Here is a 55797-nt window from a genome sequence, read left to right as displayed (position 1 = left end):
TGCATGGGCGCTGTGCAAATGCGCATTTTTGGAGCAAAAAAGCGCACAGCTTTTGATTTGCTAAATTTGGACCGAACATGCTGACCCGTCGTCTTTTTCTCACCACCAGCTTGGCGTCGCTCACCGCCTTCGGCCTGCTCCCCGCCAAAGCGGAAGTGTTTTTCGTTGAGCCCAGCGCGGTTTCTGCAGATCAATGGGCGGTATTGAAAAAGCTTCTCGGCGATCAGCTGGTTTCCCCAACCGACTCAGCCTTTGCCAATGCGGCCCTGCCCAATAATCTTCGTTTCGAAGCGGTCAGGCCCCAAGCCGTCGCCTATTGCCGAACGGCTCAAATGGTGGCGGAGGTCGTTCTGTGGTGTCGCGACAATGCGGTGCCCTTCGCAATCCGAGGGGGCGGCCATTCCTACGCTGGCTACTCCACCAGTGCCGGCCTCATTATCGACATGGCCGATATGGGCGATATTGCTTTTGACCCACCAAGCGGGGTCGCCACCATTGGTGCGGGCGCGATCAATTCTGCCATTTACGCTGCGTTGGATGAAGCGGGGCGCACCATCACCCACGGCCGCTGCCCCACTGTCGGTGTTTCCGGTTTCCTGCTCGGCGGCGGCATTGGTTTCAACATGCGCCGCTTCGGCATCGGGTGTGATCATGTTGTGGGCGCTGAAATCGTCACCTCCGACGGCAAAGTTCTACAACTCTCTCAAACCGAGAACGCCGATTTGTTCTGGGCTGTGCGCGGCGGCGCAGGCGGCAATTTTGGCGTGATGACCAAGTGGCAGCTACAGACCCACCCCGCCGATGAAAGCTTGACGGTCTTCCGCATGGTCTGGCGCGACAATGTTCTGGACGTCGCCACCAAGCTCTTCGAGACGCTCGATGCGGCCCCAACAACCATCGGCACGCGCGTCTCGCTGGGCGCGTTGAACCAAACTATGGCTAACCGTGGCCGACAAGTGCCTTTGACGCTCCTCGGGCAGTTTGCAGGGCCTAAGGAGGCCTTCCTGGAGCTGATGCAGCCCGTGCTTGAGATCGGCACACCCGATTTCGAGGCTGTCGAGGAAAACGCCTATTGGGCGGCCCAAGATTTTCTCGCCGAAGAAGGTGAACCCGCCTACTACCGCGAGCGCTCGACCTTCCACCAGAGCTCACCCGACCGGGCGTTTCTGGCGAGCGCCATTGAGAAAATGGCCAACTGGCCCGGCACCGGTTCCTCGGGCAATCTGGTCTTTTTCCAGACGGGCGGCCAAGTGAACACTGTTCGCAGCGACGCGACGGCCTTTGTTCATCGAACCAGCCACTGGCTCAGCACAGCAAATCTGAGCTGGTCGGAAGATGACGCCACAAAGCCTGCGATTGTCGATGCCGCCTGCGCTTGGCAGGACGACCTCTATAGCGTGGTCACAAGCGCTGACACCAAGGGCGCGTTCCAGAATTTTCCTGACCCAAGCCTATCCGATTGGCGGACCCGCTATTACGGCGAAAACCTGCCACGCCTTGAAGCCATCAAAACCGCGACTGATCCCGAAAAACTCTTCCGCTTCGAGCAGTCGCTGTAGGCATGCCCAACGCTATACCCATCCCCTCCTCGATCACCGGGAAAAGCCCCATCATGCGGTAGCGGAGAGATAGGCCCAAACAAAAAGCCCCGAACGAAGGTCCGGGGCTTTTCAATAATGAGCGAAGCGCGTCGCGCCTTAGCCAGCCAGACGCTCGATCTCTGCGCCGCAACGGCTGAGCTTGTCTTCAAGACGCTCAAACCCACGGTCGAGGTGGTAAATACGGTTCACAACCGTTTCACCCTTCGCCGCCAGACCAGCGATGACCAGCGACACCGAAGCGCGCAGATCAGTTGCCATCACCTGTGCGCCCTTAAGCTGGGGCTTGCCGGTGATCGTTGCGACCTGACCATTGACCGAGATATCAGCGCCAAAGCGCACGAGTTCTGCCACATGCATGTAGCGGTTCTCGAAAATGGTTTCGCGGATTTCGCTGACGCCATTGCTCATGGTCATGAGCGCCATGAACTGCGCCTGCAAATCGGTGGGGAAGCCTGGGAATGGCTCCGTTTCGACATGCACTGGCAAGATCGGCGAGCCATTGCGGCGCACACGAATGCCATTGCTTTCAGTAATCAGCTCAACCCCGGTCTGACCCAGAATGGTCAGTGCCGACTGCAAATGATCGGCGCGTGCGCCACGCAGCAGCACATCGCCACCGGTCATTGCGGCCGCCATGGCAAAAGTGCCGGTTTCGATACGGTCCGGAATCACTTCCACGGTTGCACCATGCAGACGCTCAACGCCTTCAATGGTCAGCGTGCGTGTGCCAATGCCCGAAATCTTAGCGCCCATGGCAACCAAGCATTCGGCGACATTGGTGATTTCCGGTTCTTGCGCCGCGTTCTCAATAACAGTCGTGCCCTTTGCCAGGGTCGCCGCCATCAGAATCGTGTGCGTCGCACCGACCGACACCTTGGGGAAATTGACAGTTGCGCCGACCAAGCCACCGGCTGGTGCGCGGGCAACAACATAACCCTCGTCAATCTCGATCGAGGCACCCAGCGCGCGCAGACCTGTCAGGAACAGATCGACAGGACGGGTACCGATAGCGCAACCGCCCGGCAGGGAAACACGCGCTTCGTGGCAACGGGCCAGCAGCGGGCCAATAACCCAGAAGCTGGCGCGCATCTTGGAGACAAGATCATAGGGAGCGGTTGTGTCGACGATATCAGCGGCATGGAAGGTCATACGCTGACCCACGCCTTCTTCTTCGCCGCGACGACGACCGTGAACGGCGATATCAACGCCGTGATTTTCTAGGATGCGTTCAAGCTGCTTAACGTCCGCAAGGCGCGGGACGTTGTGGAGAACCAAAGGTTCATCGCTCAGCAACGACGCAATCATCAGTGGCAGTGCAGCGTTCTTCGCGCCCGAGATCGGGATTTCGCCCCGAAGCTCATTGCCGCCGACCAAACGAATACGATCCATAAAGAGAAGTCCTCAGAAATGGCCTTAAGGGCCTGCTACCTGAAAGGGAGGTAGGCGAGGTCTTCGTTGCCGCGTAGGCTAGACCAGCCGCACTCTGGAAAGGGTGACGTGTTAAAATCGCCCGAAAATGGTTTACGGAGTCTTGTCCGGCACCGTTTTCGACACCTCAAATTCTGGCCCCGCCTCGCGTCCAGAGACACGAGCGCGAGCCTGCTCTTTGCGGCGCTTGAGATTCTCACGCAGCTTTGCGGCTAATCTTTGCTCACGCATCAGTGCTTGCTCGGTTTTTCCCACAGTTCAGGCCTTCGATTCCAACGGTGGTGTTAATAGAGGCTTTTTGCGCTTGCGTCGACCAAATCGCTATGGCAAATGAGCCCTCGTCGCCGCAAGGAACACCAAGCCTTAGCGGAAATGCTGCCGTAGCTCAGTGGTAGAGCACTCCCTTGGTAAGGGAGAGGCCGCGAGTTCAATCCTCGCCGGCAGCACCATTCCCCAGAAGAGGTTCTGTATAGTCCTCCTTTGCGAGCGCAAACCATGCTGCCGTAGCTCAGTGGTAGAGCACTCCCTTGGTAAGGGAGAGGCCGCGAGTTCAATCCTCGCCGGCAGCACCATTTCTCCTCCCAATAAGACACGATCTTTTTAGACCGATCAGTCGTTTGACGTCGGCTTACAGTCTTTGGGAAAAAGTTGCGGCTCGCCCGACTAACGGTTCAGCGCCGCAAAATGCGCGCGATTGGTCGCTCCAGATTTTTGCAGAATACGGCGCACGTGCACTTTCACCGTCGATGGTTCGATGCCCAAACGGTCGGCAATAATCTTGTCCGACTTGCCTTCAGCGAGCAGCAGCGCCACTTCCCCTTCCCGCTCAGACAAAACCTGTTCCGCAGGCGCCACCAACAGTTCTGGCGGGACAAAGCGTTCGCCATCCAAAATCAGCCGCAGCGCATGAATCAGTGTTTTGGGCGTCAGGTTTTTCGGGATCCAGCCGCGCGCGCCCTTATCGAGCGCTGATTTGACCAGAACGTTGTCCGTGTGCCCCGACAAAATCGCTACGGGCAAATCTGGATAGAGTTCGCGCAATTGCGCGACGGCTCTAATCCCATCCGTATCAGGCATGGAATAGTCCAGCAGAACCAGATCCGGCAGGGCTTCAGTCTTGAGCAATCCCAGCAACTGCGCGACGCTCGTCACCGCCTTCACCACGCAATCAGGATCACTTGCCTGCAAGAGATAATGAAGCGCTGAACCAAACATGGCGTGGTCGTCTGCAATCAGAATGCGCATTATTTTGTTCACTCAATGCTAATTATAAAGCTATATATGAATTTTTACGTTCCGCACCAGAATGATAGCAAAAAAATATGTAGGGCAAATCGGTCAACTCGCCATTTTAGTTGTGGCGTGGCTGGCCGCTTATAAGCTCGCCGCGATGGCCGAGGTCTTTAAGCCCTTCTCCAGCTTGTGGTTTTTACCTGCGGGCGTCAGCCTTTCCATATTCTTGGCCGCGCCCGGCTGGCTCAAACTTTCGCCACTAATCGCCAACCTTGCACTCGCCGTTCCAGGGTTGGATAGTTTTTTCAACGTCGGCGACAATGCGGCTCGCGACCAAATACTGCACGCCATACGTCACTGCGGCATCTATTTTACTGCCGCTGTCGTGCTCAAAAAGCTCCTCGGCCCCAATATGGCTGTGCCGAATATGCGCGCCACCACCACATATATTGTGGTGATCACCATTGCTGCTGCCCTCTCGGCATTTAGTGGCGTTTCGCTGCACGCCCTCTTGGACAATATCTCATGGGACATTGCACTGGACATCATTGCGCACTGGGCCATTGGTGATGCTGTCGCGACCCTTGTGCTGCCGCCCCTGCTCGTCCCCGTTCTCAGCGCCGTATTAGGCGTCAAACCGCTCCCGCCCCATTGGCCTTCACTATCCGATTGGCTTAGGGAACTCGGCATTATTGCCCTAGCGATGGGCGTTGCGTTTGGGGCTATGGTGATTGACCCCGCCTTGGGCAGTCTTTGGTACATCACCCTGCTGCCCCCGATTTTCGCCGGTGTGCGCAAGGGCATTATGCAAGCTGCGATCAGCGCCTTTCTCATCGCCTCGTTGACGCCGATCGTTGCCAAGCTGTCCTATTTCAGCAGCGAGCCTTTGGCGCTTTCCGTGCTGCTGGCGATAACGGCCACGGCCTCATTACTGGTCGGGACAGCTGTCTCCATGCAGCGCCAAACACTCGAGCAATTGGACGCGCAAAACCAAGAGCTTGAGGAAAGTGTTCTCGCGCGCACTTCTGAACTCGCTGAGGCCTACGAGTTTGAACGCCACTTGGTCCGGTCGCTCGGGCACGATTTGCGCCAACCGCTACAGACCATAACCATGCTGGTCGAAGGCATGGCGATGCGCAAATCTGAAGACGAACCTGTCCTCAATGCGCTTCGTCAAATCAGCGCAACCATGAGCAATTTTCTTGATGGTGTCCTCAACTACGCCCTCACGGACCCGGGAACCGTAAAGCCCCGCAACACAGCCCTTCGGGCCTGCGCGGTCCTTGCTGCGCTCGAAACCATCTATCTCCCCATCGCTGAAAAGCGCGGGGTCAGGCTGCATGTGCAACGCGCCGATGCGGAGTTTCAAAGTGATGAGGTGCTTCTGCGCCAGGCCCTCTCGAACGATCTCGATAATGCCATTCGCCTCAGTGCGCCGAACAGCACGGTCTCGCTGCGACACGAGATGCGCGACGGACAGCACGCCTTCATCGTCGCCGATGAAATCGCTGTCGAATACGCCCATCCTCCCGGAACCGCAGGCTTTGGCTACGGCATCATCGCCCGGGTATGCAAAGTCCTCAACGCGACACGGATTAAAGAGAAAAACATCCGCGGGATCTTGCTGCCCGCTAACCCATAGTGAGTTTCCAGCGGTTTCTGGAACGGACCTTGGAGTGCTGCGTTGATTTCGTGATGGGCTGAGCATGGGGCGACCCGGCATGCGCTTGCCTATCGGTACCGCAGCTCTGTTCCCTCGAGGTCCATGCCCCAGCCGACAGACTACGACCTGTCCTATTGCGGCCCCGCGCCCACACTCGCCGATCTGGCGACCCGCTGGGACTTTGAGCCGTTACTTCTCACCGCCCTCGCCCTTGTCGCCCTCGCGGGCTGGCATTTTCTTAAGCATCAGCCTCGCGCGCAAATGAGGGCCTTCTGGGGTGCGTGGTCGGTCGCGGCTCTACTCTTTATCTCCCCGCTGTGTGCACTCACCGTGGCCCTCGTCTCGGCCCGTGTTAGCCACCACATCCTCCTCACCATGCTCGTTGCGCCCATGCTGGCCTTAGCTCTGCCAATACGGCTGGGGCAGGCCATACCAGCTCTCGCAACACTCATCCTCGCCACCATCACACTCTGGTTCTGGCATTGGCCTGATCTTTACACTGCGGCATTCGCCCACCCGGCCGTCTACTGGGCCATGCAGGCGACCTTTCTGGGCAGTTATACTGCGCTCTGGCTCGTGCTTTTACGCAGCCCAAACATTTTCGCCGCAGGCCTCACCGCCTTGGCCGCCGCCATTCAAATGGGGTTTTTGGGTGCTCTTTTGGTCTTCGCGCCAACCCCACTCTACGCACCGCATTTGGCAACGAGCTTTGCCTTCGGCTTAACGCCGCTCGAGGATCAGCAACTAGCGGGGCTCATCATGTGGGTTCCAGCCAATCTACCGCTCCTAGGCGTTGCCGTTTGGCGGCTTGTGGCACTCCTCGCCCCCGCCACCCAGCACGGGCGCGCCGATGGGCAGTGATCTCCTGCTCATCTGGCTCAAGTTCGCCCATGTCGGCTCCATTGCCCTATGGTCCGCCGGGCTCATCTGCCTGCCCGTGCTTTATGCGCAACGCAAAGCCCTCGTCGACGAGCCGCTCCACCGCCTCCACAACTTCACGCGCCTTTTCTATATCGCGCTGGTTTCGCCAGCCGCCTTCGTCGCCATAGGTTCGGGCACGGCGCTGATCATCCTTCAGGGGACCTATGAAAATTGGTTCTCGGCCAAACTTTTTGCCGTTTCCATCATGACCGGCATCCACATTTTCACCGGTCTCACCATTCTCAAGCTTTTCGAGCCGAATAAATCCTATCCTCTTTGGCGCATGGTTTTCGTCATCACCCTGACGGTGATCGTCATCCTCGCCATTCTCACCCTTGTTCTGGGCAAGCCGCGCCTTGAGTGGCCCGAATTTTTCATCACCCACTTCAGCCCCGGCAAGCTTCGTGAAATCGCCTCAGACCTCACTGGCGGGTGGAAATGACGGTGCCGATGCCATGATCAAACACCAGCTTGCCCCCGTGCCACCCGGCAAAACCCGCAGCCATGGCGCTGAGCAGCGACAGCATCAGTCCGCCGGGCAAAACCGTCTCGGGGTTGGTGATGCGCAGCCCGGCATTGGCGGCGACAATGGCCAGCATGACCATGGCGGCGATGGCGTGGTTCCAGCTGGCAACACGCACCCGAATGCCCGGCACGGCCAGCAATTCGAGCGTGCCAACGATTGCCGCGAGCACACCGAAAACAAAGGCCGCACCCGCCGCCCACATGCCAACTTCCAGCCAAAACGGATTGGCCGACCACCAGTAGAAAATATCGACGCCCAGCGTTGCCATGACGAAGGCGATAGGGAAATGCACCAGCATGGCGTGGATGGGGTGTCCCGCCACCGCAATGGCCGAACTAATGTCCTTGTCAGCCACTTGGCGAATTTGCGGATTGGGATGATCCGAATGGGCCTCGGGGGGCGCTTCTTCGCGCTCGATTTCCCGCTCTTCCGCCTGCCGCGTGTTCTCGCCCATCACGTCCCCTCCAAACTCGTTGCTCTTGGAGCAACGTCGCTGGTGCTAGCCGGTTGCACAGGCGAGCTCTCTACCCTCGACCCTGCAGGTCCGCGCGCCGAAAATCTGGCAGCGCTGTGGTGGGTGATGTTCTATGGCGCAGCCATACTCTTTGTTTTGGTTTTAGCGCTCTTTGCGCTGGTCTATCTGCGGCCCCATTGGGCGCAAAAGATTAGCCCACGCCAATGGATCATCGGTGGCGGTCTCATTCTGCCTATTCCGGTCCTGACAGTCCTCACCGGCACGGCGCTTTTTCTCGGCGAGCAATTGCTGCCAAAAGGCGATGCGCCCCTCGTCATTGGCGTCGAGGCGCAGCAATGGGCTTGGACAATATCCTATCCCGCAGCCCCCAATATGCCCGAGAGCTCGACCCTCCACATTCCTTCCGGCGTGCCCGTTGATTTGGAGATCACCTCAAGGGACGTGATCCACAGTTTCTGGATCCCCCGCCTCGGCGGCAAGATCGACGCTATTCCCGGCAAGACCAATCGCTTCCGCATCGAGGCCAGCAAGCCCGGCGTCTATTGGGGCACCTGCGCCGAATATTGCGGCATCGGTCATGACACCATGCAAATGCGCGTCGAGGCCCACACGCCCGAAGACTTCGCCGAACTGATGGAGACTGCGCCATGAGCGATCAGCCCCTATCGCCCATTGCCCTACACAAAGCACTTGATCGCATCTGGCGCACGCCACCCGGCTGGGGGCGCCTGTCCAGCGTCAATCACACCATTTTGGGCAAGCGCTTCATGGTTTTGGCGCTGGTGTTTTTCGCCATCGGTGGCCTGCTCTCCATGCTCATTCGCGCGCAGTTGGCGACGCCCAATAGCGCTTTTATCGGCCCCGAAATCTACAATCAGATTTTCACCATGCATGGCGTGGTGATGATGTTCCTCTTCGCCATTCCCATGTTTGAGGGCTTCGCCATCTACATGCTGCCCAAGCTCTTGGGTGCCCGCGATCTCGCCTTCCCGCGCATGACCGCCTATGGCTACTGGTGCTATCTGTTCGGCGGCAGCATTTTGATCATCGCGCTCCTCGTCGGCGCGGCTCCCGACAGCGGCTGGTTCATGTATACCCCGCTCTCCTCCAAGCCCTTTACCCCCGGCATCAATGCCGATGTCTGGCTCTTGGGCATCACCTTTGTCGAAATTTCCGCCGTCACCGCCGCTGTCGAGATTTTCGTCACCATTCTCAAAATGCGCGCGCCAGGGATGTCCCTCACCCGCATGCCGCTCTTTGCTTGGTATATGCTGGTCACGGCCGGCATGATGATCATCGGCTTTCCGCCATTGATCCTCGGCTCCATACTTTTGGAGCTCGAACGCGCGTTCGGTCTGCCCTTCTTTGACCCCACACGCGGCGGCGATCCGCTTCTCTGGCAACACCTCTTCTGGCTCTTCGGCCACCCCGAGGTTTACATCATCTTCCTGCCCGCAGCCGGGGCCATCTCGACCATGATCCCGGTCTTTGCCCAGCAACCAATCCTGGGCTATCGCGCCATTATCGCTGCGATTGTCGCCATGGGTTTTTTGTCATTTGGTCTGTGGGTGCACCACATGTTCACCGTGGGCATTCCGCATTTGGCCCTTGCCTTCTTCTCGGCAGCCAGCGCGCTCGTCGCCATTCCCACCGCGGTGCAAATCTTTGCGTGGCTTGGCACATTGGCATCAGGAAAGCCACGCTGGGACGTGCCGATGCTTTACATCTTCGGCTTCTTTTTCGTCTTTGTGTGTGGCGGGCTCACCGGCGTCATGCTGGCCATGGTCCCCTTCAACACGCAGGCGCATGACACCTATTTCGTCGTCGCCCATCTCCATTATGTGCTGGTGGGTGGCTTCGTCTTCCCCATGCTCGCCGCGCTCTACTATTGGCTTCCTCACATCAGCGGTCGACAGAGCCTTTATAAGCTCTCGATCCCGGCCTTCTGGCTGATCTTTATCGGCTTCAACCTCACCTTCTTTCTGATGCACCTCACCGGCCTCATGGGCATGCCGCGTCGCATCTCCACCTATCCCTCAAACTGGGGCTGGGATTGGCTCAATCTCTTGAGTTCGGTCGGTGGTTTCATTCTCACCATGGGCTTTGCCCTCGTCCTTGCCGACCTCATCTTGCAGATGAAACTTGGCCGCCGCTTCGGCCGCGATCCGTGGCGGGCGGCAACGCTGGAATGGGCAACCCCCACCCCGCCACCGAGCTATAATTTCGCCTCTCTCCCCCATATCGAGAGCCGAGCTGACCAAGTACTACCCGCGCTCATCGGGCCACGCCTTGCCGCAGGCGAAGGCTATCTCGGCTTTGCCCGCAACAATGAGCAGGAGACCCTCGCCGTTGACATGGTGACGGGCGCGGTCGAGCATCTCGTCATCCTGCCGCAAAATTCCTCCCTCCCCCTGTGGACCGCCCTCGCCACCGGCACATTCTTTGTGTCCTTCCTCTTTGGGCTCTATTGGTTCGCCCCATTTGGCGCACTGCTCACCATCGCCCTCTTCTTCTGCTGGACCCATCGCCTGGGTCGACAGCACGATACCGGCCCCGTCGATATCGGCCGCGGCGTCTCTGTTGTCCGCGATGGGGAAAGCCCTTGGAACCTCACGGTGCTCGCCAACCGCACAGCACTCGCGGTCGATAGCACGCTCTATGCCTCGCTGCTGTTCGGCGGGCTTTTCCTTCTCACCATCGCCCCCGCGTGGGATCGGTTGACGCCTATCGCCCTGCCCTCTGTCGCGCTTGTCGCGGCGGCCCTCGCCTCTGGCCTTGCAATCCTATGCGTGTTCTGGAGCCGCCGCTCGAACGCACAAAACACCTCCATAGCCCTGCCCCTGATCGGCGCGCTGTTCCTCCAACTTGCCACGATCATTGCCTTGCTTGCCCTAATGCTCGCGGTGCCGAACCCAACAGAGCACGCCCGCAATGCCACCATGTTGGTCACTTTGGGCTACGCTGCCATTCACGCGGGCGTCGCTGCCCTCATCACGGGCCATGCGCTCTGGCGCGCCGCCCGAGGCTATGTCTCCGCCGCTCGCGCCACCGATGTCACGCTTGCCTGGCTTTGGACCGCCTATGCCTTCGGCGCACTCATTCTCGCCCTCGCCATGACCTATGGCCTCTCTCTCTTTGGACGGCCGTGATGATCCGCAACCAGAGGCCGCTGTTTCTGCTCATCGCAGGCTTCACCGTTTGGGCGCTGGCCTTCATCGCGCTTTACGCCATTCAGGCGTTGGGCTGCGTATACAATTGGGGTGGCGCGCATCGCGCCATGCTCATTGCCGCCTATGCCATTTCTGTTCTGGCCTTAACGGCAATGGCTCTGCTCACGCCCAAACTCACAGACCCATCAATGCCAACACTGTCCCAATCCGCCATTTGGGCCAATTGGGCAGCGCTGTTCTCCGGCGTCTTGGTGTTCTTGCCCGTCACCTTCGCCAGCACTTGTGTGTAGCTACACAAAGAGAAAGCCCCCTCAGTGAAGAGGAGGCTTTCCTTACAAACTTCTGCGGCTGGTTAGATCCAGTACGGCGTCACACCATAGTAGTCGTAGATACGACGACCGTTGTTTTCCTGCCAGAACGCTTCTTCATCGTCGCTGTAGCGCGGCGCGCCTTCCAGCTGGTCCTTGCTGATATCAACGCGATAGCCGCCAAGGCTTTCATCGTATTTCAGCTTGTCCCATGGCAGCGGGTAGTGGTCCTCACCGAGGCCCAAAAAACCGCCAAAACTCAGCACGGCATAGGAAACCTTACCGCTGCGCTTTTCGATCAAGAGACGGTTGACCGCGCCGATATGTTCTCCAGCAAGGTCGTAAACCTTGGTGCCTTCAACCTTGTCGGAGGCGATGAGGTCATGGGTTTCCTTAACGTCGACGGTAGCGACGCGGGCGTCATCATAGGCCATTTTCGATGCTCCTTCTTGTGTTGCGATGAAGGTCTAACGGCTCAACACCCGAGAGGTTTCCTCAGATAACGGAGCTGTTACTCGCGCAGCACACAGAAGAACTTAAGATTTCATTCCTAGGAATGATGTCTTTTTACTTGCAAATCCTAAAGAATAAAAATAGCATAATCGCAGTCGCACTTAAGTACTACCCCTATCGGACGGCGCGACTGCTTAGTGCAAACTACAGTTCACGGATGAGTGATGAGGCACGTTGGCCAGAGACCTCTGGGCAGCGCACGATCTTCCTCGTCATGTCCACGACGTACTCAGATGATGAGGGTTTGGATGACGACGCAACCGTACTACCACGCCTATCTCAACCGCGACCGGCTCGTGCATATCGTGGACAGCGATCCCGGCACCTGTGAAGCGCTGAGCGTGCTCTTTCGTTTGGAGGGCTTCCAAACCGTCTTCTCGCTCGACATAAGCAGTTTCCAACAGGTGCTCGAACGGCGACGCGTCGATGTGATGGTCGTCAATCTCGAGCTTGGCGCGGATAATGGTCTTTCCGTCCTCCGCCGCGTGAAGATGCAGCACATGGGCGCCACCGTCATCATGCTGGCCGACCGACCGCATGTTGATCTCGCCGTTACGGCCATGAAAATGGGCGCGACCGACGTCATCACCAAGCCCATCGATACCGAGCACCTGCTCTCCGTCGTCCGTGAGGCCTTGCGCAAAGACATTCACGTCGGGGCCATGCAGGCGGGCGGACGCAGCGTTGAGGTGCGCGGGTTCTCTCAGCTTACCCCGCGTGAGCGTGAGGTGTTGCAGCTCATCACCGATGGTCAATCCAACAAGGAAGCCGGGCGCGAGCTAGGCATTTCCCCACGCACGGTTGAAGTGCATCGCGCCCGCGTCATGGAAAAGCTCGGCGCGCGCAACACCGCCGACCTCATGCGCATCGTATTAACCAGCTGAACAATGCCTGATGACAGAAGCCGGACTGCGTGATGGTATGGCTTCATCACAGGAGGACTGCTCATGGCTCGGGTCACAGGAATTGGCGGCGTCTTTTTTCGCGCAAAAGATCCCGATGCCCTATCGGACTGGTACGAAACCAATTTGGGCATCTCCCAGTTCTGGCAACAAGAGGGTGGCCCCACCGTCTTCGCGCCTTACGAGCTGACCAGCACCTATTTCGACCAGAACAAACCGTTCATGCTCAATTTCCGTGTCGATGATCTTGATGGCGTCATCGCCGCCCTTGAGAGCAATGATATTGTAGTCGAGCGCCGTGAAGAATGGGACAGCCCGGACACGGGTCGCTTCGCGCGTATCGTTGACCCCGAAGGCAATCCGATCGAGCTGTGGGAACCCATCCCGGCGCTGCGCTAGCGCCAAACAAAAAGCGCGCGACCGAAGTCGACGCGCTTTTAGAGCGGCACCGAAGTGCCAGCAGGTGCCCCCTGCGGCGAAATTCTGTGCCCGAGGACAAGAATTCCCTGGCCGTCATAAACGACAGTCTGACCGGCTTGGCAAGGCCGATAACCGCTGTTTGATCGCCCAAAATTTCTTACAATTGAACCGACCGGGACAAAACCCAACACAAACCAGATCTTGCGGTAAAGACGCGTGGCCCAAATAAAAAGGGACGCATCGCTGCGTCCCCTTCATCATTCCTGGACCTAATCCTTAGCCGCCAAGGTTAGGCAGCGTCAGATCGCCCGAGGTCAGTTTATTGGCCGTGATTGCCGTCTCTGGCTTGCCCAGCGGCAGCTCAAGCGCCTTCCACACCGACACCAATGCATCGCGCAGCTCAAGGATCATTTCCTCCGAGTGCAGCGGCGTTGGGGTGATGCGCAGACGCTCAGTACCCTTGGGAACAGTCGGGTAGTTGATCGGCTGAATATAGATATTGTGCTTTTCCAGCATCATGTCGCTTGCCGCCTTCACAGCGCGCGCATCGCCGACGATGACCGGCACGATATGGGTCGGCGTTTCCATGACCGGCAGACCGGCTTCCGCCAGAATGCGCTTGGTCATGGCTGCCTGACGCTGATGGGCCGCGCGTTCTTCACCATTGCCCTTGAGGTGCTCAATTGAGGCGCGAGCCGCAGCGCACAGCGCTGGTGGGAGCGAGGTGGTGAAAATGAACTCAGCCGCATAGGAGCGAACCGCGTCGATGATCGCCTTATTGGCCGCAATATAGCCGCCCATGACGCCATAGCCCTTAGCCAGCGTGCCTTCGATAACGTCGATGCGTTCCATCAGATTGTCGCGGTCGGCAATGCCACCGCCGCGCGGGCCATACATGCCAACGGCGTGGACTTCGTCGATATAGGTCAGCGCGCCAAATTCGTCCGCGAGATCGCAGATCTCGGCGATCGGGGCAATGTCACCATCCATCGAATAGACAGATTCAAACACGATCAGCTTGGGACGCTTGCGGTCCACTTGGCTGAGCAGTTCGCGCAAATGCGCTACGTCATTGTGGCGGAAAATCTTCTTTTCCATGCCCGACTGACGCACGCCCTGGATCATCGAGGCGTGGTTGAGCTGATCGGAGAAGATCACGCAATCGGGCAAAAGCCGCGCAATGGTCGAGATCGAGGCTTCGTTCGAGACAAAGCCGGAAGTGAAGACGAGGGCGCTTTCCTTGCGGTGCAGGTCGGCGAGCGAACGCTCAAGCTCAACCAGCGGGCGATTGGTGCCCGAAATATTGCGCGTGCCACCAGCACCAACGCCCATCTTGCCGGCAGTTTCCTGCATCGCAGTCACGACTTTTTCGTGCTGACCCATGCCGAGGTAATCGTTGGAGCACCAGATGGTGATTTCGCGGGCGTTGTCGCTGTCGTCACGGTAGATGGCGCGCGGGAATTGCCCAGCAATGCGCTCAAGGTCAGCAAACACACGATAGCGTTTCTCTGCCCGCAGCGTGTCCACTGCATCTTCAAAAATACCGCGATAGTCCATTGGGGCCGTTCCTTTGCGCATGCGCTGGGTCGGGGCAACGCCTCGCCAGGCACCGTAAGATGTAGTTATTCTTCGCTCCGCCGCATTGATATGGGTCAATTCGACGCGCTCGCAGTGGGCCCTCCTGACACCAACCGCGCCATAAAAGCTATACTCATTCTAAAGTGGGCTGCTCCAAAATCAACATCTATAGCGCTTCTGTGAACCGGAAATAGTGTAACGCGCAGGCGCTGCCCGCCGTTGCGTGGTTCCCTTATAATCCATCACAGTTGCCGACTTGGCCTGCACAATGTCACAAGAGCTCTCAGCTTTTCAGGCAGGAGAAAAGCACTCAGCCGCTGCGGAGGACATTTATGGAGCAGGCGCATTATCCCAGTTTACGGGACCAAGCTGTTGTTATTTCGGGAGGCGCGTCTGGGATTGGCGAAGCGCTGGTGCGCAATTTCGCACGCCAAGGGGCAAAGGTTGGATTTGTCGACATCGCCCAAGCGCAGGGAGAGGCGCTCGCGACGGCGCTAACCGCCGAAGGTCACACGGTTAAATTCATCGCGTGTGACATCACCGACACCACCGCCTACCAAGCCGCTATTGCCGATCTGGCCCAGCTTCATGGCGATGCGCGCGTGCTAGTCAACAATGCCGGTCATGACCAGCGCCACGACTGGCGTGAGGTGACGCCGGAGTATTGGGACGACCGCATGGCGGTAAACCTCAAGCATTTCTTCTTCGCCATTCAGGCCGTCGCCCCCGGCATGAAGCGGGCGGGCGGCGGCTCGATCATCAATTTCGGCTCGATCAGCTGGATGATCCTGACCCCCGGCATTCCCGTTTATGAAACGGCCAAGGCAGCCATTCATGGCCTGACACGCGCCATGGCCCGCGAGTTGGGCCGCGATGCCATTCGCGTTAATTCGCTGGTTCCCGGTGCTGTCGTCACCCAACGCCAGCTCGAACTTTGGCTGACGCCAGAGGATCTTGCGTCGATCCAAGCCCAACAAGCACTCAACGGCCGGGTCATGCCAGACGACTGCGCGCGCATGGCGCTATTCCTCGCCGCTGAGGACAGTCGCATGATTTCGGGTCAGCAGTTTCTCGTCGATGGCGGTTGGGCCCACACCTAGGCGCAAGAGCCCGTTCATCACGGGTTCAGCCGCCTTCACTCATCTTTCACGCTCCTGCCTTATTCACAGAACAAAAGTCCACTCCGGAATCCTTTTGGGGGAATCACCATGAAGTCCAAGGTCCTCGTCGTGCTCGCGGCAACGCTTGCTCTGACAGCCTGCACGACGACTGATCCGTTCACCGGACAGGGTAAGCTTTCGAACACTGCTGGCGGCGGCCTTTTGGGCGCGGGTGGCGGTGCTATTGCTGGCGCGCTTGTTGGCGTTGCCGTTGGTGGCGATCCTCGCGTTGGCGCGTTGATCGGTGCTGGCGTTGGCGGCCTGACCGGCGCAGCAATCGGCAATTACATGGATCAGCAAGAAGCTGAACTGCGTGCGCAGCTGCAGGGCACCGGCGTTTCGGTCACCCGCGTTGGCGACCAGATCATCCTCAACATGCCTGCCAACATCACTTTCGCGACCGATCAGTCGACGGTTCAGCCGCAGTTCAACCAGACGTTGGTCTCGGTTGGTCTTGTGCTGCGCAAGTTCGAAAAGACCATCGTCGACGTATACGGCCACACCGACTCCACCGGCTCGAACGAGCACAATCTCTCGCTCAGCCAGCGTCGCGCGGTTTCCGTCGCCACCATTCTGTCGAGCCAGGGCGTCAATCAGGGTCGCTTCTATATCGAGGGCAAGGGTTCGGCATCGCCAATCGCCTCGAACGCAACCGAAAGCGGTCGCGCGCAGAACCGCCGCGTCGAAATTCAGCTTTCGCCAATTCGCGGCTAAGCACTGCTTTAGCGATAGACGATTTGAAACGCGGCTTTCGGGCCGCGTTTTTTATTGCGGAGCGGGTGCCGTTGCCGGTGTCTCAACCACAGGCGCCGATGTTGGGCTGCCCGGTTGCATATCCGTGCCCGGCGCGCCTGAGAAAACCTGCAACACGGCCAAAATGCCAATGATCACCGCGAGAGCAATCAAGCCATAAAGCGCCCAGTTGGTTGGTCCGGTCGCACCGACACTGGCTTCGATACCATCAGCCGCCTTGATCGGCGTTGCTGGCTCCAACTCGATCCGCGAGGCATTTTCGTCGAGCACATAGTCCACCCGAGCATCGGCTGGTTCTGGTTTGCGGGGGTCGACCATCATTGTCTCCTCAGTTGGTGCTGAGGCCCTTCAATGCTTGGTGCCAATGCCGGTTCCGCGCCTTGCCCAACCCGCCCAACAAAAAAGGCCGGCGAAACGCCGACCTTTCCGATTAAAATGTAATCGACCGAACTTAGTTTTTGGCGCGCAATGCGTCGCGAATTTCGGTGAGCAAGACCTGTTCAGCGCTTGGCGCTGGAGTGGATTCAACTGGCTCCTTGGCCGCGTCGCGCTTGAGCGCATTGATGCCCTTCACAACCATGAACAGCACAAAGGCGATGATGGTGAACTTCACCACCGCATTGATAAACAGGCCGATGTTGAGCGTGGCAATGCCCGCTTCCTTGGCAGCAGTGATCGATGGCACCGCGATATTATTGGGGTTCGACAAGACGATAAACAGGTTCGAAAAGTCGATACCGCCGATGATCAGACCGATCAGAGGCATAAACACGTCGTCGACGATCGATGAGACGATGGCGCCGAAGGCAGCACCGATAATCACACCGATGGCGAGATCGATCATGTTGCCCTTAATGGCAAAGTCGCGGAATTCCTTGAATACGCTCATGGCAAACCCTCTGAAATGACCGCTAATGGCGGTTGTTCTGGCCTATTCCGCCAGCATTGCCGAGGTTTTGTCGCTATTGCAATGGGCAGAATGGCGACTTGTGAACTTGATGTGCGCAGCTGATAAGGAAGCCACACTGATCGCTGTTCCAAGACCATTGGCTCCCATGACTGCTCGCTCTACCAACCTCGATACTGCCCTGCACCTTGCCATGGATCACATTCCGCAAGGCGTTGCTGTGTTTGATAGCGCGCTCAAGCTGACCTTCTCTAACCAGCGCTACAATTCCATGCTGTCGCTGCCTCCGGCACTGACCGAGGCTGGCGTACCGTTGGAGGACATTGTGCTGTTCTTGGCCAAGCGCGGCGACTTCGGGCCCGGCGACGCCAAAACCCGCGCCCAAGACCGTATCGCGCTGCTCACCTCGCAGCCGCAGACCGTCACCCAGCGCATGACCAGTTTTGGTCAGACCATGGAGTTTTATACGGCCCGCCTGCCTGAGGGCGGGATGGCCATCAGTTTTTCTGACGTGACCGCTCGCATCAGCGCTGAGCAGCAATATGAGCAGATCAACCAGACCCTCGAAAAGCGCGTTGAAGATCGCACTGCCGCGCTCAAGCAGGTCAATCTTGAGCTCGAAAAAGCCCGCCACAAGGCCGATGCTGCTAACCACGACAAGACGCGCTTTCTCGCAGCCGCCAGTCACGATCTACTGCAGCCGCTCAATGCCGCCCGCCTCTACACCTCGACCCTGATCGAGCGCGCCAAAACCACTGATTTCGCTGAGCTGGCCAATTCCATTGAAGCCTCGCTCACCGCCGTTGAAGACATTATGTCGGCGCTCCTCGATATCTCCCGCATTGATAGCGGGGCGCTTCACCTCGCGCCGACCCAATTGGCCGCGCAGGACATTTTGAAAAAGATCGAGGTCGAGTTCGCCCCCATGGCGCGCGAACGCTCGATCTCGCTGCGCATTGTCAAAACCAAAGCCACGGTTTTGGCCGACCGCTCCATCGTTGGCCGCATCGTGCAAAATCTGGTGTCCAACGCCATCAAATACACCCCGGTCGGAGGCAAGGTTCTGGTCGGTCTGCGCCGTCGCGGCAATCGCTGGCGCATTGATGTCATCGACACCGGCATCGGCTTTAACAAGGATCAGTTCAAGCTCGTCTTCGCCGAGTTCTCACGGCTAGAAAAGGGCGCGCGCATGGCCCAGGGCTTGGGTCTCGGCCTCTCCATCGTCCAGCGCCTCGTCACCGCCGCCGATCTCACTCTGGAGCTCGACAGCAAGGAAGGTCGCGGCTCGCGCTTTTCCATCTATCTGCCGGTTGCGCGCCCCTTGCGCGGCACCATCAGTCTCAAGCGCGAGACCCCGGAAGCCACCATCGGCGTGCTGAACCTAAAAGTTCTCTGCGTCGACAATGAACGCGACATTATCGAAGCCATGGAAGGCCTTCTTACAAATTGGGGCTGTGAAGTCCGCTCCGCCCTGTCGCTCAAGCAGATCGACAAGGAGGGGCTCTTAGAGGGCTGGTACCCTGATCTCGTGCTGATGGATTACCACCTCGACCAAACCTCCGGGCTCGACGCGATCGAATGGCTGCGCCACAATCTCGGCGGCCACTTGCCCGCTGCGCTTGTCACCGCCGACCGCAGCCCGCAGGTCCGCGCCATTGCCGAAGAGCGCGGCATTGCCGTGGTAACCAAGCCCGTCAAACCCGCAGCGCTGCGCGCGACGATTTCCAATCTCGGTAATCAACGCAGCCACTAAAACGAAAAGGCCGGGCACAAGCACCCGGCCTTCTTATGTCATGGGTTGGCGTTCTTAGCTTGGCAGCTTGAACGAGACCATCTTGGTCGAGTAGCGCGATTGGATCGCACCCTGACCACCGGCCATGATAGTGATGTATTGTTCGCCATCGAGCGTGTAGCTGATTGGCGCGCCACCAGCGGCTGGCAGTTCATACTGCCAAACAACTTCACCGGTCTTGAGGTCATAGGCACGGAAGATGTTGTCCGAAGCCGCCGAGATGAAGCCCAGACCACCAGCGGTAATCATCGAGCCGCCGTGTGTTGGTGTGCCCATTGGCAGTTCAAACGGCACCTTGATGCCCAATGCGCCCTGGCCCTTGGACGAACCAAAGGTGTTGCTCCACAACAGCTTGCCGGTGTTGAGGTCAACAGCACTGATATAGCCATATGGCGGATCAATGCACGGCACGCCAAGCGCGGTGAGCCAGAACTGCGGGAAGGCTGCGTAAGGCACGAACTTTTGCGCGACGACGCCCCCCACTTCGCGCGGGTCACCCCATTCGCCCTGAGGCTCAATGCCCATCCCGTCAGCCGTTTCGCGGTCGAGCAGCTTGATGTAGCTGGCAAAACGGTTGTTGTTGACCAGCATGACGCCATTGATCGGATCGACCGAGACGCCGCCCCAGTTGATCGAGCCAAACGTGCTCGGCGACTGGATCGAAGGGGTCAGACCCGGAGGGGTATTATTGCCTTCGTAGCGCGCCTGCTTGAACATGATGCGGCAGTAGAGCTGATCGAAAGGCGATACGCCCCACATATCCGCTTCCGTCAGATCTGCGCCACGGAAGGACGGCAGTGCGTTGGAATAGGGCTGGGTTGGGGAGATACGTTCTTCCGGCACACCGCCGGTCTGCGGCATTGGGGTTTCGGTCACGTCAAAGATCGGCTCGCCGGTCTTACGATCGAGAACGAAAACTTCACCAGCCTTGGTCGCCTGGATCAGAGCCTGACGCAGAGCGCCGCTGGAATCTGGCAGATCGATCAGTGTCGGTGGGGACGCAATGTCATGGTCCCAAATGTCGTGATGCTTGGTCTGGAAGGACCACTGAACACGACCAGTGGTCGCGTCGAGCGCCACAACCGAAGAGCTGTACTTGTCGTCAAACTCACGACGCTGGGCGCCGTAGAAGTCTGGGGTCGCATTGCCGGTCGGCAGGTAGACAAGACCGAGCTTTTCGTCCGCTGCGGCCGGAGCCCAGCTGTTCGGCGTTGCAACGGTAAAGCTTTCGCCATTTGGTGGCTGGCCCGGTTCATCGGGACGGCCCATGTCCCAAGCCCAGGACATATCACCCGTTACCGCGTCAAAGGCGCGGATAACGCCAGAAGCTTCGCCCCAGTACTGACCGTCAGTCACCCAACCGCCAACAACCACCTTGCCACGAACAAAGGTCGGAGCGGAGGTGACCTTGTAGTAACCGCCGATGATCTTGCCTTCATGGTCTTCCATGCCAACGAGCAGGTCGACAAAACCGGCATTGCCGAAGTCCGAACAGGCCTCGCCGGTCTTGGCGTCAAGCGCCACAAGCTTGGCAGAACCGGTGCCGGCGATAATACGCTCAGCGCATTCGCCGCTCAGGCCCGGGGCCTTGTAATAGGTCACGCCACGGCAGGTGCTGCCATGACCTTCAGAGGCGTCAAAAGTCCAGTTTTCAGCGCCAGTGCGCGCATCGAGGCTGAACAGTTCGCTATTGCCGTTACAGATATAAATCGTGTCATCGATCTTGATCGGCATAGCGTTGTTGGCCGGACGCTTGCCAACCGGCATTTCCCAAGCCACTTGCAGCTTGGAGACGTTCGAGAGGTTGATCTGGTCAAGCGGCGAATATTTCTGCTGGCCCTGATCGCCACCAAAATATGGCCAGTCTTCGCCAGTCTGCCCGGAGGCCGCGCCACCATTGGCTGCAACAGGGAATGCCCCCATGCCGGTCTGGAACCTTGGGTCCTGCGGCAGGTTCGGCGCATTCACAGCAAAGAGCCCTGCGCCAAGACCAACCGAAACCACAGTACCAGCAGCAATCAGGCCTGCGGCCCCCGCTGGAACGCGGGCGGCAAAGCCCAGCTTGCCCTTAAGCGCGGTCTGCGCCCAAGGCATCAGCAGCCAAATCCCAAAGGCAACTGGGATCAGCAGGCGTGGCATCAGTGCCCACCAATCAAAGCCCACTTCCCACAAGGCCCAAATGACCGAAAGGGCAAGAGCGCCGCCGAAAATCCACGCGCCGAGACGCTTTCCGTGGAACAGATAATGGGCCGCGACGACGAACAATGCGCCTGCGACCACGTAATAAATCGAGCCACCCAGGCTCGAGAGGTAAGCACCAGCGCCGACATAGATCAGCCCGATGACGCCCAGCACAACAGCGAAGAGCCACATCAGGCCCTTCGCAACGATGTGCGGCTTGTGCTCCGCACCCTGATCAACCATTGAAGTTCACTCCCATAAGCCTTGCGTCCACGGTCTTGGCGCTTGGTCTTTTGCCGTAGGCTTGGCTTTCTGGGAGGCACGAATGTGCACGCAATTGCACACCAACGCTTGCCGCGTTTTCGTGAAATTACCCTCCCAGAGCCATGGGTCGCCCCATGCCTAGTCGCAATGGAGTATCGAAAAATTGTGTCCTAGGCAACAATGTCGCAGGGACAAGTATACATGTGCCCAATCCGTCACATTGACGGCTGGATTGAAGCCACCCTCCTGCACCTCGTTTAGCCGTTAGAGGCGCTTAATTGGCATTGTCCGGATTGGCCTCAGGTGTGGGCGTCGCCTTGTCGGCCACGGGTGCCACTGGCACCACTTGTGGCATGCGGTTCCACGCATCGAGCGCGGCGATCTTATAGGCCTCCGCCAGCGTCGGATAATTGAAGGTGGCCTCGACCAGATAATCGAGCGGCGCCCCCAGATTGATCACCGCCTGCCCGATGTGGATCAGCTCGGTCGCCCCTTCGCCCACAATATGAACGCCCAGAAGCTTGCGGTTTTCGAGCGAAACAATGAGCTTCATCATGCCCGATTGCAGCCCCATGATGTGCCCGCGCGAGGTTTCGCGGAAACGAGCTATGCCGCATTCATAGGGGATCTTTTGCTCGCGCACCTGCGCTTCGGTTAGGCCAACCGTTGAGATTTCTGGCACGGCATAAATGCCATAGGGAAAGCTCTCCTGCTTCTTGGGCACTTGCGCTTTAAAGGCGTGCAAGGCCGCGAGTCGCCCCTGCTCCATCGAAGTTGAAGCGAGCGCGGGAAAGCCAATGACATCGCCCGCGGCATAAATATGGGGCACCTGAGTTTGCAGCGTATCGGGATTAACCGCCAGCCGCCCGCGGCTATCCGGCACGACACCACAGCTTTCGAGCCCCAGATCCGCCGTCGCCCCGACCCGCCCGGCTGCATAAAGCAACATGTCCGAGCGCACTTGTCGCCCATCGCCCAGCGTTGCCACCGCCTGCCCCATATTGTCCTTTTCCACCTTGGTCACAGGCGAACCGAGACGCATAGCGACGCCGCGCTGGCGCAGGTCATGGGTAAACTCTTCGATGATCTCGCGATCAATAAAGTCCAAGAAGTTTTCGCGCGGCTCGACAATGGTCACAGGTACGTCGAGCGCCGAGAAAATCGTGGCATATTCAATGCCGATCACCCCGGCCCCGACAACAGTGAGACTGCGCGGCACGCGAATTTCGCTGACCATTGCGTCACTATCGACAATGGTGTGGTGATCAAATTCGATATTGGCCGGACGATAGGGGGCCGTGCCCACCGCAATCACCGCAAAATCAAACCCATAACGATGATCTTCGCCGTCGTGATCAGTGACCACAATGGTGTGCTCATCGGCAAACCGGGCGATACCACCGAACGTGCGTACGCCATTGCGGGCAAACTGATGCTCGAGCACTTCGATTTCATAATCGAGCGTTTTGCGCAGACGCGCCGTCAAATCTTTGCCGTCGATCTCTTTCTTGACGCGGTAAGACATGCCGTAAAAGCCGCGCTCACGCCAACCGGAGAGATTGAGTACCGTCTCGCGCAGCGTCTTGGAGGGAATAGTGCCCGTATGCACGGACACGCCCCCCAACCTCAGCCGATTTTCCACCACCAGCACAGAGCGCCCTAGCTTTGCAGCTTGGATCGCAGCGCGACGCCCTGCGGGACCGGAACCAATGACGACAAGATCAAACTTTTCCACGGCGCGTCCTGTGCTGATGGGGAGGAGATTTAAGTCGGTTGAGGCAGATTGTAGTGTTGGCAGACGACGGCCCAGCCCTCCTCGGCAGTATCAACCACCGTGAATAAGTCTGGGTCGGATGGCGAAATCGTCCCGGCTTCGGCCAGGGCCTCAAGGTTGATCACCTTGGTCCAAAACTCGCGCCCGAACAGCAGCACGGGCACTTTGTCCATCCGGCCGGTCTGGATGAGCGTCAGGGTTTCAAAGAACTCATCTAGCGTCCCGAACCCACCGGGAAACACGGCCACCGCCTTGGCGCGCAGCAGGAAGTGAATTTTGCGCGTGGCGAAATAGTGGAAGTTGAACGCCAGTTCTGGCGTCACATAGGTGTTCGGCGCTTGCTCATGCGGCAAAACGATATTGAGCCCGATTGAGGGTGCGCCAACATCGTCAGCGCCGCGATTGCCCGCCTCCATGACGCCCGGACCACCGCCCGTCGTCACCACAAATTCCTTGTAGTCGAGCGTTGCTGCGGTCTTGGACGCGAGCTGAGCAAAATGGCGCGCTTCCTCGTAATAGCGCGAGGCGGCCTCAAGGTTCTTCTTCTGCACCTCGTTCTTAGCGGCCCATGCCGGCTTGCCCGGCTCAGGAATACGCGCCCCGCCGAACAAGACCACGGTGGAGTTGATCCCCTGTTCGCGCAGTCGCCATTCTGGCTTGAGGTATTCCAGTTGGAAGCGAATGCCCCGCGTGTCTTCAGACGTCATGAATTCGTCGTCGGCAAAGGCCAGACGATAGGTCGGACTACGCGTTTGAGCGGTATCGGGGGCCTTGCGCGAGGCTGCAATATCCTCGCTGGAGGTGCGTAAAGGCGTCGGATGGCGGCGTTTGGCCAAGAGAGATTTCCTCTTTGGGTTCGTCAGACTACAATCTGAGTGGATAGACGCGTCAATCAGCATGAGCAAGGCGATTTGAAGCCAAAAGAGACCCCGTTATTACCGAAGGCTCAACCGAGTTCATGCAAGGTATTCAAAGCACATAATATCTGAGAATTATTATACAAATGCACCGAAAATCTATTTCTCTTTTCCTCCTCTCAAGCATTGTCTCTACGTCTTCCTTTGCCAACGAAGCACTGCCAAAAGACTTCGTCTACCTCTCCCAATATGCCCCCGAAATAGCTCAAGACATGCGTTATGCTGGCGCGCATAACTTTGCCGGCCGCCCAATCACCGGCTATCAAGCGCCCGAGTGCATTCTCACCCAACAGGCTGCCGCTGCGCTGAAGGCCGCCGCCGCCGAGCTGGCCACCGAAAACCTCGCCATCCGGGTTTATGATTGCTATCGCCCGGCGCAGGCCGTTGCCGATTTCGCCTCTTGGGCCCGCGACATTGATGATCTGGCCATGCAAGGCGAATTTTACGTGCGCGTTGCTAAGTCCACGCTGTTTGACCTCGGCTATATCGCCGAAAAATCCGGCCACAGTCGCGGCAGCACGGTCGATCTCACCATCCAGTCGCTCGATGGCGCTCCATCCATGCCCTATACGCCCGAGCAGCCCCTTGTCGATTGCATCCTCCCAGAGCGCTTTGACGATGGCGTTTTGGACTTCGGTTCCGGCTATGATTGCTTTGACGAGATGTCCCACCACGGCGCATCGGGCATTTCAGAGCTTGCCACCGCCAATCGTGACAAACTCAAAACCTTGCTCGAACGCCACGGCTTCAAACCCTATGCCGAAGAATGGTGGCACTACACGCTCGCGAACGAACCTTTCCCCGACACCTATTTCGATTTCCCCGTCACCGCGCCTTAACGTGCAGCATAGGCTGGCCGACGGCGTTTCTGACTGTCCAAGCCAGCCTCTGCGCTTTGCGCGATAGCCTTGGCAATAGTCTCGCCAATGTCGTCGGACACCACAATGCCCTGCGCAAAAGGCCGCTCGTGCATCAAGTAGGGGATCGCGGCGAGATAGAGCCGACGATGATCCTTGACCGGGCTCAGAAGCGAATAATCCTCCGCCACCTGCGGAACATCCTGCCCAACCGCGAGCAATTCCTTGCGCAGCGTCGGGAATTTCAGATGCCCGGTTTCCAGCGCCTTTTGCCCGCGCGCATCGATGAAAACCGCAAACTCCAGCGTCTCGCTGTCGGTTACAATCGTCGTCCCGTGTTCGCCGTGGTCGAGCTGGTAGTCCTCGCCCAAAGCGACCACCTCCAACACCCCTGCGTCCCGCAGGGCCAGAAGGCGTCGTATGGATTCCGAGGGGACTGCCGCATAGTTATCGATAAAGACCCGCTTGAGCCCTTGGGCAAACCGCTCGGCTTCAGCTTCCGAAAACTCAGGCACCAGCGTCTCAACTTTCTCGTGCATCCGTAAAAGCGCATAGCGCCACGCCACCGTGACGCGGTTCTGCTTATTGCGTTCCACTTCAGCCAGGTTTTCGCGCGCCCAGCGAAACGGGTCCGCCGCGAGACGTTGGGCAAAATAAGCGTCAGCGAAACTGTCGGCCGTCAGGTCAACCAGCCCAATCGCACTTGCATAGCCCGGGTCTGCCTCCCCCAGCTCCTGCGCAAACAAGGCAAAGGCGTCGTCGAGCACGTGCTCGCTATGCGCACATTCTTCCAGCGCAGCTGGGGTCAAAAACCGCAAATCCTCATAGGGAATGGGGCAATAAAAATCCGCCTCCGGCAAAATCCCATGGCGCGACATCAGCGTGATGCGCAGGGGCGAGCCCTCATTGAGCTCAAAGCGCAACACGTCCTCATCCCGGATAAAACGCCCGTGCTGGGTCACCACCGCCATGGCCGCATCAATGGACGACAGTGAGGTCCCCATAATGCCGACGCGGACGGCGGGAATGTCAGCACTCAACAAACCCGACCAAGGGTTCGGAAAATAACCATCCGAAAGATCATCGTCGGGCTCAAACTCATGCCCTGTCGCAACCACGACCCGCTCAAAAGGCCCAAATCTTTGGCCCTCTCCCGCGACGAGATAAAACAGCCCCTCGTCCCGTTCGACATCGATAATTTCCGTGTTTTCCGAAACACTCACCAGAATGCCCCGGTCCTCGGCCGTTTCGACGAGCTTCAGAAATTGGTGACGAAAGAACCGCCCCAGCAACACGCGTGGCGTAAACGCCCGATCATCAAGCGCAACCGGATCAACGCCATAATCGCGCAAAACCTCGTGTGGCAGCGACCTCAGAAAGTCGAGATAGGTCATCTCAATGGCAGGAATTTCGATACTGGCGATATTGGCCAGCATGGTGCGATCGGCCGTCTGTGGCGAATAGGGCATGCCAACACCGGCCTCCCGCCCCTTTTCAAAAAGCGTGATGGCTCCCACACCGCCTGCGTCGACCAAATGCTTGAATGTATAAATCCCGGTCGGGCCCGTACCAATAATCGCAATATGCGGGGGCATTCATCTGCCTTGTCAAACCTCGTTTGATCTAAACCCTGCTGCGGCCGATTGGTTTCCGCTTGGGACGAAGTTGATCAACCCCTTGCATCTTCCGCGATTACTCCGCATATAGCGCTTCGGGAGGTTGGCGCGGACGTGTTCCTCGTCGATCGGGTCAGGTCCGGAAGGAAGCAGCCCAGGTGAGATCCTCACGGGTCGATGTCCAACCTCCTACTCACTTCTCTGTTCGTATCGAGCTTTTTCGTCCCCAATTGGCCAAGAGGCTTTTGCGGGATGGCTTTCCATGTCCTATGTTCAGAGAATGAACCAAGGCAGATTCCCCGATATGCGATTGGACGGGCTCAATGGCTGAAACCAAGACCTCGCCCTACCTCGTCCTCGCCCGCAAATATCGCCCCACCGATTTCTCGACCCTCGTGGGTCAAGACGCGATGGTGCAGACGCTGGGCAATGCCTTTGCGCAAAACCGTATCCACCACGCCTTCATCATGACGGGTGTGCGCGGCGTGGGCAAAACCACAACCGCGCGTATTCTGGCCCGCGCCTTCAATTATGAAGACGAGAACGGTCGCCACCCCCAGCTGGACCTCAGCAAAGAGGGCGTGCACTGCCGCGCGATTATTGAAGGCCGCCATGTCGACGTGATCGAAATGGACGCGGCCTCTAATACCGGCATTGGCGACATTCGTGAGATTATCGACTCGGTCAAATACGGCCCGAGCTCGGCTCCCTACAAAGTCTACGTCATCGACGAAGTGCACATGCTCTCGACAGCGGCCTTTAACGGGCTGCTGAAAACGCTCGAAGAGCCGCCGCCATACGTCAAATTCATTTTCGCGACGACGGAAATCCGCAAGGTTCCGATCACCATTCTGTCGCGCTGCCAGCGTTTCGATCTGCGCCGCATTCCGGCGGAGATCATGTCCGAGTATCTCGAGACTATTCTCGATAAGGAAGGCATCAGTTTCGAAACTGACGCTTTGGCTATGATCGTGCGCGCCGGCGAAGGCTCGGCTCGTGATAGTCTTTCCCTGCTCGATCAGGCGATCGCCCACGGCAATGGCACCGTCACCTCCTCGACCGTCAAAGCCATGCTTGGCCTTGGCGACCGCGCCCGCATCATTGATCTCTTCGAAGATTTGATGGGCGGTCGGATTGGCGAAGCCCTCACCACTTTGCGCGAGCTTTATGATCTCGGTGCCGATCCGCAGACCATGCTCTCGGACTTGGCGGAGTTCACCCATCTCGTCACCCGCATCAAAGTCGTCCCCGCCGCAGGCGAAGACGCCTCGCTGACGCCGGACGAGCGCAATCGCGGCCAAGACCTTGCCTCCCGTCTCACCATGCGCGCCCTCACCCGCGCTTGGCAGATCCTCTTTAAGGGTAATGAAGAAACCGGCCGCGCGGGCAATGCTTTGCAAGCGGCTGAGATGACCCTCATTCGCCTCGCTTACGCCGCAGACCTGCCAAGCCCAGATGAGGTGATCGCCAAGATCACGCAGGGCGGTTTCCCAGCTGGCAACGGTAACGGTGGTGGCGGCCAGTCCATGCCTCCGCGCATTCCAAGCGGCCCGTCTGGTTCTGGCGGCGGCGGCGCAACCGCCATGCGCGTCAATGCTCCGCAACTGGTCGCGCAGCAACCTATGGCGCAAGTTTCCACGCAACCGCGTGCTGAAGTCGCACCGGCCTTTGCTACCATCTCGAGCTATCGTGATATTATCTCCTTGGCCTCGGCAAAGCGCGATGTGCTGACCAAGCTCGCGCTCGAAAGCCAGATGCGTCCCGTGTCCTTTGAACAAGGCCGCATCGAGGTCGCTTTGGAACCGGGCGCAGACCCAGCGATTATCGGTACATTGTCTGCCCGCTTGCAGACATGGACCGGCCAGCGTTGGCTGGTCATGGTTTCGACCAAGGCGCCGGAAGGTCTGACCATCCGGCAAGAAGTTCAGAAGAAAAAAGATGCCGCAACCGCCGAGGCGCATGACGACCCGGTGGTCAAAGCGATCTTTGAAGCATTTCCGGGCGCAAAACTTGTGAACGTGACCGTGCGTGAAGACGCCGTTGTTGCAGAAGAAGAAGTAGCGCAAGCCCCACTCGAAGAGGACGACGAATGAAAGACATCATGGGAATGATGAAGGCCGCCAGTGAAATGAAGGCCAAGATGGAAACCATGCAGAACGAGCTCGCTGAGCTGGTTGTCGAAGGTCGCGCCGGCGGCGGCATGGTCACCGTTGCTCTTTCGGGCAAGGGCGAGATGAAGTCGATCAAGATCGACCCATCGCTGGCCAATCCTGCGGAAGTGGAAGTTCTCGAAGACCTCGTGTTGGCGGCGTTCAACGATGCGCGCGGCAAGAGCGAAGCGGAAACACAGCGCAAAATGGCTGAAGTCACCGCTGGCCTGCCCCTGCCTCCAGGCATGAAGCTGCCGTTCTAGGTCTCAATTATTCTCGGGCCATCATTGGCCCCACTGCGCCAGCCTTGTGCCCCTCGCGGGGCCCATAAGTGCCAGCCAGATGCCCCAAAAAGGCCCATAAATGGCAACCACCGGCGGACCGGAAATTGAGCAACTAATTCTGCTCTTGGCACGTCTGCCGGGGTTGGGACCGCGTTCGGCCCGCCGCGCCGTTTTGCAGATGATCAAGAAAAAAGAACAGCTGATGATCCCGCTGTCAGCCGCGCTTGATCGCGCCGTCGCAGCCGTCTGCACCTGCGAGGTCTGCGGCAATGTCGATACCAAAGCCCCATGCACGATCTGTTCTGACCCAAAACGCGGTCAAAGCGGGATTTTAATTGTCGTTCAAGATGTTGGCGACCTCTGGGCGCTGGAGCGCGCAGGCGTTGGGCAGGTTCGCTATCACGTCCTCGGTGGTGTGCTCTCGGCGCTGGATGGCGTTGGCCCGGAAGACCTCAATCTCGACGCCCTGATCGCCCGCGCACCGGAATATTCCGAGATGGTGCTGGCCATGAACGCGACCGTCGAAGGCCAAACCACAGCCCACTACATCACCGATCACCTGCTCAACACAGGCATTCGCATCACCCGCCTCGCCCACGGCGTGCCCATCGGTGGCGAGTTGGACTATCTCGACGAAGGCACGCTCAGCCAAGCGCTGCGCGCTCGCACCGAAATCTGAGCGATTTCAATCAGATATGGGGACGGAATTCGTCCGACCCATTCCAACTGTGCTCGTCATCGACCGGCCCATCGTCGTCGCCATAAAGCTCTTCTTCGCCGATCAAGGCGTCTCGCGCATCGACATCGTCGGGCGATAGGGCATCGAGATGATCGGCCGGGTCTGATGAGACAGCGCCAGTGATATCGGGATAGTCCTCCGCATCTTCCAAATCGCCGGTCAGCGCCGAAATAGCGCTATCGAGTTCATCAACCAGCGATTGAGGATCACCGCCACCAAAATCGCCGCTTTCGCGCATAGCCATTTCATCGCGAATTTCGCGCAGCCGCTCGACCCGCTCTTCGACCGAACGATCTGATCCATAAAGCAAATCGTCGATTTCATTCTGGCTATAAGGGTGGGCAATTCCCGGCTGATCGGTGCCATCTTCCATCACGTCCTGCGGCAGGAGGTGACCAGGGTTATCGTGCTGACGTACCATTTCCTTCTCCCATTCAGCGTGTGCTGTCGGCTAGGAACGGATCATAGCGGTCCGTGGTTCGTCGCTATTCTCAAATGTGATAAGTAAAGGCCCCGCTTTCGACGGGGCCCAAACCTTAATTCAAATCAAGAGGTTCGTCGTTGACCAACTTCAGCACGGGAGCATCATCGTCCCGTCCTTCCCACCCAGGGGGAAGCGATTTGCTGGTCTTTGCTCCCAAATCCCGCAACTGCTCTATCTGCCGAACGACATTGCCGCGACCGGACGACAGCTGGTCCTTGGCCTTGGCGAAGTTGGCTTGTGCGGTGTTGAGGCCCTTTTCGACCTGATCCATGCTCGAGAGGAATCCGGCAACCTTTTCATAGAGTTTGCCAGCGCGTTCAGCGATTTCCTCGGCGTTCTGGTGCCGCTTTTCGATGTCCCAAACATTGCGCACCGTGCGCAACACGGTCATCAGCGTTGTCGGGGTCGTCAGCATGACGCCCTTGGACATGCCAAATTCGACCAATTTGGCGTCGTGCTGAATGGCCGTCGCCAGCGCCGATTCAATCGGCACAAACATCATTACGTAGTCCAGACTAGACTTTGCGGCCCGGTTATACCCCTTGGCGCCCAGCGTGGTAATGTGCGTCCGGACCGAATGGATATGCGCTCGGAGGTATGTTTCTCGCTCGTCTTCGGGCGAATTGACGAAGGATTCAAAAGCAGTGAGGGACACCTTGCTATCGATCACCAGCACATCGCCATTGGGCATGCGGATTTCGACGTCTGTGCGCAGGCGCTGATTATCCTCACTCGTGTGGCTCTGCTGGGTGAAATACTGCTCACCCTCACGCAAGCCGGACTGTTCAAGAATTGTGGAGAGGATCATTTCCCCCCACGCGCCTTGCGTCTGCGAACTGCCCTTAAGCGCACGCGTCAGGTTCTGCGCTTCGGTGGTGATCTGGAGATTGCTCTCCGACAGAGCCCGAATCTGCTCGGACATTGCCGATCGATCCCTGATAAGCCCTTGATGGAATTCAGTTATTTTCTCCTGAAGGGGTTTCAGGAGGACATCGACCTGTTCGCGATTCTGCTTGGTAAAGGTCTCGCTATGGGTGCGCATCACGTCACCCGCGATGGCCTTGAACTCATCCGTCATCTGCTGGCGGGCTTCGGTGAAGCGCTTCAGCTCCGTGGCGTGATTACGGGCCTGTTCATCAAGCCGCGTGCGCATTGCCGCCAGTTCCGCCTGCATGTCGGCCGCACGATCCCGCTCGGAAAACATCTGCTCGGTCGCGCGCTCGCGCTCGTGCTGAAGCTGCCCCTCGATCTCGCGCAAGCGGGAATCACGCTGCAAAATCTGATCGTTAAGCCCCGAGCGTACGCTCTCTAAATTCTGCGCCGCCTGCATTTCGGCGCGCTCTAGGGTGCCACGATTGCTGGACATCACAGCAATAAGCGCGATCAGCAGCGCCAATGCCAACACGCCCACGAGGGTGACGCCAATGGAAATCGGCAAGCTGCCGAGAGTAAAAAGAATTTGGTCGAGATCGCTCATGGACCAATCCTAATCCGATTCTTTCGTTCGCAAAATGTTCTCGTGTGACACCACTAAGGTTGACCAAGAGCCCGGAAATCGCCATATCCATGACAATCCTTCCATTGCCGGACCTTCTGCCATGGCTATCCGCCCCATTTTGATCATTCCCGATGCGCGCCTGCGCGCTGTTTGCGACCCGATCGTTGAGATCGATGACGAGATCAAAACGCTGGCAGCAGACATGCTGGAAACCATGTATGCCGCGCCAGGCATTGGCTTGGCCGCGCCACAGATCGGCGTCATGAAGCGTATCGTTGTGATCGACGTGGCCAACGAAGGCGATGAGCCTGCGCCCCATGTCATGATCAACCCAGAGATCACCCAATTTGGTGAGGAAATTCAGGTGACTGAAGAGGGTTGCCTCTCGATCCCTGAACTCTATTACGAAGTAGAACGCCCCAGCACGGTGACCGTAAAGTACACCAATCTTGAAGGCGAAGAGATCACTGTCGATGCCGATGGCAAGTTGGCCGTCTGCATTCAGCACGAACTCGACCACCTCGATGGCGTTCTTTACATCGACTATCTGAGCCGCTTGAAGCGCGATCGCGTCATCAAGAAGTTCGACAAGCAAGCCCGCCTGTCTGCGCGCTAAGCCAATTTGGATTGAGGGGCTCCGGCCCCTCTCCTTTTCCGTTGGGACAATATTAAAAGAGGCACTTGGCCATGCGTATCGTTTTCATGGGCACGCCCGAATTTTCTGTCCCAACGCTGACCGAAATTGTTTCGGCAGGGCATGAGGTTGTCGCTGTTTACACGCGCGCGCCAAAGCCCGCGGGCCGTGGCCAGGCCGAACGCAAAAGCCCGGTTCACAAGGCCGCTGAAGCCTTTGGCATTCCTGTCTTCACACCGAAGTCGCTGAAAAGCGAAGAAGAACAAGCCACTTTCGCATCCCTAGAGGCGGAGGTCGCAATTGTTGTGGCCTATGGTCTGCTGCTGCCCAAGGCGGTTCTGGAAGCGCCGGAATACGGCTGCTTGAACCTTCACGGCTCCCTCCTGCCACGCTGGCGCGGTGCCGCGCCGATGCAGCGCGCTATCATGTCGGGCGACAAGCAAACTGGCATTGTTGTCATGCAGATGGACGAAGGCCTCGATACTGGTGACATGGGCCCCACCGAGATCATCCCCATCACCCCGACCATGACGGCGGGCGAGCTGCACGACAATATGATGCGTGTCGGCGCTGACCTTATGGGTCGCGCACTGGCTGCGCTTGAACGCGGCAGCCTCGATTTTACGCCTCAGCCAGCGGAAGGCGTCACCTACGCCGCCAAGATCGACAAGGCTGAAGCCAAACTCGATTTCACCCAATCGGCGGAAGCGGTCCACAACACCATTCGTGGTCTTTCGCCCTTCCCCGGCGCTTGGTTTGAGATGACCCTCAGCGGTAAAACCTATCGCGTTAAAGCCCTCCGCTCGCAGCTGGAGACCGGTTCTGGGGCGCCGGGCGCCTTCCTTGGCGGAGAACTCGTTATTGCCTGTGGCGAGGGCTCTGTGCGCCTCACGCAAGTTCAGCGCGAAGGCAAGGGCGCTATGGACGCCGCCACTTTCCTACGCGGCGCAGGCACACTCCCTGAGATGGTCGGCTAATGCCACGCTATAAGTTCACCATCGAATATGACGGCACCGCCTTTTACGGCTGGCAGCGTCAGAAGAACCAGATCAGCGTTCAGCAAGTGTTGGAAGAAGCTGTCCTGAAATTCTCAGGCGAAACGGTCAACAGCCAAGCCGCTGGGCGCACCGATGCCGGTGTGCACGCCCTTGGTCAGGTCGCCCATATCAATCTGTCGAAGGAATGGGACCCGTTCCGTATTCGCGAGGCGATGAATTATCACATGCGCAAGCATCGTGTGGTGATCGTTGAGTGTGAAGCTGTTCCGGACACGTTCGAGGCACGGTTTTCGGCCAAAGCCCGCCACTACGAATATCGCATCCTCACGCGCCGCGCTCCTCCCGCGCTGGAGCTCAATCAGGTCTGGCATGTGCCCAAGCCGCTTGATGTCACCACGATGCACGAAGCGGCCCAACTCATTTTGGGCCTTCACGATTTCACCACCTTCCGCTCGTCCGAGTGTCAGGCAAAATCGCCCATGCGCTCCCTCGATGAGCTCAACGTCACGGGCGATGACGAGTATATCTCGGTTACGGCGAGCGCCCGCAGCTTCCTGCACCATCAGGTCCGCTCGATGGTGGGTTCGCTCAAAATGGTGGGCGAAGGCAAGTGGACGCCAGCGGATTTCCGTGCGGCGCTTGACGCAGCCGACCGCACCCGCTGCGGCGCCATGGCGCCATCAACGGGTCTCTACTTTGTCGGCGTTGACTACTGATTAGCCGGCGGTTGGGACGGGTAGTACAAGGGCGATGACGCCCATTGCCAGAAACACACCCACCGCCTGCGAAATAAACAGCAAAGCAATCTGCCAGCCGCGCAGGGTCATGATGTGTCGGCCAATGTTGACGAACGTCACAATCGCCGCGATGGCCACCGCGAGCAGGACAATTAGTCCGGCCTCGTTGAACAAGACCGAAACCAATAGCAGCGCCCCCGAGACCAGCGTGATCCAATTGCTGGCAACAAGGTACGGAATAAATGCGTCTTGGCGCTTGATCTGACGCAGGACCATCGAGGCTGTTAGCGCCTGTGCGCCAAACAGCGCTAGGTTCATCACCACGGTTTGCGTCGGTGCGCCTGCCGGAGTGCTAAAGCCCAGCAGCATCGGGCCAAACCCAGCCAGAATCATGGCCAGCAGCACGGCAATCAGGCTGCCGACGAGACCTTTGGTCGAGAAGTCATAGTATTGCGCAGCGTCGCGCCTACCCAGAACAAGGGCCCATGTCCCTTTTGCGGCACTAGCGGCTTCGGCGAAAAAACTCGGGAACGACTGGGCCAATGCGGTTCAACTCGTCAGACAGCAGAAAGGGTGGACGCAGCAAGCATGTAGAGTGTCTGAGGCACCCCGACAAGGAGCACAACTGTTAGGATTGCAAATGCGGCTGAAACGCCGCGCTGAAATCCTGCCCCGACACGCCCCAAAGCGTAGAGCATATAGGCCAGCCCAAGCCAAAGAATGGGCATGAGAGCCGGGCTAATCATGGTCACAACCGTGCCCACGAAGAGGTAGAAGATCAGCGCATAAACGCCCGGGACATAAATATCCGGGCGCCAGATTGGCCCGGAAACGGCAAAGCGCGTGCTCCACACTCCGATCAGCAAGGCCGCCAACCATATGGTCTGGATAAAGAATATCTCGATAAAACTCTCTGGCGTCGGCACACCCATTTGCATCGAGGCCAGCATAACGACGAGAAACACAACCGCGTAAAACAGCACGATCGCTGTGAACAGCCCTGCGGCAGAGAGTTGGAACTGCTCCAGCCCTTCGCGTTTGTTGCGCAGGATCAGCTTCCAGCCTGCAAAAGCGTAGCGCAGTGCCGCAATAGTTCTCATCGTGAGGAGCTCGCGAAGAAACGGGTCATGAACTCGGCGTAAATTTCCGTCAGCCCTTCGAGGTCGGCCAGCGCCATATGCTCATCTGCCTTGTGCATTGAAGGGCCAACCAGACCACATTCCACCACCGGACCATAGTCGGCGATAAAGCGTGCATCAGACGTGCCACCGCCAGTGGACAGCTCAGTCACCTTGCCGGACCGCTCGGACAGGACGGATGTCAGCGTCTGGACGTCATCACTCAAAGGCGAAAGGAACGACCGCGACGGAGTGCCGACAATGTCAAAGTCGATTCTGGTGCCCTTGGCGTCGACGGATGCAATGCGCTCCTTGATCCAAAGAGCGAGCTTTTCCGGCGTCCAGAGATCGTTGTAGCGGATATTAAAGCGGAGCGAGCCGCTCATCGGAATGACATTGGATGTCGGGTTGCCGACGTCGATTGTCGTTACTTCGAGGTTCGAAGCCGGGAAGTGCTCCGTCGCCTCATCGAGCTTGGTTGTTGAAATGGCAGTCGTCACAGCGGCCAGCACCGGCAGCGGATTGTTGGCCTTATGCGGATAGGCAACGTGGCCCTGCGTGCCGGTGACGGTGATCTTGCCCGAGAACGAGCCGCGACGACCGATCTTGATGCTATCGCCCAAGGTTTCGGTGGAGCTCGGCTCACCGACAATGGCGAAATCGAAGCGGTGACCGTTATCCGCCATCCAGCGGCAAATCTTCTCGGTGCCGTTTATGCTGTCGGCTTCTTCGTCATTGGTAATGGCGAGCTGGATGATCCCCGCATCCGCCGGGATTGTCGCGCAAGCAGCAACAAAGGCTGCAACACCCGACTTCATATCCGCAGTGCCACGGCCAAACATTTTGCCGTCAGCAATTCGCGGCACAAACGGATCAGAGGTCCAGAAAGCTAAATCGCCCGGCGGCACAACATCGGTGTGGCCACCAAAAAGCAATGTCCGGCCCGCCGCACCGCGCGTCGCAAAAATATTGTCGACGAGATAGGAGCCGTCGCCCTCAAATTTAAGGCGCGTTACCGTGAAGCCGAGCTTGGTCAGCTCAGCGTCCAGCAAATCAAGAACGCCTGCTTCTGTCGGCGTTACCGAAGGGCAGGACACGAGGGCATGAAGAAGCGATTGGGCGTAAGAAGTGGTCATACCCAATGGGTACCGACCACTTCGAGATTTGACAATGCCAGACGCTATTTCACGCTGCAGCATTCACCGGATCAGCGCCATAATTATTGGTGCCGTGGGAGCCCTTTAGAAAACCGAGCTGGATGAACATGTAGATCGCAAAAACCGCAAAGACGAGAACGAGGACACTCATCCACATTGGGGGGACCATATAGGTCAGCCCATTTTCTGTGATGGCGGTCGCTCCAATGGCGCTGGCTTGCAAAAGATTGATGACGACGCTGCCCCCGAGAAGAATGAGAACATCTTTCCCGTCGTTATTGCGATCGTGACGGCGTTTTAGGCCAATGCAATAGGTCGGGTAGAGCAAGGCAAGATTGATCAGCACAGCGAACCAGGCCACGGCAGTGGTGTTGCCTCCAGCCAAAATTCCCAAAACTAATGATGCGACAATCGAGACAACGAACAGGCACAATACGCCGATCCACCACTGTTTGCGCGAAATGCGCCCGTCTGTGGTCAACAGCAAGGACTTCAAACTGTCCATATTTCTCCTCCACATCGGAATCGATCCGACAGGTGAGGATAGGACGCCGACGAAAACTCCGCCAGCGCCCCAAATTTGATAGCGGATTAGTCGCGCAGCAGCTCGTTGATGCCGGTCTTGGAACGGGTCTGAGCGTCCACGGTCTTGACGATAACGGCGCAGTAAAGGTTCGGGCCTGGCGTGCCATCTGGGAATGGCTTGCCTGGCATGGAGCCGGAAACCACGACGGAGTAAGGAGGAACCTTACCGATGTGGATTTCGCCGGTGGCGCGATTAACGATCTTGGTCGACTGACCGATGAAGACGCCCATCGAAATGACCGAGCCTTCGCCAACGATCACGCCTTCAACGACTTCCGAGCGTGCGCCGATAAAGCAATTGTCTTCGATGATGGTCGGGCCAGCCTGCAGCGGCTCAAGCACGCCACCGATACCAACGCCACCGGAAAGGTGAACATTCTTACCGATCTGAGCGCAGGAGCCAACGGTTGCCCATGTATCAACCATGGTGCCTTCATCCACGAAAGCGCCGAGGTTAACGAAGGACGGCATCAGAATGACGTTCTTCGCGATGTGTGCGGAACGACGAACAACGGCACCCGGCACAGCGCGGAAGCCCGACGCGCGCCACATGCTTTCGTCCCAGCCTTCAAACTTGGTCGGAACCTTGTCCCAATAGGTCGAGCCATTGGCGCCACCGGAGATTGGGGCGTTGTCGTTGAGACGGAAGGAAAGCAGCACAGCGCGCTTCAGCCACTGATTGACGACCCACTCGCCGTTGACCTTCTCAGCAACGCGGGCCTGACCGCTGTCGAGCAGGTTCAGCGCAGTTTCAACCGCGTCACGAACGTCGCCTTTAGTGGACGAATTGATTTCGGCGCGGTTTTCAAAGGCGGCGTCGATGGTCTGGGCGAGCGTTTCGAACGACATAGCGGCTCCTAAAGAAATTCTGATGGGGACCATTAGCCGGGGGGAAGAAGGTGTCAACGGCAATACCAGCCCGTGACGTCCTTATTGAAACAAAAATCCCCGCAAACGCGGGGATTTTCAAAGACAAATCAGGAGAGCGCGACTTAGCGCGGCTCAGCCTGTGGATAGACGCCCAAGATGCGGAACTTGTCGGTAAAGAAGTTGAGTTCTTCAAGGGCGAGCTGAACCGAAGGATCATCTGGATGGCCTTCGATGTCGGCATAGAACTGGGTCGCCTGGAAATTCCCACCGACCATATAGCTCTCGAGCTTGGTCATGTTGACGCCATTGGTGGCAAATCCACCCATGGCCTTATAGAGGGCCGCCGGTACGTTGCGCACACGGAAGATAAAGGTGGTCTTCACCTTGCCTTCGTTCGGCGCCAGCTTTTCAGTCGGCGACAGCACCAGAAAACGCGTCGTGTTATGTTCCGCGTCCTCGATATTGCTCGCGATCACATCCAGACCATAGGTCTCGGCGGCAAAACGCGAAGCAATCGCGGCCACAGACTTATCCCCCTTTTGCGCAATCTCGCGTGCAGAGCCCGCCGTATCGACCGCATTAATCGTGCGGAAGCCATGGTCAGAAATAAATTTGCGGCACTGACCAAGCGCAACGGAGAGCGACTGAACGGCTTTCACGTCAGCAAGGGTGGACCCGCGCACGCCCAACAGGTTCATCTCAATGCGCAGATAGGTCTCACCAATAATGTGCAGACCACTCAGCGGAAGCAGGTGGTGAATGTCGGTAATACGGCCATAAAGTGAGTTTTCAACCGGAACGACAGCATAATCTGCCTTACCGGATTGGACCGCATTGAGCGTGTCCTCGAAGGTCACACAGCCCAGATATTCCTCTCCTGGAAAGAAATTAGCCGACGCAGCGTGGCTGAAGGCGCCATTTTCGCCTTGGAAGGCAATCTTCTTTGTCATGGGATATCCGTTTAATTGGCAGGCCGGGCGGTTTTGACGCGGAGGCTTGAGTGTGTCAATGACAGTATAGAGATGCGTGCAACCTTCCTCTGCGTGGGGGAATTGTCGCACCAAAGGATTGGCCTGTTGCACGGCAGCAGGTCTTGATACTATGTTCCGCGCGCGTTGGGCTGGCCGTTGAGGCAGATTCTCCAAAATGGAGTATCTAATGGGCTGGCCCGGAATTGTCCCCGGGGATGGACCGGCAGAGAGACCAAATGAATTCGTTTGAGCTAAACAAGATTTTCGGCGCCGTCCTCGGCACCCTGTTGTTCATCATGGCAGTCGGCTTCCTTGCCGAGTCCGTGTATGCACCGATCGAAAACAACGGGCCAGGCTACAACCTGCCCGAACCAGAAGTTGCCGATGCTGCGGCTGGCGGCGAAGTTGAACAGGCTGTTCCAGTCGCTGTTCTGCTGGCCAGCGCTTCGGCTGACCGTGGCGCGACCGCGGTTCGCAAGTGCCAGTCTTGCCATAACTTCGCTGAAGGCGAACCAAACAAGCAGGGCCCATATCTCTATGACATCATGGGTGGCCCACAGGCACATGCCGACGGCTTCGCCTATTCGGACATCATGACCCAGCATCATAACGATGGCCTGGTCTGGTCCTATGAGAACATGGATGCGTTCCTGGCGAATCCGAAGGGCTACGCTCCAGGCACCAAGATGGCATTCGCTGGCGTAAAGTCCGCTGAAGAACGCGCTGACATCATGGCATACCTGCAGACCCTGTCTGCAAATCCAGCTCCATTCCCAGTTGCTGAAGGCGGCGCTGAAGAAGCAGCTCCTGCTGCAGAAGCTGCGCCAGCCGCAGAAGAAGCCGCACCAGTGGCTGAAGAAGCTCCAGCTGCCGAAGTTGCGCCAGCAACTGAAGGCACCGCAACGCCTGCTGAAGTTGTTGCCCCTGCTGCTGAAGACGCACCAGTTGTTGAAGCTGCTCCGGTTGTCGAAACCCCGACTACCACTGAGACAGAAACTCAGGTTGAAGGCACTCCTGCTGAGCAGGCGCCTGCTACCAGCAACTAAGATTGCGACTGAGCTAGAATCTTTGAAGCCGCGCCCTCAACAAGGCGCGGCTTTTTTGTGTTTTGAGGGAGACATGGAATGCTGCTGCTACACCTATCGGACGTTGATGAAGCAAGCTGGGCCAAGGCGTTTCAAACAGCGCTAGGCGATTATCCAGTTGTGCGCCGCGGGGATGATTTCAACCCCAAGGACGTGCACTACATCTTCGTTTGGAAGCCCAAGGCCGACGCTTTCGAAGGTCTGACCGAACTTCGCGCCATCCTCTCCCTCGGCGCCGGCGTCGACGCGTTGCTTAAGCGTCCTGATTTGCCTGACGCCCCCATCGTGCGCTTTGTCGACAACGACCTCAGCCAGCGTATGAGCGATTATGTCGTTGCCCATGTCACCATGCATCACCGGCAGTTCAGCCGTTTCGCCGCCGATCAAAAAGCGCGTCGCTGGGCACAATATTATCCGCCTGCCTCCCACGAAACACACGTGGGCATCATGGGCATGGGTGTGCTCGGACAAGACGCCGCCAAGCGCCTGCTTCCGCTCGGCTTTAAGGTTTCAAGCTGGAGCCGGTCTGCAAAGCACATCGAGGGCGTCGAGAGCTATGTCGGCGCTGAGCAGTTTGACGCCTTCCTGGCCAATACCGACATTCTGGTCAATCTACTGCCCCTCACCCCTGAAACAACCGGAATTCTCAACGCCGAGACCTTTAACAAGCTGCGCAAGGGCACGCTGCAGGGAGGCCCTGCCATCGTCAATGCGGCGCGTGGTGGGCATCAGCGCGAAGCCGATATTGTGAACGCGTTACAATCTGGAGTTCTGGGTGCAGCGAGCCTCGATGTCTTTGAAGTCGAACCCTTGCCGGAGCAAAGCGCTCTGTGGGACGCGCCAAACTGCTACATCACACCTCACATCGCTGCGATCTCAGATGAACGGAGCGGCGTTCGCTATTTTACGCAGATGATAAACGACCATCGGAACGGGCTGCCCCTCCGTAACGTCGTCGACCGCAAACGTGGGTACTGATCCTATTTTTGTACTAGCGCTTTTTTCTATTAACGGTCAGCATGGTCACAACAATTTCTTGGAGGCTCAATGTCCGAAACTGCAGCCAAAGTGAGTTTTTATGATCGCCTTAAAACGGCGACCAAACACCGATTTGCAGAACCCATTCTGGCAGCACTGTGCTTCCTCGAAGCGATGATTATTCCAGTATTCCCAGAGATTATGCTGGCCCCCATGATCATTGCAGATCGTCTCCGCGCCTGGCGTCTCGCAGCTATTTGCACGGTCGCTTCCGTTGCTGGAGGCCTTGCAGGCTATGCGATTGGCTATTTCCTGTTTGATAGCATTGGTCGCGCCATTATCGATTTCTACGGCGCCGCCGATGGCTTTGGCGCGCTGCGTCAAAGCTTTAATGACAACGGCCCCCTGATGATCCTGATCGGAGCGCTGTCTCCGATTCCTTATAAGGTCATCACCATCACCAGTGGCGTGGCCGGTCTCGATCTCTGGACCTTTGTGATCTACGGCATCATTGGTCGCGGACTGCGCTACTTCGTGCCATGCGGTCTCTTCTATTTCTTCGGCCCAATCGCTGGCGAGTTCATCGAGAAACACAAGAAGTGGGCAGGGATTGGCATGGTTGCCTTGGTCGTGGTGGGCTTTGCTATGGCGCCACTCCTGTTCCCGAAGGCGGGCACCGAGATTGCCGATGCCGCCATCGAAGAAACCACAGGTATCGACCTGATCACCAACTAAACTACGGGGCGTTAAGCCCCGTAGCGCTGCTTCAGCAGTACATAGAGCACGCGTATGCCTTGGTCGGTTGCCCCGACCGGGCGCCCCGGACGCAATTCCGGTGCCCAAGCAAAAATGTCCATATGCACCCACGCGCTAGCGTTTTTGACGAAACGCTGCAGGAACAGCGCGGCGATAATCGACCCGCCAAATCCTCCCGCTCCAGTATTGTTCATATCGGCAATTTTGGAGTTGAGCTGGCTTCCATAGTTCGCCCATAGCGGCAGCGGCCACACGGGGTCCTCGACCTTCGGGCCGAGATCCGCCATGGCATAAGCAAGGCTATGATCAGAGCTATAGGTCGCCGGCAGTTCTGGTCCGAGCGCTATGCGCGCAGCCCCCGTCAACGTTGCCATGTCGACGAGGAGATCAGGCGCTTCCTCATCCGCCAATGCCAGTGCGTCGGCCAAGATCAAACGACCTTCCGCGTCGGTATTGCCAATCTCGACAGTCAGCCCGGCCCGCGAGCGGATAACGTCTCCAGGTCTAAACGAATTGCCCGCGATTGAATTTTCGACAATCGGGATCAACACGCGGAGGCGCACTGGGAGTTCCGCATTCACCACAGCATGGGCAAGGCCAAGAATATTGGCAGCGCCGCCCATATCCTTTTTCATCATCAGCATGCCTGCTGCGGGCTTGATATCCAAACCGCCAGTATCAAAGGTGACGCCCTTACCAACTAGCGTCACCTTAGGATGACTTTCGTCGCCCCAGCTGAGGTCAAGCAAGCGTGGGGCCTGAGCGTTCGCCCGACCCACGGCATGGATCAGTGGCAGATTTGCGCCCAGCAAGTCATCACCCACAATGGCCGTAACCTTCATGCCATTGCGACGCGCGAAGTCCCTAATCGCTTGGTCCAAGGCATCCGGGCCAAGATCATTGGCGGGCGTATTGATAAGATCGCGAGCGAGGAAAGCACCTTGGGAGAGGAAATCAACCTCATCAGCATCTGCGTCGTCAGGCATTTCGAGCTGCGGGCTCGGTTTGGCGTCGCGGTACCGATCAAAGCGATAAGCACCCAGCTTAAACGCTGTGGCCGCCTGTGTGGCGTCGCCATACTGCCCTTCCAGCGCATAAGTGCCCTCGGGCAGATTGCTTCCAGCCAGACCAACCGTAAAGGGATTCAGGCTTTCGCTCGGCCCCATGCCCAAAAGCCATGCGGTGATATCGCCCTGCGCATCGGGAACTGCCAGCAGCTTTCCGGTCTGGCCGGAAAAACCGTGCGCCTGCGCCCATTTGCGCTGGACATCGGTAAGCGCGGCATCGTCCAAAGCGCCGTCAACAATTGCAATGACCGGTGTAGCCGAAGTCTTGGCCATCAGACTCTCCAGATTATTTTGGCGTGTTCTAGCCCCGAACGGGGTTCTGGCACCATCCAACTCCGGAAATAGTTTTCTGGCAACGGCGCGAACTACCTAATTCCCGAACAAAAAAGGGCTATTGCGACTACTAAAAGGGAAAACAAACGCGTTGCGCGCCAACAGAATGATCAAGCACGCAAACAGACCTCTCCACCACCCCTGCAATTGATAGCAACATTATGGGTTTAACCCAATATTAGGGTTAATGATCTATTGCCAAGCAAGGGGTCATGTCCCGGAGGAAACCATGCCTCGGGTAAAATACGATAGATTTTGGATGCATTGTGTTCTGGCTGTTGGTTTGACGGCTGTGACGCTATCGGGCTGTACCAGTTCGAGAAATTACAATGGTTCGGGCACAGGGCCATTTGCGGCCAGTCAAAAACAACCGACGCTTGAGCAACTGACTGCGCGCTATAAGTCCAACCCGCGCGACCGCAACAATACAATTCAATACGCCACCCATCTGCGCGCAATAGGCCAGCCGGAACAGGCCATGGCGGCCTTAGAGGCGACCCTTGCCGCACACCCCAAGGACGTTCCGATTTCCATTGCCTATGCCAAGGCCCTGACGGCTGCGGGCCGGTTTGAGCAATCTCTCAACGTCATAGACAATGTTCTGCGCACGGACGCTCCAGATTGGAGCGCACTGTTGGTCAAAGGCGCGACCTTGGATCAGATGGGGCGGAACAGCGAAGCACGGCGCATTTACACGCAGGCCGCAGCTCTTGCACCGAACGAAGCCTCGATCGAAACCAATCTTGGCCTATCCTATGCGATGACCAATGAACTGAGCCTGGCCGAGCAGCACCTGCGCAAAGCCGTCAGCATGCAAGGGGCATCGACACAGACCCGTCAAAACCTGGCATTGGTTTTCGGCCTACAGGGACGCTTTGATGAGGCGCGCAAAATCTACGCCGCCGAGCTTCCGCCTGATCAAGTGGAATCCAACATGGCTTACATCAGAGCGCTGCTGACCCAGCAAAACCGTTGGGACCTGCTCAAGGATTAAGGCCCTCGATTAGCCGCCGCCGACCGTGCTTGCGACGCTGCCAGTGAAGACTTTGATCATTGCTGGCGACAGGACCACGATAAACAATACGGGCAGCAGGAAGAGGATGAGCGGCACGGTTAGTTTCGGCGGCAATGCGGCTGCCTTCTTCTCCGCTTCCATCATACGCGCTTCACGCCCTTCTTCAGCCATGACACGCAAAGCCTGACCTACAGAGGTGCCATAGCGATCGGCCTGAATAAGTGCGGTCATGACCGCCCTAACGTTGTCGAGCCCTGTGCGTCGGCCGAGGTTTTCATAGGCGCGTGAGCGATCTTCCAGAAATGATAGCTCGGCATTGGTCAGCGTCAGTTCTTCGGCAAGCTGCGGTGACTGACCGCCGATTTCCTTGGCAACGCGCTTTATGGCGTGCTCCATGGACATGCCAGCCTCAACGCACAACAGCATCAAGTCCAACACATCTGGCCATGCGCGACGGATAGAGGCTTGGCGCTTCTGGATTTTGTTTTTCAACAATAGCACTGGCAAGTAGGCGCCGACGACCCCAATCGCAACGGAGTAGGCGAGGCTCAGATACATGGGTCGATCACCAGGCGCTACGACGACTAAGTAGAAGATCGCAAACAGCAATACGGCAACCGGTGTCGTGAACCGCACGAAGAGATATTTGGTCAACTCGGCCGGACCACGCAGTCCAGCCATGGACAGCTGGTCGAGCGTATTTTCGTCCTGGAAGGCTTTCCGCAGATCAAATCTGTCGACGGCCTTGCGCATATAGGCCTTTGTATTGTCATCGCGGCGGATCGAACTTCGGTCGGCTACTGCCGCAGAGCTCCCACGCAACCGAGACATCTCCTGGGCCCGCATTTTCTCGCGCTCCAGTGCCACGCGCTGAATGCGCCCTTTGAGCTCCTGCTTGACCAGAAGACTGGACCCAAAGGTAAACACCGCAGCCGTCGCCGAGATGGCAGCAAGGGCCGCAATCAAAAACTCGCGTTGGGTTACAAGCGCGATGATGTCCACGGCTACCCCCCTAGATCTCGAACTGAACCATGCGGTGCATGACAAAAACGCCTGCACTCAGCATGAACACAGCAATGGCCAAACACACATTGCCAACGGGTGTCGTGAAAAGTGGGGCCAGATAGGCCGGCGACACAACGGAGATCAGAACGGCCACAACAATTGGCAGCGCGCCGATAATCGCCGCCGATGCCTTCGCTTCAGACGACATTGCCTTGACCTTGGCTTTCATCTTTTTGCGGTTGCGCAGAACTCGCGCCAAATTGCTCAGGGCTTCTGAGAGGTTACCGCCAGACTGTTGCTGCACGGTGATAACCACAACGAAGAAATTCACCTCAGGCAGAGGCACGCGCTCCAACAGGATCTGAATGGACTCTTGCATCGAGAAGCCGAAAGCCTGCTGATCCAAGATGCGACCGAACTCAGAGCGAACTGGTTCCTTGGTGTCCTTGGCGACAACACGCACCGTATCATTGAGCGGCAGACCCGTTTTAACGCCACGGACAATCGCTTCAATGGCATTGGGTAATTCGTCCAAGAACCGATCTTGATATTTGCGGCGCTTACGCATGACGTAAAAGCGTGGACCTAGATACCCACCCGCGGCAGCAATGATGGCCGCAAAATAAAACGGCACCTGCGCCACAACCAAAAGCCCAAAAAGCACAACACCGAAGATAATCGAGTTGCGAATATAGGCAGCGGGTGTCGTGGTCATTCCCGCCTGAAACAACATGGCTGGGATGGTCAACCGGCGGTTGGCTTTCAACTCATCCTGCTGCGCCTTGAGCGCCTGCTGCACCGTTTTGCGCCGATTATCCCGGACACGGCTCTCCCCGGCAACGCGCCGATTGATGGAGACATCACCTTGATAGACCTTGAGGCGCTGCTTTGCGCGCTGGCCACCCGCGGCCGCGGGGACAAACGCCAAGGCCAATGCACCGGCAACAACAACGAACAAAATGATGAGCAGCACGCTTGTGGTCATATTCTACTTACTCGCCATTTCGCGATGCTCAATGTTGGACGCCTCCAAGGCTTCCACCAAGTTGGCCTCTTCGTTGAAGTAGCGCGCGCGTTCCGTGAATTGAGGCTTGGTAATACCGGTCGAATGGTGACGCCCGAGGAGCATGCCGTTCGCGTCTTCACCCATGATGTCATAGGTGAAGATATCCTGTGTCACGATCACATCCCCTTCCATGCCCAGCACTTCGGTAATGTGGGTGATGCGGCGCGAACCATCGCGTAGTCGCGCGGCCTGAACGATCACGTCGATCGAAGACACGATCATTTCGCGAATGGTGCGGCTCGGCAGCGAGTAGCCGCCCATGGTGATCATCGATTCCAAACGCGAAAGCGCCTCTCTCGGCGAGTTGGCGTGCAGAGTGCCCATAGAGCCATCGTGGCCCGTGTTCATCGCCTGCAGGAGATCGAAGGACTCCGGACCACGCACTTCGCCGACGATGATGCGTTCAGGGCGCATACGCAGACAATTCTTGATAAGATCACGCATGGTGATCTCGCCTTCCCCCTCCAAGTTCGGAGGACGCGTTTCAAGGCGGACAACGTGTGGTTGCTGCAGTTGCAATTCGGCCGAGTCTTCGCAGGTAATCACCCGCTCATCTTTTTCGATGAAGGCTGTCAAACAGTTGAGCAGTGTGGTCTTGCCCGAACCCGTGCCGCCTGAGATCAAAATATTGGCACGCACGCGGCCCAGAATACGCAGCACTTCCGCGCCCTCAGAGGAAATAGAGCCGTATTTGACCAGCTGCTGAAGGGTGAGCTTGTCCTTTTTAAATTTACGAATGGTCAGCGCTGCGCCGTCAATGGCAAGAGGCGGCGCGATAACGTTCACACGCGACCCGTCAGGCAAGCGCGCGTCGCAAATTGGCGAGCCTTCATCGACACGGCGACCGACCTGCGACACGATACGCTGGCAGACATTCATCAAATGCGCATCATCGCGGAAGCGCACGTTTGTCAGCCGGACCTTGCCGCCGACTTCGATGTAACAGCGCTGCGAGCCGTTCACCATGATATCGGCAATGTCATCGCGTGCGAGCAGCGGCTCGAGCGGGCCGTAACCCAGCACGTCGTTGCAAATGTCTTCAAGCAGATCTTCCTGCTCGGCAATCGACATCGCGATGGATTTCAGCGCAATGATTTCGGAGACGATGTCGCGAATTTCCTCGCGCGCCGACTGGCTCTCCATCGTCGCCAACTGGCTCAGGTCAATCGAGTCAATCAGCGCATTAAAGATCGCTGACTTGGTCGAGAAATATTCCTTGGCTCGCGGGTTTTCAGCCTGTGCTTTGACGTCGAGAACGTCGTCCGTACTCTTCGCACGACTGGCAGAGCTGTCTGCGTCAGGCTGGCGGCGTTGCGCAGGGGACGACACCGCTCCCGGTGGCGGGCTGGCGATTGGACGCGGGAGCTCAGAAACTCCGGGCGTATTGCCGCCAAATGTCGTTCGCTTGCCAAACATATCTCATACTTCCTAACGCCGAAGCCTGACTTAGGCGCGCTTTTTGAACAGGGTGGATAGGTTGAGCAGTGACCCGCCCTTCCCCCCTGCCTGCCCCACTGCGCGACCAGTCACCTGAAAGCCAATGCTACGGTAGATGTCGTTAATCTTGTTGGATGCTTGTACTTCAGCGATCATCTGGCCATTGTTCGCCGCTGTACCAAACAGATGTGCATCAAAGCCGATCTGCCCGATCAGCGAACATTCCACCGACGTCGCGAACTCGTTCGGATTGATCTCCGGACGCTTCGGTATGCCAACTTTGTTCATCACCAACTTGGGTGCTGCCTCTGTTGGGCGCATGATCTTGATCGCATCAGACAAATTCTTAGCGTTGCGCAAATTGGCCAGATCGGGCTCGGCCACGACCACAACTTCATCAACCGAAGCCAATGTCTGCCGTGTCCAGCTATTCCACACATGCGGAATATCCAAGATGATCACGGGTACCGATTTCTGGCAGATCTCGATGACCTGCTCGAAGTCGCGTTCGCCAAAATCCCACGTCTGATCAAGCGATGCCGGAGAAGCGAGCAGGCTGATGTGGTTAGCCGCCTTGCTCATCAGGCGATCAAGCATGGTTTGATCGACCTTTTGGCTGGCCAACATTGCATCACCCAAACCATGGGGCGGATCTTGGTTGAAGTTCAGCCCTGCCGTGCCAAACGGCAAATCCATATCGATAACGAGGCAATCCTGACGGAGCGAGGAGGCGATTGCCCAAGCGACGTTATGCGCGACAGTTGAACTCCCGGCCCCGCCCTTGGCGGAAACAAAGCCAATCGTTCGCCCGATAGGCGCCGCGCCCTCTGCGACATAGATGTCGGTAATAGCCGCGACCAGTTCCTGAGGGCTAGCCGGCAGAACCACATATTCCGAAATGCCGTTGCGGATCAGCTCACGATACAAGAGCACGTCATTGACATGCCCGAGTACGATGACTCGTGTTGCCGCGTCACACACCTCAGACAGGCGCCCCAATGCCGCAACGATCGCGCCAGGTGTGAGTGTCGATTCCACAATGATCAAGTTTGGCGTCGGGTTCGACTTGTAAGTCTCTATCGCCCCTTCAACGCCACCGTTGTGCGTGGTCAGCGCGACTTTAGACATGCGTCGATCTTGTAGAACGGCTTCGACAAGCTGTGCTGTCTGCGTGTTCTCGCAAAATGCCTGGACAGTGATGCGCGGCACGAGCCGAGCGCCAGTTGCGATCTCTGCCGCCACCTCTTCAGTCTTTGCTTTATCCGGCGTCAGGAAACTCATACGCACTGCTCCTCAATCCAACTCAATCGAGAACGAAGCCAACATTGCCGCTGAAACCGCCTCGGAACTCACCCGTCGATCCGACCCCGTATTGATGTTCAATACGCCCGAGGAAGATCGCCTCTGCATCGCCGCTCATGGCGAACTTGTCGGTCGGCACCGCAAGAGTGCCTGCGGGAGCCGCGTTGACGAGGTAAGGGGTAACCAAGATCACCAATTCGGTCTGTTGCGTCTGGAACTCGCGGGACCGGAACAGCGCGCCGAGGATAGGAATATCACCCAAGAGCGGGAACTGTTTGATGTTCTGGCTGGTGCTCTCTTGCAGAAGGCCGCCGATGGCGAGCGTCATGCCGCTCGGCAGCTCAACCGAGGTGGAGGCTTGCCGCTTGGTGAGCGAGAAATCCGCTTGCGGTTCAGACACCGAAGTATCGACCTTGAGCCCGATCACCCCATTCGATTTCACCACAGGCTCGAACGAGAGCTCGACACCATAAGGCTTAAATACGACGGTCCGCTGCAATCTGTTGCCTTCGCCGCCGTCGCCACCCTCTGCTGGATCATAGGAGTAATACGGAAGTTCGCCACCAGCGAGGAACTTGGCTTCTTCGCCTGAAATGGCTGTCAGTGTCGGCTGCGCCAGAACCCTGAGCGCCCCCTTATCCTCAAGCGCCCGGATAACGCCTAAGACCGAATTACCATTGTCAGAGAACCTTGCATTCAAGCCATATGGGCTTTCACTATCCACCAGAGTGGTTGCGAATTGCAGGAGGTTGGCCGTTCCAACATTGAAGGCAGCACCAAAGTTTATGCCGAATTGCTTGGCCACATCGCGCTTCACTTCGGAAACGGTGACCTGCAGCATCACCTGCTGGGCTCCCGCCACGTCCAAGATATTGGCGACGTTATCCGCAGATCCAGCGAATTGAGTGGCAACAGCGGTGGCCCGTTCACGATCTTCACCCGAGCGGACGTTGCCCGTCAGGACGACCCGGCTGGACCCATCGAGACCCGGAACGGATTCCACGCGAATGTTGGAGTTTGGCAAGACACGCGCCAGCGCGGTTTGAAGCGCAGCTCCAACCGCCGACTCCGCCTCGTTGATCGCAATATCGAGCACCTGGATGGTCCGTCCAGCGTCATCAAGGAAGAAGATGTTGGTCTTGCCCGAAGACATGCCCTGCACGATGGCTCTGGTTCTGGTGCGCATAATCGCGGCAGCGATCTCGGGCTGCGAGACCACCACCTCCGCGACACCCGCGGGCAAGTCGACGATCAGAGATTTGTTACGTTCGATGCTCAAGGGGCGGACGGCCCCATAGGCGCTGGGTTGAATGGCGATTTGCGCCTGTGATTGCGCTTGAACAGGCGACAGACCCGTTGCCGACAACATCGCGACACCCAGCCCGAAGGCCAGTGTCGCCGCTCTACCGGACAATGATCGATTTGTGTTGGCCGTTTTCATCACTCTCGAACTCTCACTGCGGCAAAACTTGCGGAGCGGCGGGACCAGTTTGAACCTCTGGCAGGCTGGCGGAGTCATAAGCGGTTTCAGCAGGGACGGGCGACACTTGCCCCGCACTGGTTACAACGTTCTGTTCGCGCCCGTAGCGGATCAGACGAACAGGCTGGTTGGATCCAAAGCGTTGCTCATCGGACCGATTAAAGTCAGCGACCGATCTGAGCGTCAGGCTTAACTGGCCACGGGTCGAGGAATTAATCAGCGTTTCCGCCTGTCCCGGGTCCAGCTCTAAGGTGGCAATCGTGTCTGACACGAAGGTCGTGGGCGGGGTGGTGTTATTGGGGTCCTCACTGCCCCCAGACTGCCCCATCTCGCCGAGGCGCGTGCCAATAGCCAAAACGCGAACATCGGAAAGGATCAGTTCTGACTGTTGCCCAAGGTCGGTCGGGGTGGTGAGCACAACGTCGACATGATCATTCGGTACGACAAAGCCGCCAGCGCTCGACACTGGAGAGACCGCCACCGAAACGCCGCGCTTTCCTGGTGCCAGCACAGCCGACAAATATCCGCTATCGGATCGTACCAGTTTGGCTTCACGAATGGGCTCACCCGGGAAGAGTTCAAACCGCGCGATTGCACCGATGAGTTCCGTCTGTGCCTCTGGCATGGCTGTCACGGTCACAAACTCGGGCCGCAGCGCCTGTTCAGGCCAATCCTGCCATTGGGTGCTCTCGGCGAGCAGGCGTTCACCCACGCCGATCCCACGGCTTGCGACAAGCACCTGCACCTTCGCTTCAGGAACAATTTGAGTGGCAACTGCCTGCGGCGCAGACGGCTCAGGTGTGCTGCCGCCGCGGGTAACCAAGATGGCGGCGAGGCCACCGGCAATCAACGCGACAGCAATGAGAATGATTCGCGCCGGTCTCATGACCCCCCCAAAGGCTCAGCGGGCTAAGGCCAGCTTCCTTTGTAGACCATGAAATAAAAGGGTCAAAACTTGGTTAATCAGGCCTTGATTACTAAGGTTAACAATCTGAGATACTTCAAAATCGCACCTCTATATCGCACCCAAACGAACACGCTTCAACTATGCCAAGTCCAGAAAGATATTGATCAATTTCAGCTTTGAACCAGGAGATTGTAGATCAAAGTTTCGGGGTAAACAAAAACTGCGGCAATTGCCAATGCAATGCCATAAGGCACCCCGTTCTTCCGGTTATGCAATCGACTCAGCCATTCATACCGAGTGATCCACACCTCGAGAGGGAGTGATCTTAAGAACAAAATGAGGATAGTTAGGATGCCACCAAATACACTAGCGTAGACGAGATATGGCAGCACTTGCCCGGCGCCCAACCACAGTACAGTTGCGGCTGCAAACTTGGCATCACCACCACCAATTACGTTGAGGGCAAAGAGACCAAAGGCCACGACCAAGACCGCAAAGGCGCACAGCACATGAATGCCAATCGCCTCCCAGGGCATTTGGGCAATGATCGCAGCGGGGAAGAACGCAAGCCCTACGGCCAACACCAGCCAATTCGGGATCCGCATCGTGAACAGATCCGAAATAGCGGCAAAAAACATCAAGGCTGGAAAATAGAAAATTCCAAAGTAAGACAATTAGAACTTGCCCCGACAAAAAGAAAAAGGGAGGCGAACCTCCCCTTAAACTATATCTGTTCTAGCGCTTATCCTGGCACCTGAACGTTTCCAAGACGGCCGCCGATATTATTAAACAGCGAACCTAGGTTGTTTCCAAGCAAAGAAGCACCGGCAATGATCCCTACGGCCACAAGCGCCGCAATCAGGCCGTATTCAATAGCGGTTGCGCCGGACTCGTCCTTAGCAAAACGTGCAAAAATCTTCATACCCAAGCTCCTCATCGGCGATCATGGCGTGCTCTCCACAACGGGACGAGCACAGGTTGAACATGACTACAAACTACCCATGCCAAGTTGAAGGAGAGTTAATCCTCATTAGGTAGCAACAACTTACGAATGTACTCATGTAGTCTTGGTGTTTTTCTGGTTAACACAATCGCCGTGTTTTTCACCAACACCGCACACAAGGCGATAAAATCAGAACAATTTTTACGGGACAGAATTCCCAATAAGAACGCGATCTATTCGACAGCCCGCTTCCTCACTATAAATTTTCCCATAAATTTGCCTTGTATTTACCATTCTCGCCCAGATTCACTCTGACCACAGTAACTTCAGGATTTGGTGGAATGCCCCGCACACTCGCAACTACTCTGCTTATCATTGCCGTGAGCATTCCATTCCCCATTATGGCCCAAGACGGCTCACCCATTACTGTACAAGCAAATATGGCGCGCGTTCTGCGCATCAATGCACCAGCCGCGACGGTCATCGTTGGCAACCCCGGCGTTGCAGACGTGACGATCCAAGATCCTCAAACTTTGGTTCTCACCGGTAAAAGCTACGGCCAAACCAATCTCATCATCCTAGACGCCATGGGCGAACCGATTGCGGACACGCTTGTAGAGGTCACGCAATTGCAGGCTGGGGTGATGACAGTTTATCAGGGGCTCAATCGGACCAGCCTGTCCTGCGCCCCGGTGTGTCAACCTGTCGTCATGATGGGCGACGATGCCAATTTCTCCGGACAGGCACTGGCCTCCGCGCAATTGGTCCAATCAGCGGCCAATTGAACGGTCTCGTTTTCATCAAATTTGCGCAAATATGCAGAAAGGCTCGTTAGCGTTCTGCAGTCTACCCTGCTCAGGGACAAATTCAGGACATCCCTTCAATGGTGCGAGCCAGCTCACGGCGCAAACTTCTCTATGCCGCACTCCGCGACACGCGTGGCGCGACCGCCGTGGAGTTTGCTCTGTTGGCCATCCCGTTTTTTGGGCTTATCGCTGCCATCTTACAAACCTCCCTGGTCTTCATATCCAGCCAAGTCCTTGAAAGCGCGGTCATCGACGCATCGCGCTATGTACGCATTGGAGAGGCGCAAAAACAGGGCACAGCCGAATACAAAAAGCAGATATGTGACCGCCTTTATGGGCTCTTCGGCGATTGTCAGGACATGCATCTGCGCGTCGATACGATCCAGACCTTTAAAAGCACCGCTCCAACAATACCCGTCGACATCACCTGCCCAGCCGAGTGCGATTGGACCACACCAGAAACTTGGGCCCCAGGAGGGGCGTCCAGCGTTGTCATGGTACAAGCCTACTTCCGCTATCCCGTTCCGATCCCCCTTGGCCCTTTGAGCATCGCTAACCTAGCGGATGGGACGCGCCTCATTGGCTCGACGTTCGTCTTTATGAACGAGCCCTTCTGATGCGCGCGCGCTCCAAACTCCGCTCTCTCGTCGCCAAAACCTTATCGAACGAGAACGGCGTTGCCGCTGTTGAGTTTGCGCTCGCGATGCCGATCATGCTCGTTCTCTATCTGGGCTCAGTCGAGGGCAGCACGCTCATCATCTTGGACCGCAAAGTCCAAACTGCGGCCAGTGCTCTCGGTGATCTTGTAGCGCGTACCAATGGCACGCTCTCTCAGGGGACTTTGGAAGACTATTTCCAGGCGGCCAGTGGCATTATGCATCCCTACGACAGCACAACTGTCGTTCAGACAATTGCCGGCGTTGAAGTGTCAGCGGCCGGAGAGGCTGTGGTCAAATGGTCTAAGCAGTATACCGACGGCCAAATCGTGCCCGCAGAGGGTTTTACAATAGAACTACCGCAAGAGATGACGGATCTCGCTCTTGGCCGTGTGGTCATCGTCGCTGAAACCAGCTATGAATACAGCCCGAGCTTTGCTGTCGTTGTCGATCAGACGGTGCAACTGCACCGCACCAGCTATCACATCCCCCGCACCACCACGGGTGTGATCGTCTCCCCATAGCCTTGCTTGCCCAATGCAACACTGCATGGCAGAAGCAGGGACCATTCCTTAAAGCTAAGCGATCATGGACGACCACATTATTCCCGTATTCGATCTGGGCGGCGTATTCGTCGACTGGAACCCTATGTACCTGTTCCGCAAGCTCTTTGAGACTGAAGAAGACGCGCAGTGGTTCCACGAGACGATCTGCACCAGCGATTGGAACTTGGAGTTCGACGCCGGCGAAAAATATTCTGAAGGCGTTGCCAAGCTCGTTACTCGCTTTCCAAAATACTGGCGCGAAATTCAAGCCTTTGACACGCGCTGGAAAGAGACCTTTGGTCCCTTCATTCAGGGTACTATCGACATCCACAACGAACTGATTGAACAGGACGTCCCAACCTTTGCCATTACCAACTTCTCTTGGGAGAAGTGGATGACCTGCTTGGGTGAATGGCCGTTCCTCGAAAAGTTCGATGGCGTTGTCGTCTCAGGGCTCGAAAGACTGGTCAAACCCGATCCACGCATCTACCGCACCTTCTGTGATCGTTATGCTCTCGCCCCAGACAGCTGCGTTTTCATCGACGATAGCGAACCCAACATCGTTGCCGCACGCAAGTTTGGCATGAAGGGTATCCATTTCAAGGACCCTGGCCAATTGCGGTCGGAACTGATCACCCTGGGCCTGCCCCTAAAGGCCTAAAATTCAGCTCCGCGCACACTTTGCGCGGAGCATTTCCGTTGCCCCACGCTGTACCCAAGCCGCTTCCCACCTCCGCCGTTGGCGCAGGGCTCTGACCTCTTCGATCAGGCGAGATGGTCCGCTTGCAAAGCCGGGCCTTATAGGCACCTCTCCCCCAACAAACACCGCTTTGCCTCCCTCCCCCTTGCGGGGAGGGATTGAGGGTGAGGGGGTATCAGAAATCGCAGCCTACCTTCACCTCGCCCCTCCGGGGAGAGGTCGGCCCTCTAGGGCCGGCTGAGGGGGCTTGTTGCGGGCATGGAGATCCAACCCAGCACACCATTCCAGTCCTTCCCCCGGTTGCGGGGGAGGTGAGGTGGGGGCAATTGTGCGGAGCTTAGAAACGCAAAAAGCCCCGCTTGGGGCGGGGCTTTTTGTATTTGGTTTTGATGATCGTCGAGAGATTTTATGTTTTTGGCAGACCTTGCAGTGACCTACTCTCCCAAGTCTTGAGACTTAGTACCATTGGCGCGGAGGAATTTGACGGTCGAGTTCGGGATGGGATCGGGTCTTGGGCTCCTCGCAAGAACCA

At 57.5% G+C, this 55797-nt stretch carries 55 protein-coding genes, 2 tRNA genes, 1 rRNA gene and 1 other RNA gene; 30 read left to right on the top strand and 29 right to left on the bottom strand.

Translation table 11 applies throughout. The features are described from left to right. Positions 1–77 precede the first annotated feature (77 nt). Positions 78–1559, top strand: coding sequence for an FAD-binding oxidoreductase (locus HKD40_RS15250; protein WP_169196645.1), 1482 nt, complete (start codon positions 78–80; stop codon positions 1557–1559). Positions 1560–1697: 138 nt separating this feature from the next. Here the strand turns inward: HKD40_RS15250 and murA are convergent, their stop codons facing one another. Continuing rightward, on the bottom strand, positions 1698–2990 hold the full coding sequence (gene murA / locus HKD40_RS15245; protein ID WP_169196644.1) for a UDP-N-acetylglucosamine 1-carboxyvinyltransferase: 1293 nt from the start codon (positions 2988–2990) through the stop codon (positions 1698–1700). 413 nt (positions 2991–3403) lie between these two features. Here murA and HKD40_RS15240 point away from each other — a divergent pair. Both HKD40_RS15240 and HKD40_RS15235 read left to right on the top strand, forming a co-directional pair. Beyond that, positions 3404–3478, top strand: a tRNA-Thr gene (locus HKD40_RS15240). 48 nt (positions 3479–3526) lie between these two features. After that, positions 3527–3601, top strand: a tRNA-Thr gene (locus tag HKD40_RS15235). Between the two features lie 91 nt (positions 3602–3692). On the opposite strand, the gene HKD40_RS15230 is transcribed toward HKD40_RS15235, so the two are convergent. Beyond that, a complete protein-coding gene (locus tag HKD40_RS15230; protein WP_169196643.1) occupies positions 3693–4274 on the bottom strand; it encodes a response regulator transcription factor in 582 nt (193 codons plus the stop codon). A gap of 61 nt (positions 4275–4335) precedes the next feature. Here HKD40_RS15230 and HKD40_RS15225 point away from each other — a divergent pair, with 61 nt between their 5' ends. The 3 genes from HKD40_RS15225 (at position 4336) to HKD40_RS15215 (ending at position 7288) form a co-directional block, all read left to right on the top strand. Beyond that, positions 4336–5904: a hypothetical protein gene (locus HKD40_RS15225; RefSeq protein ID WP_169196642.1), complete on the top strand. Its 1569-nt coding sequence runs from the start codon at positions 4336–4338 to the stop codon at positions 5902–5904. Positions 5905–6027: 123 nt separating this feature from the next. Beyond that, a complete protein-coding gene (locus tag HKD40_RS15220) occupies positions 6028–6786 on the top strand; it encodes a cytochrome c oxidase assembly protein (RefSeq protein WP_169196641.1) in 759 nt (252 codons plus the stop codon). Beyond that, a complete protein-coding gene (locus HKD40_RS15215; RefSeq protein ID WP_248306092.1) occupies positions 6776–7288 on the top strand; it encodes a CopD family protein in 513 nt (170 codons plus the stop codon). The genes HKD40_RS15220 and HKD40_RS15215 overlap by 11 nt, the downstream gene beginning before the upstream one ends. On the opposite strand, the gene HKD40_RS15210 is transcribed toward HKD40_RS15215, so the two are convergent. Then, positions 7269–7826 (bottom strand): DUF2231 domain-containing protein, encoded by a 558-nt coding sequence (locus HKD40_RS15210; RefSeq protein ID WP_169196640.1) that lies wholly within the window; start codon positions 7824–7826, stop codon positions 7269–7271. The two genes, HKD40_RS15215 and HKD40_RS15210, sit on opposite strands and share 20 nt — an antisense overlap. 42 nt (positions 7827–7868) lie before the next feature. Here HKD40_RS15210 and coxB point away from each other — a divergent pair, with 42 nt between their 5' ends. Genes coxB through HKD40_RS15195 form a run of 3 tightly spaced genes read left to right on the top strand, consistent with a single transcriptional unit; the run spans position 7869 to position 11307 of the window. Continuing rightward, entirely contained in the window at positions 7869–8498 is a 630-nt protein-coding gene (coxB, locus tag HKD40_RS15205; RefSeq protein ID WP_248306551.1) for a cytochrome c oxidase subunit II, read from the top strand. After that, positions 8495–10996 carry a cytochrome c oxidase subunit I gene (ctaD, locus tag HKD40_RS15200; protein WP_169196638.1) on the top strand — a complete coding sequence of 834 codons (2502 nt, stop codon included), beginning with the start codon at positions 8495–8497 and terminating at the stop codon, positions 10994–10996. The genes coxB and ctaD overlap by 4 nt, the downstream gene beginning before the upstream one ends. Beyond that, positions 10996–11307 (top strand): hypothetical protein, encoded by a 312-nt coding sequence (locus HKD40_RS15195; protein WP_169196637.1) that lies wholly within the window; start codon positions 10996–10998, stop codon positions 11305–11307. Before ctaD ends, HKD40_RS15195 begins: the two co-directional genes overlap by 1 nt. 62 nt (positions 11308–11369) lie before the next feature. On the opposite strand, the gene HKD40_RS15190 is transcribed toward HKD40_RS15195, so the two are convergent. After that, on the bottom strand, positions 11370–11759 hold the full coding sequence (locus HKD40_RS15190) for a PRC-barrel domain-containing protein (protein ID WP_169196636.1): 390 nt from the start codon (positions 11757–11759) through the stop codon (positions 11370–11372). 327 nt (positions 11760–12086) lie between these two features. On the opposite strand from HKD40_RS15190, the gene HKD40_RS15185 reads away from it, so the two are divergent. Together HKD40_RS15185 and HKD40_RS15180 are read left to right on the top strand one after the other, a co-directional pair. After that, positions 12087–12722 (top strand): LuxR C-terminal-related transcriptional regulator, encoded by a 636-nt coding sequence (locus HKD40_RS15185; protein WP_169196635.1) that lies wholly within the window; start codon positions 12087–12089, stop codon positions 12720–12722. A gap of 63 nt (positions 12723–12785) precedes the next feature. Then, positions 12786–13139 (top strand): VOC family protein, encoded by a 354-nt coding sequence (locus HKD40_RS15180; protein ID WP_169196634.1) that lies wholly within the window; start codon positions 12786–12788, stop codon positions 13137–13139. 297 nt (positions 13140–13436) lie between these two features. Here HKD40_RS15180 and hemA read toward each other — a convergent pair whose 3' ends face one another. Further along, positions 13437–14717 (bottom strand): 5-aminolevulinate synthase, encoded by a 1281-nt coding sequence (gene hemA, locus HKD40_RS15175; protein ID WP_169196633.1) that lies wholly within the window; start codon positions 14715–14717, stop codon positions 13437–13439. 353 nt (positions 14718–15070) lie between these two features. On the opposite strand from hemA, the gene HKD40_RS15170 reads away from it, so the two are divergent. Further along, entirely contained in the window at positions 15071–15838 is a 768-nt protein-coding gene (locus tag HKD40_RS15170; RefSeq protein WP_169196632.1) for an SDR family oxidoreductase, read from the top strand. A gap of 108 nt (positions 15839–15946) precedes the next feature. Beyond that, complete coding sequence (locus HKD40_RS15165) at positions 15947–16612, top strand: OmpA family protein (protein ID WP_169196631.1); 666 nt, start codon at positions 15947–15949, stop codon at positions 16610–16612. Between the two features lie 51 nt (positions 16613–16663). On the opposite strand, the gene HKD40_RS15160 is transcribed toward HKD40_RS15165, so the two are convergent. Together HKD40_RS15160 and mscL are read right to left on the bottom strand one after the other, a co-directional pair. After that, positions 16664–16969, bottom strand: a complete 306-nt coding sequence (locus tag HKD40_RS15160; protein WP_169196630.1) for a hypothetical protein — start codon at positions 16967–16969, stop codon at positions 16664–16666. Between the two features lie 133 nt (positions 16970–17102). Beyond that, positions 17103–17540: a large conductance mechanosensitive channel protein MscL gene (gene mscL, locus HKD40_RS15155; protein WP_169196629.1), complete on the bottom strand. Its 438-nt coding sequence runs from the start codon at positions 17538–17540 to the stop codon at positions 17103–17105. Between the two features lie 25 nt (positions 17541–17565). Between mscL and HKD40_RS15150 the strand changes: the two genes are divergently transcribed. Then, positions 17566–19311, top strand: a complete 1746-nt coding sequence (locus tag HKD40_RS15150; RefSeq protein WP_169196628.1) for a PAS-domain containing protein — start codon at positions 17566–17568, stop codon at positions 19309–19311. Between the two features lie 54 nt (positions 19312–19365). Here HKD40_RS15150 and HKD40_RS15145 read toward each other — a convergent pair whose 3' ends face one another. The 3 genes from HKD40_RS15145 to HKD40_RS15135 form a co-directional block, all read right to left on the bottom strand. Further along, on the bottom strand, positions 19366–21774 hold the full coding sequence (locus HKD40_RS15145; protein ID WP_169196627.1) for a membrane-bound PQQ-dependent dehydrogenase, glucose/quinate/shikimate family: 2409 nt from the start codon (positions 21772–21774) through the stop codon (positions 19366–19368). 295 nt (positions 21775–22069) lie between these two features. After that, the gene (sthA, locus tag HKD40_RS15140) at positions 22070–23530 is read right to left on the bottom strand and encodes a Si-specific NAD(P)(+) transhydrogenase (RefSeq protein ID WP_169196626.1); all 1461 of its coding nucleotides are present in this window, start codon (positions 23528–23530) and stop codon (positions 22070–22072) included. Between the two features lie 29 nt (positions 23531–23559). After that, positions 23560–24405 (bottom strand): LOG family protein, encoded by an 846-nt coding sequence (locus HKD40_RS15135; protein WP_248306091.1) that lies wholly within the window; start codon positions 24403–24405, stop codon positions 23560–23562. A 167-nt stretch (positions 24406–24572) separates the two neighbouring features. Here HKD40_RS15135 and HKD40_RS15130 point away from each other — a divergent pair, with 167 nt between their 5' ends. After that, positions 24573–25325 carry a M15 family metallopeptidase gene (locus HKD40_RS15130; RefSeq protein ID WP_169196624.1) on the top strand — a complete coding sequence of 251 codons (753 nt, stop codon included), beginning with the start codon at positions 24573–24575 and terminating at the stop codon, positions 25323–25325. Here the strand turns inward: HKD40_RS15130 and HKD40_RS15125 are convergent. Beyond that, the gene (locus HKD40_RS15125) at positions 25322–26938 is read right to left on the bottom strand and encodes an FAD/NAD(P)-binding protein (RefSeq protein ID WP_169196623.1); all 1617 of its coding nucleotides are present in this window, start codon (positions 26936–26938) and stop codon (positions 25322–25324) included. The genes HKD40_RS15130 and HKD40_RS15125 overlap by 4 nt on opposite strands. 117 nt (positions 26939–27055) lie before the next feature. On the opposite strand from HKD40_RS15125, the gene ffs reads away from it, so the two are divergent. The 4 genes from ffs (at position 27056) to recR (ending at position 30072) form a co-directional block, all read left to right on the top strand. Further along, an RNA gene (gene ffs / locus HKD40_RS15120) (signal recognition particle sRNA small type) lies at positions 27056–27154 on the top strand. Between the two features lie 128 nt (positions 27155–27282). Continuing rightward, positions 27283–29052 (top strand): DNA polymerase III subunit gamma/tau, encoded by a 1770-nt coding sequence (locus HKD40_RS15115; RefSeq protein ID WP_169196622.1) that lies wholly within the window; start codon positions 27283–27285, stop codon positions 29050–29052. Beyond that, complete coding sequence (locus tag HKD40_RS15110) at positions 29049–29372, top strand: YbaB/EbfC family nucleoid-associated protein (protein WP_169196621.1); 324 nt, start codon at positions 29049–29051, stop codon at positions 29370–29372. Before HKD40_RS15115 ends, HKD40_RS15110 begins: the two co-directional genes overlap by 4 nt. 100 nt (positions 29373–29472) lie before the next feature. Then, complete coding sequence (recR, locus tag HKD40_RS15105) at positions 29473–30072, top strand: recombination mediator RecR (protein ID WP_169196620.1); 600 nt, start codon at positions 29473–29475, stop codon at positions 30070–30072. A gap of 10 nt (positions 30073–30082) precedes the next feature. On the opposite strand, the gene HKD40_RS15100 is transcribed toward recR, so the two are convergent. Both HKD40_RS15100 and rmuC read right to left on the bottom strand, forming a co-directional pair. Further along, a complete protein-coding gene (locus tag HKD40_RS15100; protein WP_169196619.1) occupies positions 30083–30553 on the bottom strand; it encodes a hypothetical protein in 471 nt (156 codons plus the stop codon). 115 nt (positions 30554–30668) lie between these two features. Continuing rightward, positions 30669–32093: a DNA recombination protein RmuC gene (gene rmuC, locus HKD40_RS15095; RefSeq protein WP_169196618.1), complete on the bottom strand. Its 1425-nt coding sequence runs from the start codon at positions 32091–32093 to the stop codon at positions 30669–30671. Positions 32094–32214: 121 nt separating this feature from the next. On the opposite strand from rmuC, the gene def reads away from it, so the two are divergent. The 3 genes from def (at position 32215) to truA (ending at position 34462) form a co-directional block, all read left to right on the top strand. Next, the gene (gene def / locus HKD40_RS15090) at positions 32215–32730 is read left to right on the top strand and encodes a peptide deformylase (protein WP_182394800.1); all 516 of its coding nucleotides are present in this window, start codon (positions 32215–32217) and stop codon (positions 32728–32730) included. Positions 32731–32801: 71 nt separating this feature from the next. Next, on the top strand, positions 32802–33725 hold the full coding sequence (gene fmt / locus HKD40_RS15085; protein ID WP_169196617.1) for a methionyl-tRNA formyltransferase: 924 nt from the start codon (positions 32802–32804) through the stop codon (positions 33723–33725). Beyond that, on the top strand, positions 33725–34462 hold the full coding sequence (gene truA, locus HKD40_RS15080) for a tRNA pseudouridine(38-40) synthase TruA (protein ID WP_169196616.1): 738 nt from the start codon (positions 33725–33727) through the stop codon (positions 34460–34462). The genes fmt and truA overlap by 1 nt, the downstream gene beginning before the upstream one ends. Here the strand turns inward: truA and HKD40_RS15075 are convergent, their stop codons facing one another. From HKD40_RS15075 to HKD40_RS15050, 6 genes are all read right to left on the bottom strand, one after another. Then, complete coding sequence (locus HKD40_RS15075) at positions 34463–35026, bottom strand: hypothetical protein (RefSeq protein ID WP_169196615.1); 564 nt, start codon at positions 35024–35026, stop codon at positions 34463–34465. It abuts the gene before it with no gap. A 14-nt stretch (positions 35027–35040) separates the two neighbouring features. Beyond that, positions 35041–35583, bottom strand: a complete 543-nt coding sequence (locus HKD40_RS15070; protein ID WP_169196614.1) for a hypothetical protein — start codon at positions 35581–35583, stop codon at positions 35041–35043. After that, positions 35580–36737, bottom strand: a complete 1158-nt coding sequence (dapE, locus tag HKD40_RS15065; protein WP_169196613.1) for a succinyl-diaminopimelate desuccinylase — start codon at positions 36735–36737, stop codon at positions 35580–35582. The genes HKD40_RS15070 and dapE overlap by 4 nt, the downstream gene beginning before the upstream one ends. Before the next feature lie 49 nt (positions 36738–36786). Beyond that, positions 36787–37263 (bottom strand): DUF805 domain-containing protein, encoded by a 477-nt coding sequence (locus HKD40_RS15060; RefSeq protein WP_169196612.1) that lies wholly within the window; start codon positions 37261–37263, stop codon positions 36787–36789. A gap of 86 nt (positions 37264–37349) precedes the next feature. Further along, positions 37350–38192 carry a 2,3,4,5-tetrahydropyridine-2,6-dicarboxylate N-succinyltransferase gene (gene dapD, locus HKD40_RS15055; protein ID WP_169196611.1) on the bottom strand — a complete coding sequence of 281 codons (843 nt, stop codon included), beginning with the start codon at positions 38190–38192 and terminating at the stop codon, positions 37350–37352. Between the two features lie 143 nt (positions 38193–38335). Next, positions 38336–39163 carry a prephenate dehydratase gene (locus HKD40_RS15050; RefSeq protein ID WP_169196610.1) on the bottom strand — a complete coding sequence of 276 codons (828 nt, stop codon included), beginning with the start codon at positions 39161–39163 and terminating at the stop codon, positions 38336–38338. 257 nt (positions 39164–39420) lie between these two features. Here HKD40_RS15050 and HKD40_RS15045 point away from each other — a divergent pair, with 257 nt between their 5' ends. From HKD40_RS15045 to HKD40_RS15035, 3 genes are all read left to right on the top strand, one after another. After that, entirely contained in the window at positions 39421–40230 is an 810-nt protein-coding gene (locus HKD40_RS15045) for a cytochrome c family protein (protein ID WP_169196609.1), read from the top strand. Between the two features lie 78 nt (positions 40231–40308). Continuing rightward, positions 40309–41247 (top strand): glyoxylate/hydroxypyruvate reductase A, encoded by a 939-nt coding sequence (locus HKD40_RS15040; RefSeq protein WP_169196608.1) that lies wholly within the window; start codon positions 40309–40311, stop codon positions 41245–41247. Positions 41248–41316: 69 nt separating this feature from the next. After that, positions 41317–41982 (top strand): YqaA family protein, encoded by a 666-nt coding sequence (locus HKD40_RS15035; protein WP_169196607.1) that lies wholly within the window; start codon positions 41317–41319, stop codon positions 41980–41982. Between the two features lie 11 nt (positions 41983–41993). Here the strand turns inward: HKD40_RS15035 and HKD40_RS15030 are convergent, their stop codons facing one another. Further along, positions 41994–43343 (bottom strand): leucyl aminopeptidase family protein, encoded by a 1350-nt coding sequence (locus HKD40_RS15030; RefSeq protein ID WP_169196606.1) that lies wholly within the window; start codon positions 43341–43343, stop codon positions 41994–41996. Between the two features lie 289 nt (positions 43344–43632). Here HKD40_RS15030 and HKD40_RS15025 point away from each other — a divergent pair, with 289 nt between their 5' ends. After that, the gene (locus HKD40_RS15025) at positions 43633–44397 is read left to right on the top strand and encodes a tetratricopeptide repeat protein (protein WP_169196605.1); all 765 of its coding nucleotides are present in this window, start codon (positions 43633–43635) and stop codon (positions 44395–44397) included. Positions 44398–44406: 9 nt separating this feature from the next. Here the strand turns inward: HKD40_RS15025 and HKD40_RS15020 are convergent, their stop codons facing one another. From HKD40_RS15020 to HKD40_RS14985, 8 genes are all read right to left on the bottom strand, one after another. Next, positions 44407–45420 (bottom strand): type II secretion system F family protein, encoded by a 1014-nt coding sequence (locus HKD40_RS15020; protein WP_169196604.1) that lies wholly within the window; start codon positions 45418–45420, stop codon positions 44407–44409. A gap of 10 nt (positions 45421–45430) precedes the next feature. After that, the gene (locus tag HKD40_RS15015; RefSeq protein WP_169196603.1) at positions 45431–46408 is read right to left on the bottom strand and encodes a type II secretion system F family protein; all 978 of its coding nucleotides are present in this window, start codon (positions 46406–46408) and stop codon (positions 45431–45433) included. A 3-nt stretch (positions 46409–46411) separates the two neighbouring features. Continuing rightward, on the bottom strand, positions 46412–47905 hold the full coding sequence (locus tag HKD40_RS15010) for a CpaF family protein (RefSeq protein WP_169196602.1): 1494 nt from the start codon (positions 47903–47905) through the stop codon (positions 46412–46414). 30 nt (positions 47906–47935) lie between these two features. Next, on the bottom strand, positions 47936–49207 hold the full coding sequence (locus tag HKD40_RS15005; RefSeq protein WP_169196601.1) for an AAA family ATPase: 1272 nt from the start codon (positions 49205–49207) through the stop codon (positions 47936–47938). Positions 49208–49229: 22 nt separating this feature from the next. Then, entirely contained in the window at positions 49230–50669 is a 1440-nt protein-coding gene (locus HKD40_RS15000; protein ID WP_169196600.1) for a type II and III secretion system protein family protein, read from the bottom strand. Between the two features lie 13 nt (positions 50670–50682). Further along, on the bottom strand, positions 50683–51594 hold the full coding sequence (gene cpaB / locus HKD40_RS14995; protein WP_169196599.1) for a Flp pilus assembly protein CpaB: 912 nt from the start codon (positions 51592–51594) through the stop codon (positions 50683–50685). A gap of 191 nt (positions 51595–51785) precedes the next feature. After that, positions 51786–52289: a prepilin peptidase gene (locus HKD40_RS14990; protein WP_248306090.1), complete on the bottom strand. Its 504-nt coding sequence runs from the start codon at positions 52287–52289 to the stop codon at positions 51786–51788. Between the two features lie 68 nt (positions 52290–52357). Beyond that, positions 52358–52537 carry a Flp family type IVb pilin gene (locus HKD40_RS14985; protein ID WP_169196598.1) on the bottom strand — a complete coding sequence of 60 codons (180 nt, stop codon included), beginning with the start codon at positions 52535–52537 and terminating at the stop codon, positions 52358–52360. Positions 52538–52899: 362 nt separating this feature from the next. On the opposite strand from HKD40_RS14985, the gene HKD40_RS14980 reads away from it, so the two are divergent. The 4 genes from HKD40_RS14980 (at position 52900) to HKD40_RS14965 (ending at position 55226) form a co-directional block, all read left to right on the top strand. Then, positions 52900–53343 carry a pilus assembly protein N-terminal domain-containing protein gene (locus tag HKD40_RS14980; protein ID WP_169196597.1) on the top strand — a complete coding sequence of 148 codons (444 nt, stop codon included), beginning with the start codon at positions 52900–52902 and terminating at the stop codon, positions 53341–53343. Between the two features lie 98 nt (positions 53344–53441). Further along, positions 53442–53981, top strand: a complete 540-nt coding sequence (locus HKD40_RS14975; protein ID WP_169196596.1) for a TadE/TadG family type IV pilus assembly protein — start codon at positions 53442–53444, stop codon at positions 53979–53981. Further along, positions 53981–54544, top strand: a complete 564-nt coding sequence (locus HKD40_RS14970) for a TadE/TadG family type IV pilus assembly protein (protein ID WP_169196595.1) — start codon at positions 53981–53983, stop codon at positions 54542–54544. Before HKD40_RS14975 ends, HKD40_RS14970 begins: the two co-directional genes overlap by 1 nt. A gap of 64 nt (positions 54545–54608) precedes the next feature. Then, on the top strand, positions 54609–55226 hold the full coding sequence (locus HKD40_RS14965; protein ID WP_169196594.1) for an HAD family phosphatase: 618 nt from the start codon (positions 54609–54611) through the stop codon (positions 55224–55226). Positions 55227–55686: 460 nt separating this feature from the next. On the opposite strand, the gene rrf is transcribed toward HKD40_RS14965, so the two are convergent. Beyond that, positions 55687–55797 (bottom strand): 5S ribosomal RNA (gene rrf / locus HKD40_RS14960); the annotation flags it as partial.

It is taken from the genome of Devosia sp. MC1541 (assembly GCF_012847305.1).
In the GTDB taxonomy this organism is placed as follows: domain Bacteria; phylum Pseudomonadota; class Alphaproteobacteria; order Rhizobiales; family Devosiaceae; genus Devosia.
The sequence above is the reverse complement of the archived record's forward strand: the minus strand, read 5'-3'. Positions and strand labels throughout refer to the sequence as shown.

Bases quoted from the DNA above. Each gene is read 5' to 3' on its own strand.
- HKD40_RS14965 (WP_169196594.1), top strand. From the start codon at position 54,609: ATGGACGACCACATTATTCCCGTATTCGATCTGGGCGGCGTATTCGTC.
- HKD40_RS15050 (WP_169196610.1), bottom strand. From the start codon at position 39,163: ATGACAAAGAAGATTGCCTTCCAAGGCGAAAATGGCGCCTTCAGCCAC.
- HKD40_RS15115 (WP_169196622.1), top strand. From the start codon at position 27,283: ATGGCTGAAACCAAGACCTCGCCCTACCTCGTCCTCGCCCGCAAATAT.
- HKD40_RS15005 (WP_169196601.1), bottom strand. From the start codon at position 49,207: ATGAGTTTCCTGACGCCGGATAAAGCAAAGACTGAAGAGGTGGCGGCA.
- HKD40_RS15125 (WP_169196623.1), bottom strand. From the start codon at position 26,938: ATGCCCCCGCATATTGCGATTATTGGTACGGGCCCGACCGGGATTTAT.
- HKD40_RS15250 (WP_169196645.1), top strand. From the start codon at position 78: ATGCTGACCCGTCGTCTTTTTCTCACCACCAGCTTGGCGTCGCTCACC.
- HKD40_RS15110 (WP_169196621.1), top strand. From the start codon at position 29,049: ATGAAAGACATCATGGGAATGATGAAGGCCGCCAGTGAAATGAAGGCC.
- ctaD (WP_169196638.1), top strand. From the start codon at position 8,495: ATGAGCGATCAGCCCCTATCGCCCATTGCCCTACACAAAGCACTTGAT.
- HKD40_RS15185 (WP_169196635.1), top strand. From the start codon at position 12,087: ATGACGACGCAACCGTACTACCACGCCTATCTCAACCGCGACCGGCTC.
- dapD (WP_169196611.1), bottom strand. From the start codon at position 38,192: ATGTCGTTCGAAACGCTCGCCCAGACCATCGACGCCGCCTTTGAAAAC.
- HKD40_RS15000 (WP_169196600.1), bottom strand. From the start codon at position 50,669: ATGAAAACGGCCAACACAAATCGATCATTGTCCGGTAGAGCGGCGACA.
- HKD40_RS14985 (WP_169196598.1), bottom strand. From the start codon at position 52,537: ATGAAGATTTTTGCACGTTTTGCTAAGGACGAGTCCGGCGCAACCGCT.
- HKD40_RS15145 (WP_169196627.1), bottom strand. From the start codon at position 21,774: ATGGTTGATCAGGGTGCGGAGCACAAGCCGCACATCGTTGCGAAGGGC.
- HKD40_RS15045 (WP_169196609.1), top strand. From the start codon at position 39,421: ATGAATTCGTTTGAGCTAAACAAGATTTTCGGCGCCGTCCTCGGCACC.
- HKD40_RS15215 (WP_248306092.1), top strand. From the start codon at position 6,776: ATGGGCAGTGATCTCCTGCTCATCTGGCTCAAGTTCGCCCATGTCGGC.
- dapE (WP_169196613.1), bottom strand. From the start codon at position 36,737: ATGACCACTTCTTACGCCCAATCGCTTCTTCATGCCCTCGTGTCCTGC.
- HKD40_RS14975 (WP_169196596.1), top strand. From the start codon at position 53,442: ATGGTGCGAGCCAGCTCACGGCGCAAACTTCTCTATGCCGCACTCCGC.
- murA (WP_169196644.1), bottom strand. From the start codon at position 2,990: ATGGATCGTATTCGTTTGGTCGGCGGCAATGAGCTTCGGGGCGAAATC.
- HKD40_RS15195 (WP_169196637.1), top strand. From the start codon at position 10,996: ATGATCCGCAACCAGAGGCCGCTGTTTCTGCTCATCGCAGGCTTCACC.
- HKD40_RS15225 (WP_169196642.1), top strand. From the start codon at position 4,336: ATGATAGCAAAAAAATATGTAGGGCAAATCGGTCAACTCGCCATTTTA.
- HKD40_RS14980 (WP_169196597.1), top strand. From the start codon at position 52,900: ATGCCCCGCACACTCGCAACTACTCTGCTTATCATTGCCGTGAGCATT.
- recR (WP_169196620.1), top strand. From the start codon at position 29,473: ATGGCAACCACCGGCGGACCGGAAATTGAGCAACTAATTCTGCTCTTG.
- HKD40_RS15040 (WP_169196608.1), top strand. From the start codon at position 40,309: ATGCTGCTGCTACACCTATCGGACGTTGATGAAGCAAGCTGGGCCAAG.
- HKD40_RS15190 (WP_169196636.1), bottom strand. From the start codon at position 11,759: ATGGCCTATGATGACGCCCGCGTCGCTACCGTCGACGTTAAGGAAACC.
- HKD40_RS15070 (WP_169196614.1), bottom strand. From the start codon at position 35,583: ATGAGAACTATTGCGGCACTGCGCTACGCTTTTGCAGGCTGGAAGCTG.
- def (WP_182394800.1), top strand. From the start codon at position 32,215: ATGGCTATCCGCCCCATTTTGATCATTCCCGATGCGCGCCTGCGCGCT.
- HKD40_RS15165 (WP_169196631.1), top strand. From the start codon at position 15,947: ATGAAGTCCAAGGTCCTCGTCGTGCTCGCGGCAACGCTTGCTCTGACA.
- HKD40_RS15035 (WP_169196607.1), top strand. From the start codon at position 41,317: ATGTCCGAAACTGCAGCCAAAGTGAGTTTTTATGATCGCCTTAAAACG.
- HKD40_RS15100 (WP_169196619.1), bottom strand. From the start codon at position 30,553: ATGGTACGTCAGCACGATAACCCTGGTCACCTCCTGCCGCAGGACGTG.
- HKD40_RS15025 (WP_169196605.1), top strand. From the start codon at position 43,633: ATGCCTCGGGTAAAATACGATAGATTTTGGATGCATTGTGTTCTGGCT.
- HKD40_RS15230 (WP_169196643.1), bottom strand. From the start codon at position 4,274: ATGCGCATTCTGATTGCAGACGACCACGCCATGTTTGGTTCAGCGCTT.
- hemA (WP_169196633.1), bottom strand. From the start codon at position 14,717: ATGGACTATCGCGGTATTTTTGAAGATGCAGTGGACACGCTGCGGGCA.
- HKD40_RS15060 (WP_169196612.1), bottom strand. From the start codon at position 37,263: ATGGACAGTTTGAAGTCCTTGCTGTTGACCACAGACGGGCGCATTTCG.
- HKD40_RS15180 (WP_169196634.1), top strand. From the start codon at position 12,786: ATGGCTCGGGTCACAGGAATTGGCGGCGTCTTTTTTCGCGCAAAAGAT.
- truA (WP_169196616.1), top strand. From the start codon at position 33,725: ATGCCACGCTATAAGTTCACCATCGAATATGACGGCACCGCCTTTTAC.
- HKD40_RS15130 (WP_169196624.1), top strand. From the start codon at position 24,573: ATGCACCGAAAATCTATTTCTCTTTTCCTCCTCTCAAGCATTGTCTCT.
- fmt (WP_169196617.1), top strand. From the start codon at position 32,802: ATGCGTATCGTTTTCATGGGCACGCCCGAATTTTCTGTCCCAACGCTG.
- HKD40_RS15170 (WP_169196632.1), top strand. From the start codon at position 15,071: ATGGAGCAGGCGCATTATCCCAGTTTACGGGACCAAGCTGTTGTTATT.
- HKD40_RS15150 (WP_169196628.1), top strand. From the start codon at position 17,566: ATGGCGGTTGTTCTGGCCTATTCCGCCAGCATTGCCGAGGTTTTGTCG.
- rmuC (WP_169196618.1), bottom strand. From the start codon at position 32,093: ATGAGCGATCTCGACCAAATTCTTTTTACTCTCGGCAGCTTGCCGATT.
- HKD40_RS14970 (WP_169196595.1), top strand. From the start codon at position 53,981: ATGCGCGCGCGCTCCAAACTCCGCTCTCTCGTCGCCAAAACCTTATCG.
- HKD40_RS15030 (WP_169196606.1), bottom strand. From the start codon at position 43,343: ATGGCCAAGACTTCGGCTACACCGGTCATTGCAATTGTTGACGGCGCT.
- HKD40_RS15210 (WP_169196640.1), bottom strand. From the start codon at position 7,826: ATGGGCGAGAACACGCGGCAGGCGGAAGAGCGGGAAATCGAGCGCGAA.
- cpaB (WP_169196599.1), bottom strand. From the start codon at position 51,594: ATGAGACCGGCGCGAATCATTCTCATTGCTGTCGCGTTGATTGCCGGT.
- mscL (WP_169196629.1), bottom strand. From the start codon at position 17,540: ATGAGCGTATTCAAGGAATTCCGCGACTTTGCCATTAAGGGCAACATG.
- HKD40_RS15160 (WP_169196630.1), bottom strand. From the start codon at position 16,969: ATGGTCGACCCCCGCAAACCAGAACCAGCCGATGCTCGGGTGGACTAT.
- HKD40_RS15015 (WP_169196603.1), bottom strand. From the start codon at position 46,408: ATGACCACAAGCGTGCTGCTCATCATTTTGTTCGTTGTTGTTGCCGGT.
- HKD40_RS15010 (WP_169196602.1), bottom strand. From the start codon at position 47,905: ATGTTTGGCAAGCGAACGACATTTGGCGGCAATACGCCCGGAGTTTCT.
- HKD40_RS15220 (WP_169196641.1), top strand. From the start codon at position 6,028: ATGCCCCAGCCGACAGACTACGACCTGTCCTATTGCGGCCCCGCGCCC.